The sequence below is a fragment of the Nocardioides sp. GCM10030259 genome (assembly GCF_042666375.1).
GTDB lineage: Bacteria > Actinomycetota > Actinomycetes > Propionibacteriales > Nocardioidaceae > Nocardioides.
In genome coordinates this window covers 161,151-218,285 of the sequence record NZ_JBHTDF010000005.1, presented here as the reverse complement: position 1 = coordinate 218,285, position 57,135 = coordinate 161,151, and the positions used below count along the sequence as shown (strand labels likewise).

The 57,135-nt window shown below is 71.2% G+C and carries 51 protein-coding genes and 1 tRNA gene (2 of these 52 running past the window's edge); 28 read left to right on the top strand and 24 right to left on the bottom strand.

Going from position 1 to position 57,135, the window contains the following annotated elements:
* The 3 genes from ACFQQI_RS05530 to mce all read right to left on the bottom strand — a co-directional run.
* Nucleotides 1-926, bottom strand: the 5' portion of a protein-coding gene (locus ACFQQI_RS05530) for a hypothetical protein (RefSeq protein ID WP_378559110.1). 403 nt of this gene lie to the left of the window's left edge; only the first 926 of its 1,329 coding nucleotides appear in the window; it begins with the start codon at nt 924-926; its stop codon lies off the left edge, out of view.
* 211 nt (nt 927-1,137) lie between these two features.
* The gene (gene ccrA / locus ACFQQI_RS05525) at nt 1,138-2,475 is read right to left on the bottom strand and encodes a crotonyl-CoA carboxylase/reductase (RefSeq protein ID WP_378559107.1); all 1,338 of its coding nucleotides are present in this window, start codon (nt 2,473-2,475) and stop codon (nt 1,138-1,140) included.
* 87 nt (nt 2,476-2,562) lie between these two features.
* Nucleotides 2,563-3,015 carry a methylmalonyl-CoA epimerase gene (mce, locus tag ACFQQI_RS05520; protein ID WP_378559104.1) on the bottom strand — a complete coding sequence of 151 codons (453 nt, stop codon included), beginning with the start codon at nt 3,013-3,015 and terminating at the stop codon, nt 2,563-2,565.
* A 116-nt stretch (nt 3,016-3,131) separates the two neighbouring features.
* Between mce and ACFQQI_RS05515 the strand changes: the two genes are divergently transcribed.
* From ACFQQI_RS05515 to ACFQQI_RS05475, 9 genes are all read left to right on the top strand, one after another.
* Complete coding sequence (locus ACFQQI_RS05515; protein WP_378559101.1) at nt 3,132-4,325, top strand: acetyl-CoA C-acetyltransferase; 1,194 nt, start codon at nt 3,132-3,134, stop codon at nt 4,323-4,325.
* Nucleotides 4,309-5,274, top strand: a complete 966-nt coding sequence (meaB, locus tag ACFQQI_RS05510; RefSeq protein ID WP_378559098.1) for a methylmalonyl Co-A mutase-associated GTPase MeaB — start codon at nt 4,309-4,311, stop codon at nt 5,272-5,274. The genes ACFQQI_RS05515 and meaB overlap by 17 nt, the downstream gene beginning before the upstream one ends.
* 123 nt (nt 5,275-5,397) lie before the next feature.
* The gene (locus ACFQQI_RS05505; protein ID WP_378559095.1) at nt 5,398-5,568 is read left to right on the top strand and encodes a hypothetical protein; all 171 of its coding nucleotides are present in this window, start codon (nt 5,398-5,400) and stop codon (nt 5,566-5,568) included.
* A 25-nt stretch (nt 5,569-5,593) separates the two neighbouring features.
* Nucleotides 5,594-6,112, top strand: coding sequence for a PH domain-containing protein (locus ACFQQI_RS05500; protein ID WP_378559092.1), 519 nt, complete (start codon nt 5,594-5,596; stop codon nt 6,110-6,112).
* A gap of 9 nt (nt 6,113-6,121) precedes the next feature.
* Nucleotides 6,122-6,610 (top strand): MarR family winged helix-turn-helix transcriptional regulator, encoded by a 489-nt coding sequence (locus ACFQQI_RS05495; protein ID WP_378559089.1) that lies wholly within the window; start codon nt 6,122-6,124, stop codon nt 6,608-6,610.
* A gap of 3 nt (nt 6,611-6,613) precedes the next feature.
* Nucleotides 6,614-7,162 carry an MmcQ/YjbR family DNA-binding protein gene (locus ACFQQI_RS05490; protein ID WP_378559086.1) on the top strand — a complete coding sequence of 183 codons (549 nt, stop codon included), beginning with the start codon at nt 6,614-6,616 and terminating at the stop codon, nt 7,160-7,162.
* A gap of 32 nt (nt 7,163-7,194) precedes the next feature.
* A complete protein-coding gene (locus ACFQQI_RS05485; RefSeq protein WP_378559083.1) occupies nt 7,195-8,883 on the top strand; it encodes a methylmalonyl-CoA mutase in 1,689 nt (562 codons plus the stop codon).
* Between the two features lie 58 nt (nt 8,884-8,941).
* A complete protein-coding gene (locus ACFQQI_RS05480; RefSeq protein WP_378559080.1) occupies nt 8,942-10,150 on the top strand; it encodes an acetyl-CoA hydrolase/transferase family protein in 1,209 nt (402 codons plus the stop codon).
* 30 nt (nt 10,151-10,180) lie between these two features.
* The gene (locus ACFQQI_RS05475; protein WP_378559078.1) at nt 10,181-11,107 is read left to right on the top strand and encodes a co-chaperone YbbN; all 927 of its coding nucleotides are present in this window, start codon (nt 10,181-10,183) and stop codon (nt 11,105-11,107) included.
* Here the strand turns inward: ACFQQI_RS05475 and ACFQQI_RS05470 are convergent.
* Nucleotides 11,093-11,986, bottom strand: coding sequence for a LysR family transcriptional regulator (locus tag ACFQQI_RS05470; protein WP_378559075.1), 894 nt, complete (start codon nt 11,984-11,986; stop codon nt 11,093-11,095). The genes ACFQQI_RS05475 and ACFQQI_RS05470 overlap by 15 nt on opposite strands.
* Before the next feature lie 73 nt (nt 11,987-12,059).
* Here ACFQQI_RS05470 and ACFQQI_RS05465 point away from each other — a divergent pair, with 73 nt between their 5' ends.
* A complete protein-coding gene (locus ACFQQI_RS05465; protein WP_378559072.1) occupies nt 12,060-12,989 on the top strand; it encodes an EamA family transporter in 930 nt (309 codons plus the stop codon).
* Here the strand turns inward: ACFQQI_RS05465 and ACFQQI_RS05460 are convergent.
* From ACFQQI_RS05460 to ACFQQI_RS05430, 7 genes are all read right to left on the bottom strand, one after another.
* Nucleotides 12,930-13,328 (bottom strand): YccF domain-containing protein, encoded by a 399-nt coding sequence (locus tag ACFQQI_RS05460; protein ID WP_378559069.1) that lies wholly within the window; start codon nt 13,326-13,328, stop codon nt 12,930-12,932. The genes ACFQQI_RS05465 and ACFQQI_RS05460 overlap by 60 nt on opposite strands.
* Before the next feature lie 60 nt (nt 13,329-13,388).
* The gene (locus ACFQQI_RS05455; RefSeq protein ID WP_378559066.1) at nt 13,389-14,150 is read right to left on the bottom strand and encodes an NUDIX domain-containing protein; all 762 of its coding nucleotides are present in this window, start codon (nt 14,148-14,150) and stop codon (nt 13,389-13,391) included.
* A gap of 22 nt (nt 14,151-14,172) precedes the next feature.
* Nucleotides 14,173-16,389 carry a 1,4-alpha-glucan branching protein GlgB gene (glgB, locus tag ACFQQI_RS05450; protein ID WP_378559063.1) on the bottom strand — a complete coding sequence of 739 codons (2,217 nt, stop codon included), beginning with the start codon at nt 16,387-16,389 and terminating at the stop codon, nt 14,173-14,175.
* A complete protein-coding gene (locus ACFQQI_RS05445; RefSeq protein WP_378559060.1) occupies nt 16,386-17,828 on the bottom strand; it encodes a phosphotransferase in 1,443 nt (480 codons plus the stop codon). Before ACFQQI_RS05445 ends, glgB begins: the two co-directional genes overlap by 4 nt.
* Nucleotides 17,825-19,627: a maltose alpha-D-glucosyltransferase gene (gene treS, locus ACFQQI_RS05440; RefSeq protein WP_378559881.1), complete on the bottom strand. Its 1,803-nt coding sequence runs from the start codon at nt 19,625-19,627 to the stop codon at nt 17,825-17,827. The genes ACFQQI_RS05445 and treS overlap by 4 nt, the downstream gene beginning before the upstream one ends.
* Nucleotides 19,543-21,534 carry an alpha-1,4-glucan--maltose-1-phosphate maltosyltransferase gene (locus ACFQQI_RS05435; RefSeq protein WP_378559057.1) on the bottom strand — a complete coding sequence of 664 codons (1,992 nt, stop codon included), beginning with the start codon at nt 21,532-21,534 and terminating at the stop codon, nt 19,543-19,545. Before ACFQQI_RS05435 ends, treS begins: the two co-directional genes overlap by 85 nt.
* Before the next feature lie 73 nt (nt 21,535-21,607).
* On the bottom strand, nt 21,608-25,441 hold the full coding sequence (locus ACFQQI_RS05430) for a M36 family metallopeptidase (RefSeq protein WP_378559054.1): 3,834 nt from the start codon (nt 25,439-25,441) through the stop codon (nt 21,608-21,610).
* 115 nt (nt 25,442-25,556) lie between these two features.
* Here ACFQQI_RS05430 and glgP point away from each other — a divergent pair, with 115 nt between their 5' ends.
* Nucleotides 25,557-28,142, top strand: coding sequence for an alpha-glucan family phosphorylase (glgP, locus tag ACFQQI_RS05425; RefSeq protein WP_378559051.1), 2,586 nt, complete (start codon nt 25,557-25,559; stop codon nt 28,140-28,142).
* Nucleotides 28,143-28,319: 177 nt separating this feature from the next.
* On the opposite strand, the gene glgX is transcribed toward glgP, so the two are convergent.
* A complete protein-coding gene (gene glgX, locus ACFQQI_RS05420) occupies nt 28,320-30,482 on the bottom strand; it encodes a glycogen debranching protein GlgX (protein ID WP_378559048.1) in 2,163 nt (720 codons plus the stop codon).
* Between the two features lie 70 nt (nt 30,483-30,552).
* Here glgX and ACFQQI_RS05415 point away from each other — a divergent pair, with 70 nt between their 5' ends.
* The 5 genes from ACFQQI_RS05415 (at nt 30,553) to ACFQQI_RS05395 (ending at nt 34,590) form a co-directional block, all read left to right on the top strand.
* Nucleotides 30,553-31,332 (top strand): enoyl-CoA hydratase/isomerase family protein, encoded by a 780-nt coding sequence (locus ACFQQI_RS05415; protein ID WP_378559045.1) that lies wholly within the window; start codon nt 30,553-30,555, stop codon nt 31,330-31,332.
* 115 nt (nt 31,333-31,447) lie between these two features.
* A complete protein-coding gene (locus ACFQQI_RS05410; protein WP_378559042.1) occupies nt 31,448-31,789 on the top strand; it encodes a hypothetical protein in 342 nt (113 codons plus the stop codon).
* Between the two features lie 171 nt (nt 31,790-31,960).
* Complete coding sequence (locus ACFQQI_RS05405) at nt 31,961-32,746, top strand: electron transfer flavoprotein subunit beta/FixA family protein (RefSeq protein ID WP_378559039.1); 786 nt, start codon at nt 31,961-31,963, stop codon at nt 32,744-32,746.
* 24 nt (nt 32,747-32,770) lie between these two features.
* Nucleotides 32,771-33,736 carry an electron transfer flavoprotein subunit alpha/FixB family protein gene (locus ACFQQI_RS05400; protein ID WP_378559036.1) on the top strand — a complete coding sequence of 322 codons (966 nt, stop codon included), beginning with the start codon at nt 32,771-32,773 and terminating at the stop codon, nt 33,734-33,736.
* 29 nt (nt 33,737-33,765) lie between these two features.
* A complete protein-coding gene (locus tag ACFQQI_RS05395; RefSeq protein ID WP_378559033.1) occupies nt 33,766-34,590 on the top strand; it encodes a phosphotransferase family protein in 825 nt (274 codons plus the stop codon).
* On the opposite strand, the gene ACFQQI_RS05390 is transcribed toward ACFQQI_RS05395, so the two are convergent.
* On the bottom strand, nt 34,583-35,383 hold the full coding sequence (locus ACFQQI_RS05390; protein WP_378559030.1) for an SDR family NAD(P)-dependent oxidoreductase: 801 nt from the start codon (nt 35,381-35,383) through the stop codon (nt 34,583-34,585). The genes ACFQQI_RS05395 and ACFQQI_RS05390 overlap by 8 nt on opposite strands.
* 46 nt (nt 35,384-35,429) lie before the next feature.
* Between ACFQQI_RS05390 and ACFQQI_RS05385 the strand changes: the two genes are divergently transcribed.
* From ACFQQI_RS05385 to ACFQQI_RS05360, 6 genes are all read left to right on the top strand, one after another.
* Nucleotides 35,430-36,680: a glutamate-5-semialdehyde dehydrogenase gene (locus ACFQQI_RS05385; protein WP_378559027.1), complete on the top strand. Its 1,251-nt coding sequence runs from the start codon at nt 35,430-35,432 to the stop codon at nt 36,678-36,680.
* 42 nt (nt 36,681-36,722) lie between these two features.
* On the top strand, nt 36,723-36,875 hold the full coding sequence (locus tag ACFQQI_RS05380) for a hypothetical protein (protein WP_378559025.1): 153 nt from the start codon (nt 36,723-36,725) through the stop codon (nt 36,873-36,875).
* Nucleotides 36,872-37,507 carry a nicotinate-nucleotide adenylyltransferase gene (nadD, locus tag ACFQQI_RS05375; RefSeq protein WP_378559878.1) on the top strand — a complete coding sequence of 212 codons (636 nt, stop codon included), beginning with the start codon at nt 36,872-36,874 and terminating at the stop codon, nt 37,505-37,507. The genes ACFQQI_RS05380 and nadD overlap by 4 nt, the downstream gene beginning before the upstream one ends.
* The gene (rsfS, locus tag ACFQQI_RS05370; RefSeq protein WP_378559023.1) at nt 37,504-37,881 is read left to right on the top strand and encodes a ribosome silencing factor; all 378 of its coding nucleotides are present in this window, start codon (nt 37,504-37,506) and stop codon (nt 37,879-37,881) included. Before nadD ends, rsfS begins: the two co-directional genes overlap by 4 nt.
* A gap of 150 nt (nt 37,882-38,031) precedes the next feature.
* Nucleotides 38,032-38,649, top strand: a complete 618-nt coding sequence (locus ACFQQI_RS05365; RefSeq protein ID WP_378559021.1) for a histidine phosphatase family protein — start codon at nt 38,032-38,034, stop codon at nt 38,647-38,649.
* 86 nt (nt 38,650-38,735) lie between these two features.
* Nucleotides 38,736-38,808, top strand: a tRNA-Ala gene (locus tag ACFQQI_RS05360).
* A gap of 83 nt (nt 38,809-38,891) precedes the next feature.
* Here ACFQQI_RS05360 and bioD read toward each other — a convergent pair.
* Genes bioD through bioB form a run of 4 tightly spaced genes read right to left on the bottom strand, consistent with a single transcriptional unit; the run spans nt 38,892 to nt 43,046 of the window.
* A complete protein-coding gene (gene bioD / locus ACFQQI_RS05355; protein WP_378559018.1) occupies nt 38,892-39,581 on the bottom strand; it encodes a dethiobiotin synthase in 690 nt (229 codons plus the stop codon).
* A complete protein-coding gene (locus ACFQQI_RS05350) occupies nt 39,578-40,714 on the bottom strand; it encodes an 8-amino-7-oxononanoate synthase (protein WP_378559015.1) in 1,137 nt (378 codons plus the stop codon). Before ACFQQI_RS05350 ends, bioD begins: the two co-directional genes overlap by 4 nt.
* Complete coding sequence (locus ACFQQI_RS05345; protein ID WP_378559012.1) at nt 40,714-41,991, bottom strand: adenosylmethionine--8-amino-7-oxononanoate transaminase; 1,278 nt, start codon at nt 41,989-41,991, stop codon at nt 40,714-40,716. The genes ACFQQI_RS05350 and ACFQQI_RS05345 overlap by 1 nt, the downstream gene beginning before the upstream one ends.
* Nucleotides 41,988-43,046 (bottom strand): biotin synthase BioB, encoded by a 1,059-nt coding sequence (gene bioB / locus ACFQQI_RS05340; RefSeq protein ID WP_378559009.1) that lies wholly within the window; start codon nt 43,044-43,046, stop codon nt 41,988-41,990. Before bioB ends, ACFQQI_RS05345 begins: the two co-directional genes overlap by 4 nt.
* Before the next feature lie 146 nt (nt 43,047-43,192).
* On the opposite strand from bioB, the gene ACFQQI_RS05335 reads away from it, so the two are divergent.
* From ACFQQI_RS05335 to ACFQQI_RS05315, 5 genes are all read left to right on the top strand, one after another.
* Nucleotides 43,193-44,143, top strand: a complete 951-nt coding sequence (locus ACFQQI_RS05335; RefSeq protein WP_378559006.1) for a DUF1214 domain-containing protein — start codon at nt 43,193-43,195, stop codon at nt 44,141-44,143.
* A gap of 95 nt (nt 44,144-44,238) precedes the next feature.
* Nucleotides 44,239-45,183: an aminoglycoside phosphotransferase family protein gene (locus tag ACFQQI_RS05330; RefSeq protein WP_378559003.1), complete on the top strand. Its 945-nt coding sequence runs from the start codon at nt 44,239-44,241 to the stop codon at nt 45,181-45,183.
* A 173-nt stretch (nt 45,184-45,356) separates the two neighbouring features.
* A complete protein-coding gene (locus ACFQQI_RS05325) occupies nt 45,357-45,980 on the top strand; it encodes a hypothetical protein (RefSeq protein ID WP_378559001.1) in 624 nt (207 codons plus the stop codon).
* Between the two features lie 221 nt (nt 45,981-46,201).
* Nucleotides 46,202-46,822, top strand: a complete 621-nt coding sequence (locus tag ACFQQI_RS05320; protein ID WP_378558998.1) for an antibiotic biosynthesis monooxygenase — start codon at nt 46,202-46,204, stop codon at nt 46,820-46,822.
* A gap of 327 nt (nt 46,823-47,149) precedes the next feature.
* Complete coding sequence (locus tag ACFQQI_RS05315) at nt 47,150-47,698, top strand: putative glycolipid-binding domain-containing protein (protein ID WP_378558996.1); 549 nt, start codon at nt 47,150-47,152, stop codon at nt 47,696-47,698.
* 45 nt (nt 47,699-47,743) lie between these two features.
* Here ACFQQI_RS05315 and ACFQQI_RS05310 read toward each other — a convergent pair whose 3' ends face one another.
* From ACFQQI_RS05310 to ACFQQI_RS05290, 5 genes are all read right to left on the bottom strand, one after another.
* Nucleotides 47,744-48,397 carry a hypothetical protein gene (locus tag ACFQQI_RS05310; protein WP_378558993.1) on the bottom strand — a complete coding sequence of 218 codons (654 nt, stop codon included), beginning with the start codon at nt 48,395-48,397 and terminating at the stop codon, nt 47,744-47,746.
* Entirely contained in the window at nt 48,394-49,038 is a 645-nt protein-coding gene (locus ACFQQI_RS05305; RefSeq protein WP_378558990.1) for a DUF2306 domain-containing protein, read from the bottom strand. The genes ACFQQI_RS05310 and ACFQQI_RS05305 overlap by 4 nt, the downstream gene beginning before the upstream one ends.
* On the bottom strand, nt 49,035-49,274 hold the full coding sequence (locus ACFQQI_RS05300; RefSeq protein ID WP_378558988.1) for a hypothetical protein: 240 nt from the start codon (nt 49,272-49,274) through the stop codon (nt 49,035-49,037). The genes ACFQQI_RS05305 and ACFQQI_RS05300 overlap by 4 nt, the downstream gene beginning before the upstream one ends.
* Nucleotides 49,275-49,346: 72 nt before the next feature.
* Nucleotides 49,347-52,088 (bottom strand): LuxR C-terminal-related transcriptional regulator, encoded by a 2,742-nt coding sequence (locus tag ACFQQI_RS05295; protein WP_378558985.1) that lies wholly within the window; start codon nt 52,086-52,088, stop codon nt 49,347-49,349.
* On the bottom strand, nt 52,088-52,315 hold the full coding sequence (locus tag ACFQQI_RS05290) for a hypothetical protein (protein WP_378558982.1): 228 nt from the start codon (nt 52,313-52,315) through the stop codon (nt 52,088-52,090). The genes ACFQQI_RS05295 and ACFQQI_RS05290 overlap by 1 nt, the downstream gene beginning before the upstream one ends.
* Before the next feature lie 312 nt (nt 52,316-52,627).
* Here ACFQQI_RS05290 and ACFQQI_RS05285 point away from each other — a divergent pair, with 312 nt between their 5' ends.
* Nucleotides 52,628-54,793 (top strand): MMPL family transporter, encoded by a 2,166-nt coding sequence (locus ACFQQI_RS05285; protein WP_378558980.1) that lies wholly within the window; start codon nt 52,628-52,630, stop codon nt 54,791-54,793.
* A 296-nt stretch (nt 54,794-55,089) separates the two neighbouring features.
* Here ACFQQI_RS05285 and ACFQQI_RS05280 read toward each other — a convergent pair whose 3' ends face one another.
* Nucleotides 55,090-56,472, bottom strand: a complete 1,383-nt coding sequence (locus tag ACFQQI_RS05280; protein ID WP_378558977.1) for a sensor histidine kinase — start codon at nt 56,470-56,472, stop codon at nt 55,090-55,092.
* 10 nt (nt 56,473-56,482) lie between these two features.
* Nucleotides 56,483-57,135: the 3' end of an FAD-dependent oxidoreductase gene (locus tag ACFQQI_RS05275; RefSeq protein ID WP_378558974.1), read on the bottom strand. 1,003 nt of this gene lie beyond the right edge of the window; 653 of the gene's 1,656 nt are visible here — the last part of the coding sequence; its start codon lies off the right edge, out of view — the gene reads right to left on this strand; the stop codon is at nt 56,483-56,485.

Sequence of the window (57,135 nt, the reverse complement as noted above, 5' to 3'; positions counted from 1 at the left end):
CGGCGGGCCTCCTGGGCCTCGCGGTCGACGGCCGCCCGCAGCTGCTCCGCCTCGCGCTTGGCGGAGGTGCGCAGCTCGTTGGTCTCCTGCTGGGCCGCCAGCCGGAGCTGGTCGGCCTCGCGCTTGGCGGAGGCCACCGCGTCCTCGGCCTCGCTGCGGGCCAGCGCCCGCTCCTGCTCGGCGTCGGCCATCAGGCGACTGCGGTGCTCGTCGAGCTCCTTGAGCTGCACGAGGCGCATGTCCTCGGCCTCGCGGGTGGCGTCGGCCCGGATCGCCCGGGCGTCACGGGCGGCCTGCTCGCGGATCTCCGCGGCGTCGCGCTCGCCGACGGACCGGACCTCGGCGGCCTCCTCCTCGGCGAGCCGCAGCATCGCGGAGGCGCGTCCGCCCAGCCCGGCGTACGACGGGTTCTTGTTCTCCTCGAGCTCGGCCCGCAGTGTCTTGACCTGCTGCTCGAGGTCGACCGCGCGGCGCTCGGACTCGGACAGGCTCGCGCTGAGGCCCGCCTTCTCGCCGGCGAGCTGGCGGAGCCGGCCGTCGACCGCCTCACGGTCGTAGCCGCCGCGGCGTACGACCGGTATCGCGCCGCCGGGCGCCGCGGACGCCCTCGGCGCCGCGCTGGGGGAAGGGTTCTGGGCCGGGTTCTGGGCCGGGTTCTGGGCCGGGTTCTGGGCCGGGCTCTGGGCCGGGCTCTGGGCCGGGGCCGACGCGGTCGCCGGTGCCGGGCTCGGCGCCGCCGACGTCGTCGCCGGGGTGACGGGAGCGGCCGGTGCCGAGCCCGCGCGCTGCCGCTCGGGACCGGGCGCGGGCGCGCGCGGGGGCACGGCCGGCATCACCTGGGTCGCGTCGGCGCCGTCGTCGGCGGTGCGGGTCTCGTCCTCTTCCGGCTCGTTGTCGTCGAAGATGGACAGTCCCTGGTCGCTCATCGCGGCGCAACTCCTTCGCGTTGGTGTGTGGCCCAGTCTTGCCGATCGAGCCGACCGATCCCAGCCCGGGCACCCCTGAGACGGTGTGATCCGAGCAAAAGTTGGCCTTCCGGCGCGACGTTGCGGAAACGACGTTGCGGATAGTCCGTCACGTTCTGGCCGGCCTGACGGCCGTTTCGACGGCCAGAACGTGACGGACTATCCCAATGCGTCAGACTCCGCGGAACCGGTTGATCGCGTCGAGGTGCTGGGCGCGCATCTCCTCGTCGCGGACGCCGAGGCCCTCCTCGGGGGCCAGGCAGAGGACGCCGACCTTGCCCTGGTGGGCGTTCTGGTGGACGTCGAGCGCGGCCTGGCCGACCTCGTCGAGGCCGTAGGTCCTCGACAGGGTCGGGTGGATCTTGCCCTTCGCGATGAGGCGGTTGGCCTCCCACGACTCGCGGTAGTTGGCGAAGTGCGAGGAGATGATCCGCTTGAGGTTCATCCACAGGTAGCGGTTGTCGTACTCGTGCATGTAGCCGCTGGTGGAGGCGCAGGTGGTGATCGTGCCGCCCTTGCGGGTCACGTAGACCGAGGCGCCGAAGGTCTCGCGGCCGGGGTGCTCGAAGACGATGTCGATGTCCTCGCCGCCGGTCAGCTCACGGATGCGAGCGCCGAAGCGCTTCCACTCCTTGGGGTCCTGGGTGTGCTCGTCCTTCCAGAACCTGTAGCCCTCCTCGGAGCGGTTGATGATCAGCTCCGCGCCCATGGAGCGAGCGATCGCGGCCTTCTCCTCGTTGGAGACCACGCACACGGGCGTGGCGCCGCCGTTGAGGGCGTACTGCGTCGCGAATCCGCCGAGGCCGCCGGAGGCTCCCCAGATCAGCACGTTGTCGCCCTGCTTCATGTCGCCGCCGTTCTTCGACACGAGCTGGCGGTACGCCGTGCAGTTCACGAGGCCCGGGGAGGCGGCCTCCTCCCAGGTCAGGTGCTTCGGCTTGGGCATCAGCTGGTTGGCCTTGACCAGCGCGATGTGCGCGAGGCCGCCGAAGTTCGTCTCGAAGCCCCAGATCCGCTGCTGCGGGTCGAGCATCGTGTCGTTGTGCCCGTCGGGGTCCTCGAGCTCGACCGAGAGGCAGTGCGCGACGACCTCGGTGCCCGGCTGCCACTTGGTGACGCCCGGGCCGGTCTGGAGCACCACGCCGGAGAGGTCGGAGCCGACCACGTGGTAGGGCAGGTCGTGGCGCGCGGTGAGCGGCGAGAGCCGGCCGTAGCGCTCGAGGAACCCGAACGTCGAGACCGGCTCGAAGATCGAGGTCCACACGGTGTTGTAGTTGATCGCCGAGGCCATCACCGCGACCAGCGCCTCGCCCGGGCCGAGCTCGGGCAGCGCCACGTCCTCGACGTGCAGCGACTTGCGCGGGTCCTTGTCCCGGCTGGCGATGCCCTCGAACATGCCGGCCTCGTCCTTGTGGACGGTGGCGGCGCGGTAGTGGTCGGGGATCTCGAGGTTCGCGAAGTCACCGGTGGCGGTGTCTCCGGCCATGATCGCGTCGAGGATGTGCTGCACGTCGGCTCCTGGCTGGTTCAGGGGTCGGGACTTTCCCGGAGATTACCCACGGGTAACAGGCGGCAACCACCCCCTGTGACGTGTTCCTCAGTGAGAGGTGGCGGCGGGCTCGACGAGCTCCACGAGCACGCCCCCCGCGTCCTTGGGGTGGATGAAGTTGATCCGCGAGTCCGACGTGCCGCGGCGCGGCTCGTCGTACAGCAGGCGCAGGCCGCGCTCGCGCAGGATCGCGCTCACGGCCTCCACGTCGGTGACCCGGTAGGCCATCTGCTGGATGCCCGGGCCCTTGCTGTCGAGGAACTTGGCGATGGTCGACTCCTGGTTGAGCGGAGCCAGGAGCTGGAGGTGGCTGCCGGAGTCGCCGACGGCCATCATCGCCTCGCGCACACCCTGCTCCTCGTTGACCTCCTGGTGCGCCAGTCGCATGCCGAAGGACGTCTCGTAGAAGGCGATCGCGGCGTCCAGGTCGGGCACGGCGATGCCGACGTGGTCGATGGCGGTGAACAGGTGGGAAGCGGCGTCCAGGCTCATGGCCGACATGGTCGTACGCCGGGGCCGCTGCGGCGAGCGCGTGTGACGTGTTCCACCCTCGCCGCACCGGTGACCCGTGGGTAGGGTCGGCAGCAGAACCACCCCCGAGTCTCTGGAGGCACCCCATGTCCGGTCCGTCCGTCATCGTCGCGGGGGCACGCACCCCGATCGGCCGCCTCCTCGGTGGCCTGAAGAGCCTGTCGGCGGCCGACCTGGGCGGGGTCGCCATCAAGGGCGCGCTCGACAAGGCCGGCGTACGCCCCGAGCAGGTCGACTACCTGATCATGGGCCAGGTCATCCTGGCCGGCGCCGGCCAGAACCCGGCCCGCGCGGCCGGCATCGCGGCGGGCCTGCCCTGGGACATGCCGTCGATCACCATCAACAAGGTCTGCCTCTCCGGCCTCAACTCCATCGCGATGGCGGACCAGCTGATCCGCGCCGGCGAGGTCGAGATCGTGGTCGCCGGCGGCATGGAGTCGATGACCAACGCCCCGCACTTCCTGCCGAAGTCGCGCGAGGGCTTCAAGTTCGGCGACGTGAAGCTCGTCGACTCGATGGCGTACGACGCCCTCTACGACCAGGCCACCAAGCAGGCCATGGGCGGCCTCACCGAGCAGGTGAACGCCGAGGGCGTGAAGCTCACCCGCGAGGAGCAGGACGCGTTCGCCGCCGCCTCGCACCAGAAGGCCGCCGAGGCCTGGAAGAACGGCGTCTTCGACGACGAGGTCGTCCCGGTGACCATCCCGCAGCGCAAGGGCGACCCGCTGGTGGTCTCCTCCGACGAGGGCGTCCGCGGCGACACGACCGCCGAGTCGCTGGGCAAGCTGCCGCCGGCTTTCGCGAAGGACGGCACCATCACCGCCGGCTCCGCGTCGCAGATCTCCGACGGCGCCGCAGCGGTGGTCGTGATGAGCAAGGCCAAGGCCGAGGAGCTCGGCCTCGAGTGGCTCGCCGAGATCGGCGCGCACGGCATGGTCGCCGGCCCCGACTCGTCGTTGCAGATGCAGCCCGCCAACGCCACCCAGAAGGCCCTCGCCAAGGAGGGCATCTCCGCCGCGGACCTCGACCTCGTGGAGTTCAACGAGGCGTTCGCCGCCGTCGGCATCGAGTCGACGAAGGCGCTCGGCGTCGACCCCGGGATCGTGAACGTCAACGGTGGCGCGATCGCGCTGGGCCACCCGGTCGGCATGTCCGGCACGCGCGTGGTGCTGCACCTGGCGCTCGAGCTCAAGCGCCGCGGCGGCGGCGTGGGTGCCGCGGCCCTGTGCGGTGGCGGTGGGCAGGGCGACGCCCTGATCGTGCGTGTCCCGTCGGCGTGACCTCGCGGTCCCGGACCTCGTCGAGCGCGCCCGCGCCGGCGAGGCCCGGGCCGTCGCACGACTGATCTCGCTCGTCGAGGACGAGTCGCCCCTGCTGCGCGAGGTGATGGCGGCGCTGGCGCCGTACACCGGAAACGCGCAGGTCATCGGCATCACCGGCTCGCCCGGCGTCGGCAAGTCGACGTCGACCAGCGCGCTGGTCACCGAGCTCCGCAGGGCCGGCAAGCGGGTCGGCGTGCTCGCGGTCGATCCGTCCTCGCCGTTCTCCGGAGGTGCGCTGCTCGGCGACCGGGTGCGGATGCAGGACCACGCGCTCGACCGCGAGGTCTACATCCGCTCGATGGCGTCGCGCGGCCACCTCGGCGGCCTGTCGTGGACGACCCCGCAGGCCCTGCGGGTGCTCGACGCCGCGGGCTGCGACGTGGTGCTGATCGAGACCGTCGGCGTCGGCCAGAGCGAGGTCGAGATCGCCGGGCTTGCCGACACCACGATGGTGCTGCTCGCCCCGGGCATGGGCGACGGCATCCAGGCCGCCAAGGCCGGGATCCTCGAGATCGGCGACCTGTACGTCGTGAACAAGGCCGACCGCGACGGCGCCGAGCAGGTACGCCGTGACCTCCGCTCGATGCTCGCCCTGGCCGACCGGAGCGACGACGCCTGGCGGCCGCCGATCGTGATGACGGTCGCCCAGCGGGCGCAGGGCCTCGACGAGGTCGTCGCCGAGATCGACCGGCACCGCTCGTGGTTGACCTCGAGTGGCGAGCTCGAGCGCCGGCGTACCCGCCGCGCCCGCGACGAGATCGAGGCCATCGCCCTCACCGCGCTGCGCGCCCGCTGGGGCGACGTCCACGGCCGCTCCGAGCTCGACGAGCTCGCGACGGCCGTGGTCAAGGGCGAGACCGACCCCTACGCCGCAGCCGACGAGCTGCTGGACACGTTCACCGACTGAGCCACCACCTGAGGCCCATCTGGTCTAGACCGGCGTGTCGGGGTGCACAGGCGGCGCGAATGCCTGTAGACAGCGGACTGATCCATGCCATGACTCCGGGTGTCTGTAGATGGAGCTTCCCCCATGAAGAAGAAGGTCGTCGTCCTTGCCGTGGTCCTGTTCCTCGGCTTCTGGATGTTCACCAACCCCCAGAGCCTCGCCGACACGTCCCAGGACGCCGGCGGTCAGGCGGTCTCCATGACCGGTGACTTCTTCCAGGCGCTCATCGACTTCGTCGGCGAGCTCGGCGAGTAGTGGCCACCTCCGTCAGGCCGGGCTCGTGGGACTGAGTGGCTGGGCCGACCCGAAGATCGCCAAGCACCTGCTGCGCGACGAGGGCGAGGTCATCGTCGACGAGGTCCGCCACCACTGGTGCGCCTACGTCCGACCCATGCTCGAGGCCGCGGCCGCGGTGGGGCTCCTCGCGATCAGCGTCGTCGCCCCGATCGACGTCGCCTGGGCGCCGATGCTGCTGGCGTTCGCGGCCCTGGCCCACGCAGGCTGGCTCGCACTGCGTGAGCATCGCGACCGGTTCGTGATCACCAACATGCGGGTGTTCCGGGTCCACGGGGTGCTCAGCCAGAGCCTCGCCACCATGCCGCTCACCCGAATCCTGGACATCACCGTGCGCCGCCCGGTCCACGGCCGGATCCTCGGCTTCGGCCACTTCTGCTTCGAGTCCGCCGCCCAGGAGCAGGGCGTCCGTGACGTCCGGTACGTCGGGCGGCCCTACGAGCGTGACCTCTCCATCCAGCGCGTCGTCCAGCGATCCGGGCTGCGCGGCAACCGCGTCAACTAATCTCTCCGCGTGGCCCTGCCCTTCGACCCGATCGACGAAGCCGCCCGTCAGTGGGGCAAGCACTGGGACGGCGTGCCCGCGATGCACGCCGTCACGTCCCTGATGCGCGTGCAGCAGCTGGTGATCGGCCGGCTCGACGCCATCCTCAAGCCGCACGGGCTGACGTTCGCCCGCTACGAGGCGCTGGTGCTGCTGACCTTCTCGTCCCGCGGCTCGCTCCCGCTCGGCAAGATGGGCGAGCGGCTCCAGGTGCACCCGACGTCGGTCACCTCGATCGTGCGGCGCCTGGAGGCGGCCGGCCTCGTCGTACGCCGTGCCCACCCCGACGACGGGCGCGCCGTGCTCGCCGAGATCACGCCCGCAGGCCGCGAGCTGGTCGAGGTCGCGACGAGCGACCTGGTCGACGCCGACTTCGCGCTCGGCTCCCTCTCCGACGCCGACCTCGAGTCGCTGTCGTCCCTGCTGACGCCGGTCCGCAAGGCAGCCGGGGACTTCTGAGCCATGGTCACGGCCGACGACGTACGCCGGGTCGGGCTGGCGCTGCCGCGCACCTACGAGTTCTTCACCGGCGGCCGCTACAAGCTGAAGGTCCGCCAGATCGTCTACGTCGGCTTCAGCCGGGACGAGTCCGACATGGGGTTCGGCTACCCGAAGGACGCCCGCGACGGCCTGATCGAGTCCGACCCGGAGACGTTCTTCCTGCCGCCGGCCCGCGACCTGCGCTACCAGTGGGTGTGCGCCCACCTCGACCGGCTCGACGCCGAGGAGATGCGTGAGCTGGTCATCGACGCGTGGCGGATGTGCACGCCGAAGATGCTGCACGACCTGCCCGAGCTGCCGGCTCCGGCCGCGGCCGCGTGGAACGCCGTCGACTCGGGGGAGTGGGGCGAGGCGAAGGACCTGCTGCACCCCTACCTGCACTTCGCCGACGGCGGCGTCGAGCTCCGCGGCCGCAGCAACGTGCTGGCCCACCTGCGCAGCCATCCCACGTCGAAGCCGCCCACCGCCGTCGAGGTCCGCGACGGACAGGTCTACCGCTGGGCCCGTTAGGGGAATTTAGTAGGACGTCCTACTATCTCCCCATGACCGAGAACGCACGCGCCCGCTGGCAGGCCCGGTACGACAAGTCGCGGGTCCGCGAGTCCGACTTCACGACGCTCAGCGGCCTCGAGGTCGAGCCGGCGTACGGCGCCGACGACTCGGAGTGGCCCGGCGAGTTCCCGTTCACGCGCGGCCTCTACCCGACCGGCTACCGCGGGCGGACCTGGACGATCCGCCAGTTCGCCGGCTTCGGCAACGCGCAGCAGACCAACGAGCGCTACCGGATGATCCTCGGCCGGGGCGGCGGCGGGCTCTCGGTCGCCTTCGACATGCCCACGCTGATGGGTCGCGACTCCGACGACCCGAAGTCGCTCGGCGAGGTCGGCCACTGCGGCGTCGCGATCGACTCGGTCGCCGACATGGAGATCCTCTTCGACGGCATCGACCTGGGCGACGTCACCACGTCGATGACGATCAGCGGCCCGGCCGTGCCCGTCTTCTGCATGATGCTGGTCGCCGCCGAGCGCGCCGGCGTCGACACCACGACGCTCAACGGCACGCTGCAGACCGACATCTTCAAGGAGTACATCGCGCAGAAGGAGTGGCTGTTCGCGCCCGAGCCGCACCTGAAGCTGATCGGCGACCTGATGGAGTACTGCGCCGAGAAGATCCCGGCGTACAAGCCGCTCTCGGTCTCCGGCTACCACATCCGCGAGGCCGGCTCGACGGCCGCGCAGGAGCTCGCGTTCACGCTCGCCGACGGCTTCGGGTACGTCGAGCTCGGGCTGTCGCGCGGCCTCGACGTCGACGTCTTCGCGCCCGGGCTGTCCTTCTTCTTCGACGCGCACGTGGACTTCTTCGAGGAGATCGCGAAGTTCCGCGCCGCCCGCCGGATCTGGGCGCGGTGGATGCGCGACGTCTACGGCGCGCAGAGCGAGAAGGCGCAGTGGCTGCGCTTCCACACGCAGACGGCGGGTGTCTCGCTCACCGCGCAGCAGCCCTACAACAACGTCGTCCGCACCGGCATCGAGGCGCTGTCCGCCGTACTCGGCGGCACCAACTCGCTGCACACCAACGCGCTCGACGAGACCCTGGCGCTGCCGAGCGAGCAGGCCGCGGAGATCGCGCTGCGCACCCAGCAGGTGATCATGGAGGAGACCGGCGTCGTCAACGTCGCCGACCCGCTCGGCGGCTCGTGGTACGTCGAGGCCCTCACCGACAGGATCGAGGCCGAGGCGACCGCGATCTTCGACAAGATCCTCGCGATGGGCGGCTCCACCCTCACCTCCGACCAGCCCGAGAAGATCGCCGATTCGGTGCGCAACGGCGAGTGGCTCGTCACCCGCGGCCTGCTGCGGGGCATCGAGGAGGGCTGGTTCATGTCGGAGATCGCCGAGGCGGCGTTCCAGTACCAGGTGGCCCTCGAGAAGGGCGCGAAGAAGATCGTCGGAGTCAACTGCCACGAGGACTCCGTGACCCACGAGCTCGAGATCCTGCGGGTCTCCCACGAGGTCGAGGTCGAGCAGGTGCGCGCGCTCGCCGCTCGGCGTACCGCCCGTGACGAGTCCGCGGTGAGCGCCGCGCTGACCCGCATGGTCGACGCCGCTCGCGCCGACGAGAACATCATCGAGCCGATGCTCGACGCCTGCCGCGTCGAGGCGACGCTCGGCGAGATCTGCGACGCGCTGCGCGCCGAGTGGGGCGAGTACCGCGAGCCGGCCCGCTTCTGACCCGGAGGAGAGACCTTCGACCCGTGCCTGACGGGCCGGACTCTGGTGGAATCGGGGCGTGGACCTCCAGAGTGCCCTCGCCTCGCTGCCCGCCAACCCGCGCATCGTCGTCGCCGGCAACCACGTCATCCCGTGGCACACGGTCGGGCTGATCGACGACGCCCTCGACTCCTTCCGGCTCTGGACGCTCAACGGTCAGGTCGGCCTCCCGGACCGGGACGGCGTGACGCTCGAGACCTGCTTCGTCGGCCCCGGGCAGCGGCGCAGCCCGCGGCTGAGCTACGTGCCGTCGCGGCTCTCGATGGTGCCGACGCTCTTCGGCCGCCAGCTGCCGCCGGACGCCGTCGTGCTGCACACGACCCGCCCCCGCGACGGCCGCGTGTCGCTCGGCGTCGAGGTCAACGTGATGCCCGCCGCGCTCGAGGCGGCCAAGCGGCAAGGTGGCGTCGTGATCGCCCAGGTCAACGACCGGATGCCGTGGACGTACGGCGACGCGGTGATCGACCTCGACCTCGTCGACGTCCTCGTCGAGGCCGACGCCGCGCTCCCGACCGCGCCGACCACCGCGATCGACGAGACGTCGGCCCGCATCGGCGAGCTGGTCGCCAGCCGGGTGAGCGACGGATCGACGCTGCAGGCCGGCATCGGCGCCGTACCGGACGCGACGCTCACCGGGCTGCGCGACCGCAGCGGGCTGCGGGTCTGGACCGAGATGTTCTCCGACAGCATCTTCGCGCTCGAGAAGGTCGGCGCGCTGGACCGGAACGTCCCGATCACGGCGTCGTTCCTCTTCGGGTCGCCGGAGCTGCTGGAGTGGGTCGACGGCAACGACCGGATCCAGATGGCGCGCACCGAGGTCACCAACAGCCCGGCGCGGATCTCGCAGAACCCCTCGATGGTCAGCGTCAACACCGCCCTCCAGGTCGACCTCTTCGCGCAGGCCAACGCCTCGCGGATCAACGCCCGCATCCACTCGGGGTTCGGCGGCCAGACCGACTTCTTCGTCGGCGCGATGCACAGCGCCGGCGGGCAGGCGTTCATCGCGATGCGGTCGTGGCACCCCAAGGCCGACACCTCGACGATCGTGCCGCTGGTGGACGAGCCCGTGACGTCGTTCCAGATGACGGCGGTCGTCACCGAGCAGGGCGTCGCCGAGATCGCCGGCCACGACCAGCGGGAGCAGGCCCGCCAGCTGATCGACCACGCGGCGCACCCGAGCGTGCGCGAGGAGCTCCGCGAGGAGGCCGTCGAGCTGGGCCTGCGGTAGCGGGCCTCGCGCGATCTCTAGGATTGAGCCATGAGCCAGCAGTCGTTCTCCCGTCCCGGCGCCTTCGACCTGTCCGGACTCGCGCAGCCGGGGGCCGCGGGCGGTGACGCCCCCGGGGCCGGCGCGGGGTCGTCGTACGCCGTCCAGGTGACCGAGCAGAACTTCCAGCAGGTCGTCGAGGCATCGCTCACGGCGCCCGTGGTGCTCGTGCTCTACTCCCCGTCGCGGTCGCCCGAGAGCGCGACGTACGCGACGGAGGTGTCCACGGCCGTGGCCGGCTACGAGGGTCGCTTCCTCGCCGGCCTCGTCGACGTCGACGTCGCGCCCCAGATCGCCGCGGCCCTCCAGGTCCAGCAGATCCCACTCATGCTCGTGCTCGTCGACGGGCGGCCGGCCACGCAGCCGATCCCCGGCGTGCTGGGCAGCGACGAGCTGAGCACGTTGCTCAACCAGCTGGCCCAGCAGATGACCGCGCAGGGCATCGCGGGCCGCCACCAGCCCCGCACCGCCGCGCCCGACGGTGACGGCGACGGCGAGCCCGCCGCCGACCCGCGCTACGCCGCTGCCCAGGACGCGCTCGGCGACGGCGACATCGACCGCGCGGTGGCGGAGTACCAGAAGCTCGTCGACGCCAACCCCGCCGACGTCGAGGCCGCGGCCGGCCTCGCGATGGCGAAGGTGCTCCAGCGCACCCAGGGCGTCGACCTCAACGCCGCCCGCGCCGAGGCGGCGGCCAACCCTGACGACGTCGACGCGCAGACGATGGTGGCCGACCTCGACATGCTCGGCGGCCACGTCGAGGACTCCTTCGGCCGGCTGGTCGAGCTGGTGCGTCGTACCGCCGGCGACGACCGCGACCGCGCTCGCGAGCACCTGCTCGGGCTGTTCGCCGCGGTCGGCAACGACGACCCGCGGGTGCTCAAGGGCCGCCAGAACCTGGCGTCAGCGCTCTTCTGACAGCCCGGCCAGCACCGCCCGGACCGCGGGGGAGCCGGCCATGCTGCGCCGGTGCACGGCGATGACGTCGCGGGTGGGCTCGGGGTCGTGCGCGGGTACGGCGACCAGGTCCGCGCCCAGCGGCTGCCGGCCCAGTCGCGGGACCAGCGCGATGCCCTGACGCGCCCCCACCAGGGCGAGGTGGGAGTCGAACTCCATCGCGGTGTGCGCGATGCGGGGGAGCCGGCCGGTCCCGGCGTACATCCGGATGAGCCACTGGCGGCAGATCGTCCCCTCGGGGGTGGCGATCCAGTCCTCGTCCACGAGGTCGCGAGGAGCGACCCGCGCCCGGTCGGCGAGCGGATGGTCGCGGTGCACGATCACGTCGGCGACGTCGTGGGCGACCACGGTGGCCTGGAGGTGGTCGGGGATCGGGATCGGCACGTCGCCCCAGCGGTGGACGACGCCGATGTCGCTCTGGCCGGAGCCGACCAGCTCGATCGTGTCCCACGGCTCGCGCTCGGTGAGCGAGAGCGTGAGGCCGGGGTGGGCGTCGCACAGCCGGCCGACGACCGGCGCGACGAGTCCGCGCATCGCGGTCGAGAACGCCGTGACCCGCAGGTGGCCGGCGACCGCGTCGGCCCGCTGGTGGAGCGTCGACTCGACCTCCTCGAGGTCGGCGAGCAGCCGGCCGCCGGCGTCGACCAGGTGTCGTCCGTGGTCGGTGAGGATCACGCCGCGGCCCACGCGCTCGAGGAGCGGGACCCCGGTCTGCCTCTCGAGGCGCTTGACCTGCTGGGAGACCGCGCTCGGCGTGAACCCGAGCGCATCGGCGGCGGCGACCACCGAGCCGTGCGTGTCCACGGCCCGGAGGCTTGCGAGGGCGGCCAGGTCGATCATGCAGCGATGCTACATCGATCTATGCATGATCATTCGCTGGTCCTTCACGGTTTCGTGGGAGACGCTGGGACGCGTGAACCGCCGTGACTCCCTCCTCGCCGCCGCCGTGGCCTCCATCTGGGGCTTCAACTTCGTGGTGATCGACTGGGGGATGGACAGCCGAGGATCGAACGCCGTGCCGCCGCTGCTGTTCGCGGCGATCCGGTTCACGCTCGTGGTGTTCCCGGCGGTCTTCCTCGTGGCCCGGCCGGCCGCGCCGTGGCGGGTGGTGGCCGCGGTGGGGATCTTCATGTCGCTGGGGCAGTTCGGGTTCCTGTACGTCTCGATGGACGCCGGGATGCCGCCCGGGCTGGCGGCGCTGGTGCTCCAGGCCCAGGTCATCTTCACGGTCCTCATCGCGGCCGGCGCGCTCCGCGAGCTGCCGACGGCCGCGCAGGCGCTCGGGGTGCTCGTCGGCTCGGTCGGGCTCGCCGTCGTCGCGGTGGGTCGCGGCGGCAACGTCTCGGTGCTCGCCGTGTCCCTGTGCCTGCTCGGCGCGCTGTCGTGGGGGATCGGCAACGTCGTCTCCCGCGCCTCCGGCATCAAGGGTGGCCTGTCGCTCACGGTGTGGTCGGCGGTCGTCGTGCCCGTGCCGCTGCTGGCTCTGTCGCTGCTCGTGGACGGGCCCGCGGTCGTGGGCGACGCGCTGGCGTCGTTCTCCTGGCAGGCCGGGGTGTCCTCGCTCTACACCGCCGGGCTCGCCTCGCTGGTCGGCTACGGCCTCTTCAACGGGCTGCTCTCGCGCAACTCGTCGTCCTCGGTGGTGCCGTGGGTGCTGCTCGCCCCGGTCGTCGCGATGGCGTCGGCCTGGCTGCTTCTCGACCAGCGGCCGAACGCCGCCGAGCTCGGCGGCGGGCTGCTGCTGATCGTGGGCGTGCTGGTGGCGATGCGTCCGACCCGCACGTCACCGCGGCGCGACGATGCCGACCTCGTCGGTGCGCACGATCTGGCGGCCCAGCGGTAGCAGCGACACGGGGATCATCTTGAAGTTGGCGATGCCCAGCGGGATCCCGATGATCGTGATGCAGAGGGCGATGCCGGTGACGACGTGCCCGATCGCCAGCCAGATGCCGGCGACGACCACCCAGATCACGTTGCCGACGGCCGACCAGAAGCCGGCTGTCGGCTGCCGGATCACCATCCGCCCGAAGGGCCACAGCGCGTACGCCGCGATCCGGAACGACGCGATGCCGAACGGGATCGTGATGATCAGGATGCAGCAGATGATCCCGGCCACGACGTACCCGATCGCCATCCAGATGCCGCACAGCACCAGCCAGATGACGTTGAGCAGGAAGCGCACGCCGTCAATCTAGCGGGGTATCGAGACGCCGGTCGCGAGCTCGTTCCTCGGGCCGGGGAGCTAACGCCCGGACTCGGTGTACGCCGGGCCGTGGCCGGCGTCGACGTTGGCCAGGGCGGCGACGATGCGGCGGGCGGTGAAGTCGGCGCAGCGCTCGTGGACCTGCTCGACCGTGCAGAACTCGGCGGTGCGGATCTCCCGCGCCTCGCGGACGATCCGGTCGGTGATGGCCGCGTCGTGGGTGCCGCCGTCGAAGACCAGGCAGACGGCGTCGTCCCAGCCGCTCCAGGCCGGCAGCCAGTCGGTGAGCACGAGCTCACCGGGGGTGATGTCGAGGGCGAGCTCCTCCTGGATCTCGCGGCTGACCGCCAGCCGGGGTGACTCGTTGACCTCGACCACGCCGCCGGGGAGGTCCCAGTCGGCCTTGTAGGTCAGGTTGCACAGCAGCACCCGGCCGTCGTGGTCGCGGACCAGCATCTGGCCGATCGCGCGCTTGCGGGGCAGGAAGGAGTTGAGCAGCGCCCGGAACCCCTCGGGCTCGTTGAGCGGTGTGTCCGTCGCGAGCCGCGCGTAGACGATCCGGTCGACCGGGGCGCCGTCGACGGTGACGCCGCGCATCACGCCCTCGCGGCGCAGCCCCGACCACGTCGCCGCCCGCTGCGCACCCTCGTCGTGGGGGTCGACCAGCGCCTCGACGCGGGCATGGTCGGCGAGCGCCGCGACGACGTTGTGGCGGATGACGTCGATCGGCTCCTCGCCGGTCCAGCTGATCCGCGCGATCCCGTCCGCGATGGTGGTCACGGTCGTCGTCGGATGGGTCACATGGAGACTCTAGCGAGGCGGTTCAGGCCCGCCGGCGGAACCACACGGTCGCCAGCGGCGGTACGACGATCGTCGCGTGCGCCGGCTGCCCCGACCACTCGCCCTCGACCGCGGAGATCGTGCCGAAGTTGCCGACGCCCGAGCCGGTGTAGGCCTCGGCGTCGGTGTTGACGACCTCGTCCCACTCGCCGGTGGCCGGCAGCCCGAGGCGGTAGTCGTCGTGGGGCACGGCGGCGAAGTTCGCGACGCAGACGACCTCCGGCTCGTCATCGGTGCCGCGCCGGACGAACGAGAAGACGTTGCGGCCCGCGTCGTTGGCGTCGATCCACTGGAAGCCGGCGGGGTCGCTGTCCAGTGCCCACAGGGCGGGGGAGCCGACGTACGCCGCGTTGAGGTCGCGCACCAGGTCGGAGACGCCGCGGTGCTCGGGGTGGTCGAGCAGCCACCAGTCGAGCTCGCGGGACTCCGCCCACTCGGACTCCTGGCCGAACTCGATGCCCATGAACGTCAGCTGCTTGCCGGGGTGCGCCCACATGAAGCCGAGGTAGGCGCGCAGGTTGGCGAGCTGCTGCCACCGGTCACCCGGCATCTTGCGCAGCAGCGACCCCTTGCCGTGCACGACCTCGTCGTGGCTGAGGGGCAGCACGAAGTTCTCCGAGAACGCGTAGACGAGCGAGAACGTCATCTCGCCGTGGTGGTAGGCGCGGTGCACGGGTTCGTGGGCCAGGTAGTCCAGCGAGTCGTGCATCCAGCCCATGTTCCACTTGAAGCCGAACCCGAGCCCGTCGGCCGAGGTGGGCCGGGTGACGCCGGGCCACGACGTCGACTCCTCGGCGATCGTCGTGATGCCGGGCACCCGCTTGTAGACGGTCGCGTTCATCTCCTGGAGGAACTGCACCGCCTCGAGGTTCTCGTGGCCACCGTGGATGTTCGGCGACCACTCGCCCTCCTCGCGGGCGTAGTCGAGGTAGAGCATCGACGCGACGCCGTCGACCCGCAGCCCGTCGGCGTGGAACTCCTCGAGCCAGTAGATCGCGTTCGCGTAGAGGTAGTTGCGGACCTCGCGGCGGCCGAAGTTGAAGATGTGGGAGCCCCACTCCTTGTGCCACCCGCGCTGCGGGTTCGGGTCCTCGTAGAGCGGGGTGCCGTCGAAGCGGGCCAGCGCCCACTCGTCGGTCGCGAAGTGGCCGGGCACCCAGTCGAGGATCACGCCGACGCCGGCCTGGTGCAGGCGGTCGACGAGCAGCCGGAAGCCGTCGGGGTCGCCGAAGCGCGAGTCCGGAGCGAAGTACGACGTGACGTGGTAGCCCCACGAGCCGCCGAACGGGTGCTGCATCACCGGCATCAGCTCGACGTGGGTGAAGCCGAGCCCGGCGACGTACTCAGGGAGCTCGTCTGCGAGCTCCTCCCACGACCAGTAGCGGCCGTCGTGGTGCTTCTTCCACGACCCGAGGTGCATCTCGTAGATGCTCATCGGCTCGCTGACGGGGGAGCGGTCGGCGCGCGCGTCGATCCACGCCTGGTCACCCCAGTCGTAGGCGGACTCGAAGACCCGCGACGCGGTGTCGGCCGGCCGCTCGGCCCAGAACGCCATCGGGTCGGCCTTCTCGCGCCACTCGCCGTCGGGGCCGAGGATCACGAACTTGTACGACGTGCCGGAGCCGACGTTCGGGACGAAGAGCTCCCACACGCCGCTGGTGCCGAGCTGGCGCATCGGGTGCTCGCGCCCGTCCCAGCTGTTGAAGTCGGCCTTGACCCGCACCGCTCGCGCGGACGGCGCCCACACGGCGAAGGACGTGCCGTGGACCGGCTCGAGCGCGCCGGGGTAGTGGTGGACGCGCGCGCCGAGCACCTCCCACAGCTGCTCGTGGCGGCCCTCGTTGATCAGGTGGAGGTCGACCTCGCCGAGGGTCGGCAGGAAGCGATAGGGGTCGTCGTGCACGACCTCGTGGTCGCCGTACGTCGCGGCGACGCGGTAGTCGGGCACGTCGGGCAGCGGGATCACGCCGACCCAGATGCCCTCGTGCTCGTGGGTCAGCTCGGCCTCGCCGCCGGAGCCCGATTCGCCGCCCCACCGGACGGCGACCTGCGACGCGAGCGGCCGCAGCACGCGGACGGTCACGCCGCCGTCGTGGGGGTGCGGGCCGAGCACGCCGTGCGGGTTGCCGTGCTCGCCGTGGGCGATCTGGTGCAGCTCGGCGGTGCCGACCTGGAGGGTGTCCGGTGTGTCGGTTGTCATGGCGATCCCAACGTGGTGACGGCGGCCAGCGGGATGGTCAACCAGGCCGGCCGGTTGCGGGTCTCGTAGACGGTCTCGTAGACGAGCTTGTCGGCGACGTAGGCGTCGAGGAGCACCTGCTGCTCGTCGCTGAGCTCGCCGCCGGCGTACGCCACGAGGAAGTGGTTGCAGTTGCGGTGCGCCCACTCGTCCACGCGGTAGGCGCGCTGGGGCGCGGCCTCGGGGTCGTCCTCGCCCAGCGACCGCTCGACCACGCGCGGGGCGTAGTCGAAGGACCGCAGCATGCCGGCGACGTCGCGCCACACCGAGTCGGGTCGGAGACGCTCGGCGAGCGGCTTGGCCGGCTCGCCCTCGAAGTCGACGATCTTCCAGCCCCGGCTGGTGCGCAGGGTCTGCCCGAGGTGGAGGTCCCCGTGCACCTGCTGCACGGCGAGGCCCGGCAGGCCCCGGACCTTGTCGAACGTCGCGCGCAGCCGGTCGGCGTGCTCGGCGAGCTCGGGCACGATCCCGAGCGCCTCGTCGAGACGTCGGCTCATCGCGTCGGCGAGCTCGCCGGCGGCCGCGGCGTCGCGCTGCTCGGTGGGGAACTGCTCCGCCAGCAGCTCGTGCACCTCGCGCAGGGCGTCACCGAGCCGGGCGGACTCGGCGGCGAAGTCACCGCCGGCCTCGTAGGCGTGCAGGTCGGCCTCGGAGAGCAGGTTGCGCGCGCTCGTCAGCGCGAGCTCCCAGCCGTCGCTGGCGGTGCGCAGGAACTCCTGGAGCATCGCCAGCTGCATCGTCGTGCCGCGGCCCTCGTCGGCGTCCGCGTCGACCCAGTCGAGCCAGCCGTAGAGCGCGGCGATGTGGTCGGACCCGGCGCGGGTGAGCACGTCGTGGACGGTGATGTCGGGGTTCACCCCGGGCGTGATCTTGCGGAAGACCTTCATCAGCGAGTCCTCGCCGTACGCCACCGAGGAGTTGGACTGCTCGCCCGAGAACAGCGTGGAGTGCGTCTCGAGGTCGAGCTCGTGCTCGCCGATCCGGTGGAAGCGCAGGCCGCTCTCGTCGTTGAGGTTGCCGCCCGCCTCGCGGCCCGCGCGGTCGAACGCCCGCAGCCACAGCGCCATCGCCTCGCGGTCGTGCAGCGCGTCGTACGCGTGCACCCAGCCGTACGCCGGCTCCTCCCACCACCCGATGAACGCGTGGTCGAGCCGGGTCTCCGGCTCGGTGTATAGCGCCATCGGCACCTGGTAGACCTCGGTGCCGCCGGCCGCGTCGCCGTACGCGAGCTCGACGAGCTCGATGACGACCCACGGGCCGCCGTCGCCGCCCCCGGGCACCTCACCGATGCGACGCACGCTCGCGATCGAGAACGGACGGCCCTTGCCGCCGAACCACCGGGTGCGTTCGAGGTATCGCGCGAAGACGTCTGGCTCCCCCCCAGGAGATGTTGCAGTCACAGGAGTAGGCCCTCCTCGGTGGTCTCGGCCTCCGTGAGCCGGAACCAGTAGAAGCCGTAGCCGGCCAGGGTCAGCAGGTAGGGCAGCTCGCCGATCTCGGGGAACGGCACGCCGCCGAGCAGCTCCACCGGCCGCCTGCCCTCGAACCGGCGCAGGTCGAGCTCGACGGGCTGCGGGAAGCGCGACAGGTTGTTGACGCAGAGGATGAGGTCCTCGTGGCCGTCGTCGGCGAGATGCTCGCGCACGTAGGAGAGCACCGACGGGTTCGAGCCGCCGAGGTCGTGGAACGTGCCGAGCCCGAACGCCGGGTGGTTGCGGCGCGCGTGGATCATCCGGCGCGTCCAGTGCAGCAACGACGACGAGTTCTCGAGCTGGGCCTCGACGTTGACCGACTGGTACCCGAAGACCGGGTCCTGGATCACGGGCCGGTCGAGCTTGCCGGGCGTGGCCGCCGAGAAGCCCGCGTTGCGGTCGGCGGTCCACTGCATCGGGGTGCGTACGCCGTCGCGGTCGCCGAGCCAGATGTTGTCGCCCATGCCGATCTCGTCGCCGTAGTAGAGCACCGGTGAGCCCGGCAGCGACAGGAGCAGCGCGTTGAAGAGCTCCATCTGGTTGGTGTCGTTGTCGAGCAGCGGGGCGAGCCGCCGGCGGATGCCGATGTTGGCCTTCATGCGGGGGTCCTTGGCGTACTCGCCCCACATGTAGTCGCGGTCCTCGTCGGTGACCATCTCGAGCGTGAGCTCGTCGTGGTTGCGCAGGAAGATGCCCCATTGGCAGCTGTCCGGGATCGCGGGCGTCTGCTCGAGGATCTCCGAGATCGGAAAGCGGGACTCGCGACGCACCGCCATGAAGATGCGCGGCATCACCGGGAAGTGGAACGCCATGTGGCACTCGTCGCCGCCGACCGCGAAGTCGCCGAAGTACTCGACGACGTCCTCCGGCCACTGGTTCGCCTCGCAGAGCAGCACCCGGCCGGGGTACTCGTCGTCGACGACCTTGCGAACCCTCTTGAGCATCTCGTGGGTCTCGGGCAGGTTCTCCCCGTTGGTGCCCGGCCGCTCGTACAGGTACGGCACCGCGTCGAGGCGGAAGCCGTCCATGCCCATGTCGAGCCAGAAGCGGATCGCGTCGAGGATCGCGTCGTGCACCTTCGGGTTGTCGAAGTTGAGGTCGGGCTGGTGGGAGAAGAAGCGGTGCCAGAAGTACTGCTGGCGCACCGGGTCCCACGTCCAGTTCGACGGCTCGGTGTCGACGAAGATGATCCGCGCTTCCTGGTAGAGCTCGTCGGTGTCGGACCAGACGTAGAAGTCGCCGTACGGCCCGTCCGGGTCGGTGCGGGACTGCTGGAACCAGTCGTGCTGGTCGCTCGTGTGGTTCATGACGAAGTCGATGATCACGCGGATGCCGCGCTTGTGCGCCTCGCCGAGGAAGTAGCGGAAGTCGTCGATGGTGCCGATGTCCGGGTGGACCTCGGTGTAGTGCGCGACGTCGTACCCGTCGTCGCGCAGCGGGCTCGGGAAGAACGGCGGGATCCAGAGGCAGTCGACGCCGAGCCACTGCAGGTAGTCGAGCTTCTCGACCAGCCCGCGGAAGTCGCCGGTGCCGTCGGCGTTGGAGTCGCGGAACGCGCGGACGAGCACCTCGTAGAAGACGGCGGTCTTGAACCAGTCCGGGGTGCGCTCGTTCAGGACCTGGATCTCATGGGAGGTCTCGGTCACCGCGTCCTCCTCACCGCGAGGATGTGCACCGGCTCGTGGTACGGATCCAGCCGGACGTAGTTGTGCTGGTTCCAGGTCCAGTCCTCGCCGGTGATCTCGTCGTGCACGACGAACGCCTCGTGCTCGCCCAGTCCGAGCGCGCGCAGGTCGAGGTGGACCATCGTCTCGCGGGCGGCGTGCGGGTCGAGGTTGGCGACCACGATCACGGTGTCGTCGACACCGGTCGTGGCCCGCTTGCTGAACACCAGGATGTTGTCGTCGTCGCTCCAGTGCACGGTCAGGTTGCGCAGCTGCTGAAGCGCCGGGTGCGCGCGCCGGATCTCGTTGAGGCGGGTGAGGTACGGCGCGAGCGAGCGTCCCTCGCGGTCGGCGGCGTCCCAGTCGCGGATGCGGATCTGGTACTTCTCCGAGTCGAGGTACTCCTCGCTGCCGGGCCGGACGGCGACGTGCTCGAACAGCTCGTAGCCGGCGTACACGCCCCAGCTCGCCGACCCGGTCGCGGCGATCGCGGCGCGGATCTTGAACGCCGCGGGCCCGCCGTACTGCAGGAAGGCGTGCAGGATGTCGGGGGTGTTGACGAAGAAGTTCGGCCGCATCAGGTGGTCGGACTCGCGCGAGACCTCGACGAGGTAGTCCTCGAGCTCGCGCTTGCCGGTGCGCCACGTGAAGTAGGTGTAGCTCTGGTGGAAGCCGATCGCGCCGAGCGCGTGCATCATCGCCGGGCGGGTGAACGCCTCGGAGAGGAAGAGCACGTCGGGGTCGGTACGGCGGATCTCCTTGAGCAGCCACTCCCAGAACGCCACGGGCTTGGTGTGCGGGTTGTCGACGCGGAAGACCCGGACGCCGTGCGACATCCACAGCCGCACGATGCGCAGCACCTCCTGGCAGATGCCGGAGGGGTCGTTGTCGAAGTTGACCGGGTAGATGTCCTGGTACTTCTTGGGCGGGTTCTCGGCGTACGCGATGGTGCCGTCGGCGCGGGTCGTGAACCACTCGGGGTTGCTGGTCACCCACGGGTGGTCGGGCGCCGCCTGGAGGGCGAGGTCGAGCGCGACCTCGAGGCCGAGCGCGTTGGCGCGGCTGACGAACGCGTCGAAGTCCTCGAACGTGCCGAGGTCGGGGTGGATCGCGTCGTGGCCGCCGTGGCGGGAGCCGATCGCCCACGGTGACCCGGTGTCGTCAGGCCCCGGGTCGAGGGTGTTGTTGGGCCCCTTGCGGTTGACCTCGCCGATCGGGTGGATCGGCGGCAGGTAGATGATGTCGAAGCCCATCGCCGCGACGGCGTCGAGCCGCTTGGCGGCGGTCCGGAAGTTGCCGCTGGTGACCTTGCCGGTCTTCTCGTGGCGGGTCGCGCCCTCCGAGCGCGGGAAGAACTCGTACCACGCGCTGAAGAGCGCCTTCGGGCGGTCGGCGTACGCCGGATAGGGCCCCTCGACCGTCAGCAGCTCCCGCAGCGGGTGGGCGGCGAGCACGGCGCCGAGGTCGGGTGCCTGGAGCGCGGCCAGGCGGGCGGCGCTCGGCCGCTCGACGTCGTCGGCCGCCTCGATGGCGCCCCGGAGCACCGTGGTCGCGTCGGCGGTGGCCGGGTCGCGGGGGTCGAGCGTGGAGAGCACCCGCTGGAAGAGCAGCCGGCCTTCGGTGAACATCAGCTCGACGTCGACGCCGGCCGGGACCTTCACGCCAGCGGCGTGCTGCCAGGTCGCGATCGGGTCGGACCACGCGGCGATCTCGAACGTCCACGCACCGGGCGCGTCCGGCGTCACCCACGCGACGTGCCGATCCGGCACGTCGGGGTCCTTGACCATGCGCACCGGAGGTCGGCGCCGCCCGGCCGGGTCGACGAGGACGACCTCGGCGCCGAGCTTGTCGTGACCTTCGCGGAACACGCTGGCGGTGACCGGGAACGGCTCGCCCACAGTCGCCTTCGCGGCCTGCCGGCCCAGGTCGACCAGGGGCGTGACGTCCATGACGGGAATGCGTCCGACCATGAACTCCAACCTAGCGAGACTCGGTGAGGTGTGGGCAAGTGCCTGGGCCCCCCGTGCCCCGTTCGAGTGCCGCTCACGCCTCCCGTCGGACCACGCGGATCGTCACGACCTCCGACTTGGAAGGCAGGTACGCCGAGCCGTCCGGTACGAACCGCACCTGGATCCGGTGCCGGCCCGGCTGCATCCGCGACGGGAGCCGGACCGCGACCCAGCCGTCGCCGCGACCGCGGACCCGCTGACCTGCGCTGACCGGGACGACGCCGCGGCGGTGGCCGTCGCGCAGCACGACGAGCCGTCCCGCCTGCCCGACCGGTTCGCCGGCGTGCCGGACCCGGGCGTACGCCGTGACCGCGCGCCCGCGGGCCACACGCTGCTGGCGCACCACGAGGCGCGTCGTCGTCTGCTTCGACTCGGCCTTCGCAGCAGGCGGCGCTGCGGCACTCACCGGTCCACCGGCACTGCTCGCTCCACCGGCACCGCTCGCTCCACCGGCCGCCCCGGCCGCGAAGACCTGCAGCTCGGCGGCGTGCACGATCGTGCCGCGGTCGGAGGCAGTGACGCAGTCGGTGTCGTTGAGCGGGTCGTCGTCCTGCTCGCCGGCGTACGCCACCGTGCCCGTGCACTGGTTCTCCAGCGCGACCAGCCGGATCGCCGCCGCCTGCGTGGGCGGCACGTCGAAGCTGCGCATCGTCTGGTCGGGCGCGACCGGACGCGGGCGGGCGCCGGGGAAGGCGTCGTCGGCGGAGGTGTAGAACCTCGTCCACGTCGCGTCGGGCGAGCCGCAGTCGGCGACGCAGGCCTGCAGCTCGAACTTCCGCAACGCGGTGAACCGCGAGCCGGAGTCCGGGTCCTCGGCCAGCGGGATCGGGCTCGCCTCGGCAGGGGCCGGCCGCAGCAGCGCGCTCACCTGCACCCGGTCGATCGTGTGCACGTCGCCGGCCAGGTCGACCGCGACGTACGGCTTGGTGACGTCGACGTTGTCGGCCGTGACGCCGCCCCAGTTCGTGCCCTCCGTGCCGTCGATGAGCGCCTCGGCGTTGAGCGACCCGTCGGTCGCGCCGATGACGGCGGCGCCGGCGGCGGAGCTCGCCAGGTTGAGTGCGGAGTCGTCGACGGCGACGGTTCGCGCACCCCCGCCGTCCACGGTGAGCGTGAAGCGCGTGAAGCCGCGGTCGGGGGAGACGTAGAGCATCCGGTAGGTGCCGGTCGTGAAGTCCGCGCTGGCGCCGAGGTCGGTCGCCGGGTCCGTGTCGGCGACCGGCGTCACCCGCGCCTCGTAGTCGCCGACGTAGACATTGCCGGTGCCGGACGAGGTGAACGTGACCGTCGCGTTCGGGCCGGTCGGCGTCGCGAAGCTCGGCGTCGGCTCGTGGGAGTCGGAGTCGGGCGTGGAGGCGTCGCGGCCCATGCCGCGGCGGGCGTACGCCGCCCACAGCGCGTCGGCGTTCTCGCCGCCGAAGCGCATCTGGTCGGCGGCGATCATCGCGTCGCGGGCGTCGAGCATCGACGTCGAGCCCTGCTGGAGCAGGAACGAGTCGAACATCAGCTGCAGCCAGCGCCGGTTGCCCGGGCAGTGGTCGACGGCCAGCGGGCTCTGCGCCCCGTGCGCGACGGCGCAGTCGCGTTGCAGGTCGGCGTCGTCGTACGGGAACTGCGCGTCCCACTTCTCCACCAGGGCCTGGCGCACCTCCCACTGGGTGCCGTTCCAGATCTCGCCGTCGGCGTGCACCTCAGGACCGGTGGTGTCGAAGCCGTAGTCGCTGTAGCTGAGCGGGTTCTGATCGATCGCGTAGTCGCGGATGCCGGCGGTGTCGTTGCCGGTCGCGTAGGGCCCGACCACCCACGGGCTGGTGCCGTTGGAGTAGCCGTTGGCGAAGAGCAGCTCGGCGGCGTTCAGGTCGCCCCACGACTCGCCCATCGCGCCACCCTGCTCGGAGGTGAGCCCGTCGTCGGGGCCGCCGACCATCCGGTTGGTGATCGCGTGGGTGTACTCGTGGCCGACGATGCTCATGTCGAGCGCTCCGTCGGTGCAGGGGGCGTAGAAGGAGCCGGCGATCGGCTGGAAGAGGTACTGGTTCGTGATGCCGGGAACGCCGTCGTTGAGCGTGATCTGGTTGGCGTTGTCGCGGCCGAGGTACGACGGGCTGCCGCCGGTCAGCGCACCGGCCTGGGCGTTGCCGATCTCCTGGTCGCCGGGGACGCCGCCGTTGCCGCGGTTGTCGAGCTGGAGGTTGTAGTTGTCCTCGGTGAAGCCGAGGTAGTAGCTGTGGTCGTGCATGCGGTTGTGCGCGACGAAGAGGTTCGTGACGCTCGCGTCGACGTCGTTGCCGCCCGGCATCAGCTGGGACGGGTTGCAGCGGGTTTCGTTCCAGGCGTCGGTGAACCCGGTCGTGTACTCCCGTGTCGGCGACAGCGGCGCCTGGAACAGGCCGCCCGGGGCGAGCGGGTTCGCCCAGGCCTCGTGGGTGTTGGCGTTGTTGCCGATCGTGGTCATCGTGGGCAGGCCGTGCAGCGCGTCCCAGGGGCCGTCGTTGGCGGCCGTGGCCGCGAGCGGGCCGTGAGACGTGGTGCAGTCGTCGGTCGTGTCGGTCCAGCAGCCGACGACGGAGTTGTCGGGCACGGTGCCGACGTCGGTCGAGGCGAGGTCGGGGTTGGCGGTGAAGTAGCGCCATCGCGGGTCGACGCCCAGGTCGCCGGCGGACGGCGCACCTTGGTCGCTTGTCGAGACCAGCACGGCGTACTGGCCGACGACGATCGACGTGGCCTCGAACGGGCAGACCTCGATCGTGTAGGTGCCGGCCGGGAAGCCGTCGTCGTCCATGAACGTCGCCAGCTCGGGGCTGGTCAGCAGGTCGTGGGTCTCGTGCAGCCCGCCCGGGCCCTCGAGGGTGACGGTGACGTCGTCGGTCGGGAGCGCGAGGGCGGCGGCGTTGATCGTCCTGGTCAGGTCGTCGTCGAGCTCGAAGGCGTGCGCGGGACCGCAGGCCTCGTTGCTGACCGTGCCCTGGAAGACGTTCGAGTACATCGCGTTGTCGACCGCGTTCCGACGCACGAGCACGTCCTTGCTCACGCCGTCGACCAGCAGGCGGTACGCCGTGGCCGCGCCGCCGAGCACCTGCACGACGTTGGCCTCGAGCACCGGCCGCACCGACCCGTCGGCCATCGGCAGCGCCCGCAGCCGGACGGTCTGCTGCTGCGGGAAGCCGGGCACCGTGAGCCGGGTCCAGTTCTCGCTGACGGCCGAGACGATGTCGGCGACCTGGCCGGCGGGCACCCCGAGCCCGACGTTCGCGGCGGCCGCCAGCCACCCCTGGAGCGGCGAGACCGTGCCGGCCACCGGGGTGCCCGTGGCGCGGGACAGCGACGACGAGACGTAGGCGACCTGGCTGTCGGCGATGCCGACGGTCACGAGGCCACCGGTCGCCGGGGCCAGCCCGCCGAACGTCTGCCGGAGCAGCACCGCGTGGGCGTCGGAGCCGGCGAGGCGCTGGTCGTTGACGAGCTCGAGGGCGGCCACCTGGCCGGCGCCCAGCCCGAGCACTGCGGCGTTTCCGTTGACCCAGGCGCGGGCCGCGGCGACGGGGGACCCGACGGCCGCGCCGAGCGAGCCGTCGCGCGGCAGGATCGACGCCGGCGTACCGGAGTCGTTCCAGCGGAGCCGGACCGGGCCGAGCGCCGCGACGGCGGCGCGCTGCGCGGCGGTCGGGGCGACGGTGGCGCGGACGTCGACGTCACGCAGCCCGTGGACCGGGTCGCCGATCGTGCGGCTGGGCGCGGGGGTCGGGCCCGGCGTGGCGGGAGCGGGAGCGCTCGTGGCAGGAGGCTGGGCGAGGCCGGCGACCAGGGTGGCGGTGAGCACGGCCAGCACCCCGAGAGGCGCGGTGACGCGGTGGCGGCGGACGATCATGCCCCGTCAACGGCGGACACGGGCGACCGTTATGCGAACCGCGGCCGGTCTGGTCCAGCAACCCGATGTCGGCGCACTTTGATCGTTCCAAGAATCTCGCGGTAACGTCCGCATCGTGCGTGCCATTCGTCGATTCACCGTCCGTCCCGTGCTGCCTCCGGCCCTCGCCGCGCTCGGTGAGCTCGCCGGCAATCTCCGCTGGTCCTGGCACCCCGAGACGCAGGACGTCTTCGAGGCCGTCGACGCCCGGCTGTGGGCCGAGGTCGGCGGTGATCCGGTGCGGCTCCTCGGAGCCGTCAGCCGCCGCCGGTTCGAGGAGCTCGCCGTCGACGACGCGTTCCTCGGGCAGCTCGCCGGCGCACGCGCCGACCTCGAGCAGTACCTCACCGGCGACCGCTGGTACCAGCGCCGCCAGGCCGCGGGGGTCGACGGGCCTGCCTCGATCGCCTACTTCTCGCCGGAGTTCGGCATCACGGCCGTGCTGCCGCAGTACTCCGGCGGCCTCGGCATCCTCGCCGGCGACCACCTGAAGGCCGCGAGCGACCTCGGCGTACCGATCGTCGGCGTCGGCCTGCTCTACCGCCACGGCTACTTCAAGCAGGCGCTGTCCCGCGAGGGCTGGCAGCAGGAGACCTACCCCGTCCTCGACCCCGACGGCCTCCCGATCTCGCTGCTGCGCGAGGAGAACGGCGAGCGCGCGACGATCAGCATCGCGCTGCCCGACGGCCCCGAGCTGCTCGCGCGGATCTGGGTCGCCAGCGTCGGCCGGGTGCCGCTGCTGATGCTCGACGCCGACGTCGAGGGCAACCCCGACCACTACAAGGACGTGACCGACCGCCTGTACGGCGGCACCAGCGAGCACCGCCTGCGCCAGGAGCTGCTGCTCGGCGTCGGCGGCGTCCGGGCGCTGCGCGCCTACGCGCGGATCACCGGCCACCCGGAACCCGAGGTGTTCCACACCAACGAGGGCCACGCCGGTTTCCTCGGCCTCGAGCGGATCCGCGAGCTCACGGTCGCCGAGGGCGGCCCGCGCCTCGACTTCGACACCGCCCTCGAGGTAGGTCGCGCGTCCACGGTCTTCACCACCCACACCCCGGTGCCGGCCGGCATCGACCGCTTCCCACGCACCCTGGTCGAGCAGTACTTCAGCGACGCCGGCGCCACGCCCGGCGTACCGGTGGAGCGGGTGCTCGCGCTGGGTGCCGAGGACTACGAGGGAGGCGACCCGGGTGTCTTCAACATGGCGGTGATGGGCTTCCGGCTCGCGCAGCGCGCCAACGGCGTCTCGCAGCTGCACGGCCACGTCAGCCGCGGCATGTTCAAGGGCCTGTGGCCGGCCTTCGACGAGGCCGAGGTGCCGATCAGCTCGATCACCAACGGCGTGCACGCCCCGACGTGGGTCGGCCGCGAGGTCATCGAACTGGCGGCCAGCCAGGGCGCCGACCCGGAGAGCGACGACACCGAGGCGTTCTGGGCCGCGGTCGACAAGGTTCCCTCCACGGAGATGTGGGCGGTCAAGCGCCAGCTCCGCGAGCGACTCGTGACCGACGCCCGTCGGCGGCTCGCCCGGTCGTGGGAGGAGCGCGGCTCGGCCCGCGCCGAGCTCGGCTGGATCGAGTCGGCGCTCGACCCCGACGTGCTCACGATCGGCTTCGCACGGCGCGCCGCGTCGTACAAGCGGCTCACGCTGATGATGCGCGACCCCGCGCGCCTCAAGAGCCTGCTGCTGCACCCGGAGCGCCCCGTGCAGCTGGTGATCGCCGGCAAGGCGCACCCGGCCGACGACGGCGGCAAGAAGCTGATCCAGGACATCGTGCGGCTCTCCGACGACCCCGAGATCCGGCACCGCATCGTCTTCCTGCCCAACTACGACATCGCGATGGCGCAGCCGCTCTACCCCGGTTGCGACGTGTGGCTCAACAACCCGCTGCGTCCCTACGAGGCGTGCGGCACGTCGGGCATGAAGGCCGCCCTCAACGGCGGCCTCAACCTGTCGGTGCTCGACGGCTGGTGGGACGAGTGGTACGACGGCGACAACGGCTGGGCCATCCCCACGGCCGACGGCGTCGAGGACGTCGACCACCGCGACGACCTCGAGGCGGCGGCGCTCTACGACCTCATCGAGAACGAGGTCACCCCGCGCTTCTACGACCTCGACGACGAGGGCGTCCCGACCCGCTGGATCGAGATGGTCCGGCACACGCTGAAGTCGCTCGGCCCGAAGGTGCTCGCCACCCGGATGGTGCGCGACTACGTCCGCGAGCTCTACCTGCCGGCCGCCACCACCGGCCGCCGACTCAACTCCGACTACGCCGGCGCCGTCCAGCTCGCCGCGTGGAAGAAGAGGGTGCGCACCGGCTGGCACGGCGTCCGCGTCGAGCACGTCGAGAGCAGCGGTGTGGGCGACGCCCCGGAGGTCGGCGACTCCATGAGCGTGCGGGCGTTCATCGCCCTCGGCGACCTCGCCCCGGAGGACGTCGACGTCCAGCTCGTGCACGGCCGCAGCACCGGCGAGGACGAGCTGGTCGACACGACCGTCGACGTCCTGCACCTCGCGGAGTCCTACGAGGCCGGCCGGCACCGCTTCGACGGCGACGTCGTGCTCGACCACTCCGGCTCGTTCGGGTACACCGTCCGCGTCGTACCCCACAACGACCTGCTGGCCACCTCCTCCGAGCTCGGCGTCGTCGCGCTGCCATAGCGCGCTTCGGTGGTCGAGCTTGCCCAGACCCCGGAGCTGTCGAGGTCACCGTGGGCACGCACGTCACCGGGTCTCGACACGCGGGTCGCGACCTCGCAAGCTCGGTCGCGCCGCTTGCTCCTTGCGTTGAGCCTGCCGAAACGACCACCAACAGCGAGTCCGCTGGCGCGTCCTCGCTCACACGTCGCGGAAGACGACCACCGTGCGTCGGCCGATGGCGATCCGGTCGCCGGCCTTGACCTGGGTGCCGACGGGCAGGCGGAAGTCGGTGGAGAGCACGACCTCACCGGCCTGCACCCAGTCGTTCTCGGGGACCGTGATGCGCTGTGGCAGCCAGTCGGAGTTGAACCAGAGCATGAAGGACTTGTCGACCTGCTGCTCGCCGCTCGGCCCGGGCGCGCGCAGCGGGTCGCCCGACACGAACATCCCGATCGCGCGCAGGTTGGGGTCGTGCCAGTCGTCGCCGGTCATCTCGCGCCCGGACGGGTGCAGCCACGCGAGGTCCTTGGGGCCGCCGCGGATCGTCGGCCGCCCCTCGAACCAGTGCCGCTGGCGCAGCGCCGGGTGCTCACGGCGCAGCCGCAGCGCGGTCTTCGTGATCTCGTAGACGTCGAGCCAGGCGTCGTCGGCGCGCCAGTCGATCCACGAGACCTCGTTGTCCTGCGCGTAGGCGTTGTTGTTGCCGCGCTGCGTGCGCCCGCGCTCGTCGCCGGCGGTGATCATCGGGACGCCGTTCGACAGGCACAGGGTCGCCATCATGTTGGCCGCCTGCCGGCGTCGTACGCCGACGACGGTCGGGTCGTCGGTCTCGCCCTCGGCGCCGTGGTTCCACGACCGGTTGTTGTCGGTGCCGTCGCGGTTGTCCTCGCCGTTCGCCTCGTTGCGCTTCCGCTCGTAGGACACGAGGTCGCGCAGCGTGAACCCGTCGTGCGCGGTGATGAAGTTGATCGAGGCATACGGCGAGCGCCCGTCGTCCAGGTAGAGGTCGGAGGAGCCCGCGAGCCGCGTGGCCACGGTGCGGATGCCGGGGGAGTGGTTGCGCCAGAAGTCGCGGATCTCGTCGCGGTACTGGTCGTTCCACTCGACCCACGGCGGCGGGAACTCGCCCACGCGGTAGCCGTCCATCGAGGCGTCCCACGGCTCGGCGATCAGCTTCACGTGGCGCAGGATCGGGTCCTGGCCGATCGCCATCAGCAGGTGGTTGTTCATGTCGACCCGGTGGTCCACCCGGGTCAGCGCCGACATCAGGTCGAAGCGGAAGCCGTCGACGTGCATCTCGGTGACCCAGTAGCGCAGCGAGTCGAGGATCAGCCGCAGCGCGAAGGGGTTCGACGCGTCGACGGTGTTGCCGCAGCCGGTGACGTCCCAGTAGGCGTCCTGGAACGGCGCGGTCGACCCGCCGTCGCCCGAGCGGCAGTAGAAGCCGCGGTCGTCGAGGCCCCGGAAGGACAGCGTGGGCCCGAGCGGGCCGGCCTCGGCGGTGTGGTTGTAGACCACGTCGAGGAGCACCTCGAGGCCGGCGTCGTGGAACGCCTTGACCATCTGCTTGAACTCGGTGACCTGCTGGCCGCGGTCGCCGGAGGCGGAGTAGGCGTTGTGGGGCGCGAAGAATCCGATGGAGTTGTAGCCCCAGTAGTTCGTGAGGCCGCGCTCGACCAGTGCCGGCTCGGGCACGTACTGGTGCACGGGCAGCAGCTCCACCGCGGTGACGCCGAGGTCCTTGAGGTAGTCGATGACCGCGGGCGAGGCGAGCCCGGCGTACGTCCCCCGGAGCTCCTCGGGCACCCGGTCGTGGAGCATCGTCATGCCCTTGACGTGCATCTCGTAGATGACCGTGTCGCGCCAGCGGTAGCGCAGCGGCGCCTCCCCGCCCCAGTCGAAGCGGTCGTCGACGACCACGCTGCGCTGCACGTACGGCGCGGAGTCGCGGGTGTCCATCGTCTCCGGGTCGCCGTGGATGTAGCCGAAGATCGCGGGGTCGACGGTGACCTCACCCGAGACGGCGCGGGCGAACGGGTCGAGCAGGAGCTTGTTGGGGTTGAACCGCAGGCCCTGCGCCGGGTCCCAGGGGCCGGCGATCCGGTAGCCGTAGGGCGTCCCCGGCGCGAGGTCGGGGATCGCGCCGTGCCAGATGCCCAGCGCCTGCTCGGTCAGCCGGTGCTGCCGCTCACCACCGTGCTCGTCGAAGATGCACACCCAGGCGGCGGACGCCTGGGGCGCGTGCACCGCGAAGTTCGTCGACTCCGGCGACCACGTCGACCCGAGCGGCCAGTTGCGGCCCGGCCACACCGGTGCGCGCTCGCCGCGGCTCCTCCACAGTCCAGGGGTCACCCGCGCCATTCTTGCCGATGACGGCACAATGCCCGAGACCGGATCCGATGAACTGGAGTGACGAGAGGCGTGGTGCGTGATGGGCGAGTTCGTGCGACTCGAGGTGGCCGACGGGGTCGGGACGATCAGGCTGGACCGGCCGAAGATGAACGCCCTCAACGTCCAGGTGCAGGAGGAGATCCGCGCCGTCGCCCTCGAGGCCACCGAGCGTGACGACGTCAAGGCGGTCGTCCTGTACGGCGGGGAGCGCGTCTTCGCCGCCGGCGCCGACATCAAGGAGATGGCGGACATGTCGTACACCGACATGGTCAAGCGCTCCGGTGCCCTGCAGTCGTCGTTCACCGCCGTGGCCAAGATCCCGAAGCCGGTCGTCGCAGCGGTGACGGGCTACGCGCTCGGCGGGGGCTGCGAGCTGGCGCTGTGCGCCGACGTGCGCTTCGCGGCCGAGGACGCCGTGCTCGGGCAGCCCGAGATCCTGCTCGGCGTCATCCCCGGCGCCGGCGGCACCCAGCGGCTCACCCGCCTGGTCGGCCCGAGCAAGGCGAAGGACCTGATCTTCACCGGGCGCTTCGTCAAGGCCGACGAGGCGCTGGCCATCGGCCTGGTCGACCGCGTGGTGCCCGCCGGCGCGGTCTACGACGAGGCCGTCGCGTGGGCCGGGCAGTTCGCGGGCGCCGCGACGTACGCCGTCCGCGCGGCCAAGGAGAGCATCGACCGCGGGGTCGAGGTCGACCTCGAGACCGGGCTCGAGATCGAGCGCCAGCAGTTCGCCGCGCTGTTCGCGACCGAGGACCGGACCATCGGCATGGCCTCCTTCGTGGAGAGCGGCCCCGGGAAGGCGTCGTTCGTCGGACGCTGACGGGCCACTGGCGGCATACTCTCGGTTTGCGAAGCGCCCCGGATGGGGATGGTCGCCCCGAGCGACCGGGCAGGACACCCTGCGCGGCGAGGGCGACCAGGACAGGGTGAGGCAGGTGGCGACGAGGGTGGCCGAGCGTCAGAACAACAGCGGTGGCGTCGCCATGGTGCGGACCCGGCTGGCCCAGGTGATCTGGCTGGTCGCGGTGGTCTGCGCACTCCTGCTCGCCACCGGAGCGCTGCTGATCGCGCTCGACGCCAACCAGGACAACGCGCTCGTGTCGTTCGTCCTCGACGCCGCCGACGCCATCGACCTCGGCGTCTTCTCGCGCGACAACGGCATCTTCACCTTCGAGGGCAAGGACGCCGCGACGAAGAGCGCGCTGGCCAACTGGGGCCTCGGCGCGGTCGCCTACCTCGTCGTCGGTCGCATCCTGGAGCGCATTGTCCGGCCCTGACTCCCGCTGGGTGGGCTGTGACGTATCCGACCCCGCTCCGAGTTTCGGCGGTTCCTACGCGACGGTAGCCTCACGACCACATCCCTGGATTGAGGCCGCGTCTCCGCGTGCCTCGGAATCGGACACAGGAGGGGCCGTCCCGGCCACACCACCATGAACATTGTCGTCTGTGTGAAGTACGTCCCCGACGCCACTGCCGACCGGCAGTTCGAGTCGGACAACACCGTGGACCGTGTCGGCGTCGACGGCCTGCTGTCGGAGCTCGACGAGTACGCCGTGGAGCAGGCTCTCCAGCTGAAGGAGAAGGCCGGCGACGACACCGAGGTCACGGCCCTCTGCATCGGCCCCGAGAAGGCCCTCGACGCGGTGCGCAAGGCGCTGCAGATGGGCGCCGACAAGGGCGTCCACGTGAGCGACGAGGCGATCGCGGGCTCCGACTACGTCGCCACCTCGCTGGTGCTGGCCAAGGCCATCGAGAAGCTGAGCTCTGATTCTGGGAAGTCGCCGGACGTCGTGATGTGCGGCATGGCCTCGACCGACGCCTCCGGCGGCGTCGTCCCGGCGATGCTGGCCGAGCGGCTCGACCTCCCGCAGGTCACGCTCGCCTCCGTCGTCGAGACGCAGGGCGACCAGGTGCGTGTCAAGCGCGACGACGACACCGCGACCGAGGTGATCGGGGGCACGATGCCGCTGGTGCTGTCGGTGACCGACCAGTCGGGCGAGGCCCGCTACCCGTCGTTCAAGGGCATCATGGCCGCGAAGAAGAAGCCGCTGGAGACCTGGTCGCTGAGCGACATCGGCGTCGACGCGAGCCAGGTCGGCCTCGACGCCGCGTGGACCACGGTCGAGGAGACCACGGCCCGCCCGCCGCGCACCGCCGGCGAGATCGTCAAGGACGAGGACGGCTCGGGCGCCACGGCGCTGGTCGAGTTCCTCGCCTCGAAGAAGTTCATCTGACCCCCGAAAGCGGAGCGCTGACCCATGTCTGAAGTTCTCGTTCTCATCGACCACGTCGACGGCGCGGTCCGCAAGCCGACGTACGAGCTCCTCACCATCGCCAAGCGGCTCGGTGAGCCCTCGGCCGTCTTCATCGGCGCGGCCGACAAGGCCGCCGACGTCACCGAGAAGGTGAAGAAGTACGGCGCCGAGAAGGTCTACGTCGTCGACGACGCGCAGATCAAGGGCTACCTCGTGGCCCCCAAGGCCGAGGCGCTGCAGCAGCTCGCCGAGAAGGCCCAGTCGGGTGGGGGCGTCGCCGCGATCCTGATCCCGTCCTCCGCCGAGGGCAAGGAGATCGGCGCCCGCCTGGCGATCAAGCTCGAGTCGGGCCTGATCACCGACGCCGTCGACGTGCAGGAGGGCGGGGTCGCCACGCAGAGCGTGTTCGCCGGCAACTTCACGCTCACCGGCAAGGTCACCAAGGGCACGCCGATCATCACCGTGAAGCCCAACTCCGCCGCTCCGGAGGAGTCCGCGGGCGCCGGCACCGTCGAGGAGTTCTCCGCGACGATCTCCGACACCGCGAAGAAGGCGCAGATCGTGGCCTCGCAGCCGCGCAAGGCGACCGGTCGCCCCGAGCTCACCGAGGCCGCGATCGTGGTCTCCGGTGGTCGCGGCACCGGCGGCAACTTCGAGCCGATCGAGGGCCTCGCGGACTCGCTCGGCGCCGCGGTCGGTGCCTCGCGTGCCGCCGTCGACTCCGGCTGGATGCCGCACAGCTTCCAGGTCGGCCAGACCGGCAAGACCGTGTCGCCGCAGCTCTACGTCGCCAACGGCATCTCCGGTGCGATCCAGCACCGCGCCGGCATGCAGACCTCGAAGACCATCGTGGCCGTCAACAAGGACGAAGAGGCCCCGATCTTCGAGCTCGTCGACTTCGGTGTCGTCGGGGACCTCCACTCGGTCCTCCCGACCGCCACCGAGGAGATCAACAAGCGCAAGGCGTGAGCCCGGGCGTCTCGAGATCTGACACCGGAGTGGACTTCGCGTCCCTCGAGCCGCTCGAGGGCGGCTGGTCCGGAGAGACCTTCCTGGCCGAGGCCGGCGGAGAGCGCACCGTGGTGCGGCTCTTCGCCGGCCTTCGCCATCCCGCGGAGGCGGCCGAGATCCAGTCCGCGCTGCTGCGGCTGGTGCGCGGGCTGCTGCCGGTGCCGGAGGTGCTGGAGGTACGCCGCGCCGACCCCGACGCGGGCCTGCCGGCGCTGATGGTCACGTCGTACCTCCCCGGCGTCCGCGGCGACCTGCTGCTGCCGACCCTCGATGAGTCCGGGCTGCGGCGGTCCGGGGAGTCGGTCGGCCGGATCGCCGGCACCCTCGGCGGGATGCCGGTGCTGCGGCGCGGCCTCTTCGTGGACGGCGACCTGACGATCGAGCCCTACGACCTCACGCTGCCCGAGTCGCTCGGCGCGGTGGGGGTGGCGGCGCAGGCGCTCCTCGACGAGGAGACCCGCAGCTGCCTGGTGCACAGCGACCTCAACTCGAAGAACCTGCTGCTCGACCCCGACTCGCTGGAGGTCACCGGCCTGCTCGACTGGGAGTTCGCCCACGCAGGCCACCCGTTCACCGACCTCGGCAACGTGCTGCGCTTCGACCGCCAGCCGGCGTACGTCGACGCCGTCCTGGGGGCGTACGCCGAGCTGCGCGGCACCCCGCCGGCGCGGGCGATCGAGCTCGCCCGGGCCGCCGACCTCTACGCGCTGGCCGAGCTCGCCTCGCGTGCCGGCCAGAACCCCGTCGCCGACCGGGCCGCGGTGCGCGTCGAAGCGATCCTGGCGTCCGGCGACATCCACGCCGTCAGCTGAGCAGGCCGGCCATCCGCTTCGCGATGAGCTCCGTGGCCCGGCGCGGCGCCAACCGGGTCATCCGGTCGACCATCCGGGCGTCGCGGCCGATCACCACGCGGTAGCTGCCCTTCTCGATGCCCTCGACGATCTGGCGCGCGGCGTCGTCCGGCGCGGTGAGGTTGGCGGCCAGGTCGCTCGACTCGTCCATGCCGGGCACGGCGGCGCCGGAGTTGTCGGCGATGCCGGTGCCGACGCCGCCGGGGAAGACGGTCGTGACCGCGACGCGCGACCCGAGGAGCTCGGCGTACAGGCCCTCGGTGAAGAGCTTGACTGCGGCCTTGCTGGCGCCGTAGATCGTCTGCCCCGGCACGGGCGCGAGCCCGCCCATGCTGGAGACGTTCACGAGACACGCCGCCGGCCGGTCCAGGAGGTGGGGGAGGAACGCCTTGGACGTGTGCAGGACACCCCACAGGTTCACGGAGAGCACCCGCTCGATCTCCTCGTAGGGCAGGTCGGCGAACGGCACGAACTTCTGGATGATCCCGGCGACGTTGACCAGCCCGTCGACGCGGCCGTGCGCCTCGACCACGGCCGCTGGCAGGGCCTCGACCGCGGCCCGGTCGGTGATGTCGACGACGTGGCTGCTGAGCCGTTCGCCGGCTCCGGCCAGCGCTGCCGTCTCCGCGAGGCTGTCGCCGCGCAGGTCGATCGCGGCGACGCGCGCGCCGTCGCGCAGCAGTGCCAGCACCACCTCGCGCCCGATCCCGTTGCCACCGCCGGTCACCGCGAACACGTTGCCCCGAGTCTGCATGCTGGCAGCGTAGGAGTCGGCGGTCCCGCCGAACTACCCTCGCGACATGACGACCCAGCAGGACGTGCTCGCCGTCGCCGAGCGGGCCCGTACGGCGAGCCACGGCCTCGCGCTCGCGACCCGCGCGGCGAAGGACGCGGCCCTCGAGGCGATGGCGGAGTCGCTGCTCGCCCGCGAGGCCGACATCCTGGCCGCCAACGACGAGGACGTGGCCCGCGCGGAGGCGGGTGGCACCCCGCCGAACATCGTCGACCGGCTGCGGCTCACCCCCGAGCGGGTGGCCGGCATGGCCCAGGGCCTGCGCGACGTGGCCGGCCTGCCCGACCCGGTCGGCGAGGTGGTCCGCGGCGGCACCCTCGCGAACGGTCTCGAGCTGCGCCAGGTGCGGGTGCCCTTCGGCGTGGTCGGGATGATCTACGAGGCGCGGCCCAACGTCACCGCCGACGCGGCCGGCATCTGCCTGAAGTCCGGCAACGCGGTGCTGCTCCGCGGCAGCTCCAGCGCCCGGTCGAGCAACGCCGCGATCGTCGCCGCGCTGCGCGAGGCGGTCGAGGGCGCCGGGCTCGACGCCGACGCCGTCCAGCTCGTGCCGGGCGACAGCCACGACAGCGTCAAGGCGCTGATGCGCGCCCGCGGCCACGTCGACGTGCTGATCCCGCGCGGGGGAGCGGGGCTGATCCGCTCGGTGGTCGAGGAGTCGACGGTGCCGGTGATCGAGACCGGCGTCGGCAACTGCCACGTCTACGTCGACCGCGCGGCCGACCTCGACCGGGCGCTCGCCATCGTGCTCAACGCCAAGACCCACCGCACCAGCGTCTGCAACGCCGCGGAGTCGTTGCTGGTGCACGCCGACCTCGTCGACACGTTCGTGCCGCGGGTGGTCGCCGCGCTCCAGGACGCCGGCGTCACGATCCACGGCGACGAGGCGTTCCAGGCCCACGACGGCGTCGTCGCGGCGACCGACGACGACCACGCGACGGAGTACCTGTCGCTGGACATCTCCGCGGCCGTCGTACCCGACCTCGACGCGGCGATCGCCCACATCCGGCGCTTCTCCAGCCACCACACCGAGGCGATCGTCACCGAGGACGTGGCGGCCGCGCGCCGCTTCACCGCCGCCGTCGACTCCGCGGCTGTGCTGGTCAACGCGTCGACGAGGTTCACCGACGGCGGCGAGTTCGGCTTCGGCGCCGAGATCGGGATCAGCACCCAGAAGCTGCACGCCCGCGGGCCGATGGGGCTGCCCGAGATGACGTCGACGAAGTACGTCGTCACCGGCGACGGGCACGTGCGCTGACCACCCGTCCGGACGCCGAGCCGGACCGGTAGGCTGTCGGCCATGCCGAACCCGTACGTCGTCGCCCTCGCCGCGGAGGAGCACATCAACGAGAACGTGCCCAACGAGTGGCTCGTCGGTGGCGTGACTCTCGCCATCCTGATCGGGATGCTGCTCGCGCTGCTCGTCTTCGGCGCCGGACGAGAGCACAGCTGACGACCAGCCGGCCGGCCCCCGGCTCCCGCGCGCGTCGACGTGTGGGGGTGATGGGTGGCACGTTCGACCCGATCCACCACGGGCACCTCGTGGCCGCGTCGGAGGTGCAGGCGTGGTTCGACCTCGACGAGGTCGTCTTCGTGCCGACCGGCGCGCCGTGGCAGAAGGCGCAGCGCGTCGTCACGCCGGCCGAGCACCGGTACCTGATGACGGTGGTCGCGACGGCGTCCAACCCGCGGTTCACCGTCTCCCGCGTCGACATCGACCGGCAGGGCCCGACGTACACGATCGACACGCTGCGCGACCTGAGGGCGCAGCTGCCGGACGCCGATCTCTACTTCATCACCGGCGCAGACGCGCTGGCGGAGATCTTCACCTGGCGGGACGCGGGGGAGCTGTTCGAGCTCGCGCAGTTCGTCGGCTGCACCCGGCCCGGCTACACCATGGACGACCAGACCCTGGCCAAGATCCCCTCCGACCGGGTCACGATGGTCGAGATCCCCGCGCTGGCGATCTCGTCCACCGAGTGCCGCGATCGGACCCGCCGCGGCGAGCCGGTCTGGTACCTCGTGCCCGACGGCGTCGTCCAGTACATCGCCAAGCACCACCTCTACCCCAAGGAAGAAACGTGACCGCGACCGACCACGCTCTCGAGCTCGTGCACGCCGCCGCCCGCGCGGCGTCCGACAAGCTCGCCCAGCAGATCGTCGCCTTCGACGTCAGCGAGCAGCTCGCGATCACCGACGCGTTCGTGCTCGCGTCGGCCACCAACGACCGCCAGGTGAAGGCGATCGTCGACGAGGTGGAGGACAAGCTCCGCGAGATCGGCGCCAAGCCGGTCCGCCGCGAGGGCGAGCGCGACGGCCGCTGGGTGCTCATCGACTACGGCGAGATCGTCGTGCACATCCAGCACGAGGAGGAGCGGCAGTTCTACGCGCTCGAGCGGCTCTGGCGCGACTGCCCGACCATCCAGCTGCCCGCCGACGTCGTCTCGCATGAGCGCTAGGGCGTGTCTCCCAATTCGGCGCCGTCGCGAGCGTCGTCCGGGGCGTGCGATGGCAAGGCGCCGGAGCGAAGGCATACCGGGCGTCTGATGAGCGACGGCAACGCAGCCAGCGTGCGTCCTGGGCGGCGCGCAGCAGGCGTCCCGGATTGGGTGACACGCCCCAAGCGCCTCGTCCTGCTCCGGCACGGCCAGACCGCCTGGAACGCCGCCCGCCGGGTCCAGGGCCAGCTCGAGGCCGAGCTCGACGACACCGGGCACCGGCAGGCCGCCGCCGTCGCGCCGGTCGTCGCCGCGATGCGCCCCGCGGCGCTCTGGTCGTCCGACAGCGCCCGCGCCCGGCAGACCGCGGCGTACCTCGCCAAGGAGACCGGGCTCGACGCCGTCCACGACGCTCGCCTGCGCGAGTACTTCCTCGCCGGGCGCCAGGGCCTGACCCACGACGAGTACGCCGCGCTCGCGCCCGAGGAGTTCGCGGCCTTCCGCTCGGGCGACTTCGACGTCGTCCCCGGCGGGGAGCGGGCCGCCGACGTCGCGGCCCGGGTCGTCGCGGCCGTGCGTGACCTGCTCGCCTCGATCGGCCCCGGGGAGGTCGCCGTCGCGGTGTCCCACGGTGCTGCGGTCCGCGACGCCGTACCCGTCCTGCTCGGCTGGCCGGTCACCGAGCGCGCCGCCCTGCACGGCCTGGCGAACTGCGGCTGGGTCGAGCTCGACGAGGCGGAGCCGGGCGGCCCGCTGCGGCTGATCGCCTACAACCGCACAGCGTCCTGACGCACCGGGGACCCCGATTTCGCATCCCGCGAATCCGTTGGCTAGTATTCCGCGAGTTGTCACCCGTACGGGAAGCAACGAGTTTTGGGGCTGTGGCGCAGCTGGTAGCGCATCTGCATGGCATGCAGAGGGTCAGGGGTTCGAGTCCCCTCAGCTCCACCGAAGGTGCAGGTCAGGCCGTGTTCCGAACTCCCCATGAGGAGCTTCAGGACACGGCCTGATCGCATTTCGGCAGCAGTCGTCTAGGTACTCGCGTCGAGCCAGCTCGCCGAGGCCTCGAGGAAGGCCGGGCGCGAGAGGGCGCCGGCGCCGTCCGGCACGACGCCCAGCACGGGGAGGCCGGTGGTGCGGGGCAGGTCGTCGAGGTTGCAGCGTTCGGCGAGCCCGGGAGCGGCCGGCCAGGCGCCGATGACGAGGCCGATGGGCTCGTACCCGCGCGCACGGAGGGCGGCGACGGTGAGCTCGGTGTGGTTGAGCGTGCCCAACGTCGCCGTGGTGACGATGACGAACGACACGCTGAGGGGCGACTCGGAGCGGAGGGCGTCGGCGAGGTCGAGCAGGGTCCCGCCGGCGGTGTCGAGCCTGACGAGCAGCCCACCGGCGCCCTCGACCAGCACCAGGTCGTGGGTGCCGGCCAGGTCCCGGATGCGGTGGGCGTGCTCGGCGACCAAGGGGATGTCGCGGTGGGCGCGCCGGGCGGCCGTGTCGGGGGCGAGCGGCTCCGGCAAGCTGGTGTGCTCGTGCGCCTCGACGCCGGTCAGGCGGTGGATCTCGTGGGCGTCCGAGTCGCCGTCGGCGGCGCCGGTCTGCACCGGCTTGACCGCGGTGACGTCGTCGCCGTGCGCCAGGGCGTGGGCGGCGAGCGCCGCCGTGACGACGGTCTTCCCGACGCCGGTGCTCGTGCCGGTGACGATGAGGACGTCGCCGGTCATCGTCGGGTCGTGCGGACGACCGCATCGAGCGTCTTCGTCGCCCGCTCCCACTCGTCGTCCGGTGTGCCGGCGCTGACCGTGATCCTCAGCCGGGAGACGCCGTCCGGCACGGAGGGTGGCCGGAAGCAGCCGACCCGCAGGCCCTCGGCGAGGAGGTCCGCCTGGGCGGCCACCGCGATGACGGGCGACGGCATCGGCACGGACAGCACGGCGCCTGCCGGAGTCGGCACGCCGAGCAGGTCGGCGAGCGCGACCACGCGGCGGTGGATCGTCGCGGCGAGGTCGGGGCGTGCTCGCGCGATCCGGGTGGCCGCCAGCGCGCCGGCCGCGGCGGCGGGGCTCAGCCCGGTGTCGAAGATGAACGGCCGGGCGGTGTTGACGAGGTGCTCGACGAGGCAGGCGGAGCCGAGCAGGGCTCCGCCCTGGCTGCCGAGGCTCTTGGAGAGGGTCGCGGCGACGATGACGTCGTCGCGGCCGGCGAGGCCGCGGGTGTGCACGAGACCGGCGCCGTGGACGCCGACGGCGTGTGCCTCGTCGACCAGGAGCCACGCGCCGTGCTGCCGGCACGCGTCGGCGAGCTCGACCAGCGGGGCCTCGTCGCCCAGCACCGAGTAGACGGACTCGGTGACCACGAGGGTCCGGCGTCCCGGTGTCGCGGCGAGCGCTGCGCGCACGGCGGAGACGTCGTTGTGCGGCACCACGGTCAGGTGCGCGCGGGAGAGCCGGATGGCGTCGATGAGGGAGGCGTGGACGTGGGCGTCGGAGACGACGTGCGCGTCGCGGTCGGCGAGTGCGGTCACCACGGCGAGGTTGGCGTGGTAGCCGGTGGAGCAGGCCAGGGCGGCCGGCTGGCCGAGCCAGTCCGCGAGCTCGGTCTCGAGCCGGCGGTGGAGGGTCAGGGAGCCGGTGACCAGGCGGGACGCGCCCGCGCCGGCGCCCCACAGCAGGGCGGCGTCGGCCGCGGCGCGGCGTACGTCGGGGTGGCGGCTGAGGCCGAGGTAGTCGTTGCCGGCCAGGTCGGTGACCGAGTCGTCGGGCCCGCGGGCGGAGAGGCGCCTGGTGAGACCGGCGGCGTCGCGCGCCGCGGCCCGGTCGGCGAGCCAGTCGGCCCAGCGGGCCGACCCGCTGTCCATCAGGCGACCTCGGTCGCGCGGGCGATGGCGCGGCAGATGCGATCGGCGTCGGCGACGTCGGTGATGTACGGAGGCATGGTGTAGATCAGGTCCCGGAACGGGCGCAGCCACACGGCTTCCTCCAGCGCGGCCCGGGTCGCCTTCGCGACGTCGACGGGGTGGTCGAGCTGGACGACGCCGACGGCCCCGACGATGCGGACGTCGGCGACTCCGGCGGCGGTGCGCAACGGCTCCAGGCCGGTGGCGAGCGCGGCGTTGAGCCGGGCGACCTCGGTGCGCCAGTCGAGGCGCTCCAGGAGGTCGAGGCTGGCCAGCGCGACCGCGCAGGCGAGCGGGTTGCCCATGAACGTCGGGCCGTGCATGAGCACGCCGGACTCGCTCGCCGAGATGCCTCGGGCGACGTCGGTGGTGGTGAGGACGGCGGCGAGCGTCAGGTAGCCGCCGGTGAGGGCCTTGCCCACGCAGAGGATGTCCGGGGTCACCCGCTCGCTGACGAAGAGGTCGCCGGTGCGGCCCAGCCCGGTCGCGATCTCGTCGAAGACGAGGACGAGGTCGTGCTCGTCGGCGACCTCCCGCAGCACCGTCAGGCACGCAGTGTCGTACACGTGCATGCCGCCGGCGCCCTGGAGGAGCGGCTCCACGATGATCCCGGCGAGCTCGTGGGCGTGGTCGGCCGCGAGCCGCCTGACCCCGTCGGCCCACCCGGCGACGTCGCCGCCCGGCGCCGGCGGGCGGTCGGCGAAGACCTGCCGAGGGAGTGCCCCGGCGAACATCGAGTGCATCCCGCCGACGGGGTCGCAGACGCTCATGCAACCGAAGGTGTCCCCGTGGTAGCCGCCGCGGACCGTGAGCAGCCGGGTGCGCTCCGGACGGCCCAGCCCACGCTGGTGCTGCAGCGTCATCTTGATCGCGACCTCGACGCTCACCGACCCGGAGTCGGCGAGGAAGACGTGCTGGAGCGGAGCCGGGGTGATCGCGACGAGGCGCTCGGCCAGCCGCACCGCCGGAGCGTGCGTCAGCCCGCCGAACATGACGTGGCTCATCGACGCGCTCTGCTCGACCAGGGCCGCGTCGAGCTCGGGGACCCGGTAGCCGTGGATCGCCGACCACCACGACGACATCGCGTCGACGACCTCCGACCCGTCGGCGAAGGTGAGGCGCACCCCGGACGCACCCGTGACGATCCGGACCGGGGACGGCTCGGTCATCGAGCTGTACGGGTGCCAGAGGTGCTCGCGGTCGAACGCGAGCAGTGCGGCGTACTCGTCCACGGTCATGCGTTCGCCGGTACGTCGGTGCCGGCGCCCCGTCGCCGGATCGCCGGGTCGTGCGCCTCGCCGGCGGGTGCGGCGTCGGCGCCGAGGACGACGAACCCGCTGTCCTCCAGCAGCTGCAGGTCGGCGCGCGCGTCCTGGCCCTCGGAGGTGAGGTAGTCGCCGAGGAAGATCGAGTTCGCGACCTGCAGCGCGAGGGCCTGCAGGGTCCGCAGGTGCATCTCGCGGCCGCCGGCGATGCGGATCTCCGCGTCCGGGCAGACGAACCGAGCCATCGCCAGGATCTTCACGCAGCGGATCGGGGACAACTCCCAGGTGCCCTCGAGCGGGGTCCCGTCGAACGGCATCAGGAAGTTGACCGGGATCGAGTCCGCGTCGAGGTCGCGGAGCGCGAACAGCGCCTCGACGAGCTGCTCGTCGGTCTCGCCGAGGCCGGCGATCAGGCCCGAGCACGGGGACAACCCGGCCGCCTTGGCCTTGCCGACGGTGTCGACCCGGTCGGCGTACGTGTGGGTCTGGACGATGGCCTCGTGGTGGGACTCGGCCGTGTTGATGTTGTGGTTGTAGGCGTCGACGCCCGCCGCCTGCAGTCGCTCTGCCTGGCCGTCCTGGAGCAGTCCGAGACAGGCGCAGAGCTCGACGTCGGCGTACTCGCTCCTGATGGCCTCGGTCAGCTCGGTGACCCGGTCGATGTCGCGGTCGGAGGGCCCGCGGCCGGAGGAGACCAGGCAGACCCGCGTGGCGCCACCGCGCAGGCCGGCGCTCGCCTGCTCGAGGGTCTGGTCGACAGAGAGCCAGGAGTACTTCAGGATCGGCGCCTTGCTGCCGAGCGCCTGGCTGCAGTAGCTGCAGTTCTCCGGGCACAGGCCGGACCTCAGGTTGACGAGGTAGTTGACCTTGACGGTGTTCCCGAAGTGCCTGCGCCGGAGCCGGCCGGCGGCCGCGACCACGTGCATCAGCTCGGCGTCGTCGGCCCGGAGGACGGCCAGGGCGTCCGCCTCGGTCGCGGCCTCTCCCGCGAGGATCCGGTCGGCGAGCTGGTCGAAGGTGGCAGTCATGGGTCTCCTCGGCGGTTCCTGAACGACGTTCAGGTGAACGGCGTTCAGGTTAGGGCCGTCGCGACACCACGGCAACCCCTGGGCGAGCTGTCGATTCACCCGAAGAGGGTGAGCGTCGGCCGAGGGCGGGTCACGAGAGTCGGAGCGTGACAGCTCAGAAGGTCAACGTGGACAACTTCGCCAGGGCGGAGACCGATCGCATGTTCTCCGACCTGCAACGGGACGCGGGTGGGGTCAACAACCTCCTCCACCACCGAGAGCCCGCTCCGGTGGACAAGCAGACCGTCATCAGGCTGAACCGGGACACCCTCTACAGCTTCGCGATCGTCGACATCGCCCGAGGTGCGACGGTCACGATCCCCGATGCCGGTGAGCGCTACCTGTCGGTGATGGTGGTCAACCAGGACCACTTCATCAACCGGGTCATCCATGAGCCAGGAACCCACGAGCTGACCGTCGAGGAACTGGACACGCCCTATGTCGCCGTCGCCGCGCGGACGCTGGTGGATCCGCGGAACCCCGATGACCTCGCGGCCGTCGCCACTGTGCAGGACCAGCTCGCGATACACGCAGCATCCGACCGGCCGTTCCACATGCCCGACTACGAGACCGCGAGCTTCGACCGCACCCGCCAAGCGCTGTTGGGGCTTGCCGGGGACATGACCGCCTTCGAGAGGACGTTCGGGCGACGCGACGTGGTCGATCCCGTTCATCATCTGATCGGAACAGCCGCCGGCTGGGGTGGTCTGCCGGACTCCGAGGCCGCCTATGTCGGGGTCGATCCGAAGCTGCCGGTCGGCGACTACGAGCTCACCGTCGGCGCGGATGTCCCGGTCGACGGGTTCTGGTCCATCTCGGTCTACAACTCGGCAGGATTCTTCGAGCCCAACGAACGCGGCGCCTACAGCGTCAACAGCATCACAGCCGCCAGGAACGACGACGGGAGTGTCACCGTCCGGTTCGGAGGAGACGGTGACCCAGCACGCAACTCCCTGCCGATCACCGAGGGCTGGAACTATCTCGTCCGTCTCTATCGCCCACGTCCGGAGATCCGCAACGGAACATGGGCCTTTCCCGCCATCGACGCAGCAGGTTAGGCATCCGACCTCGGCCGATCGAAGCGTCCGCCAGGCGGCGGAATCACGAACCTTCGCGAGGTCCGTGCGCGGGTGACTCCACGTACGGTGGGCTCGTGCTGGATCCGTCGCGTGCCCGTCTGATCGCCGAGCAGTTCGGGTTGGGAGGGGGCGCATGTCTGCGCGGTCCCGTGGCGTTCGGGCGTCTTGGTGAGATCTGGCAGCTGGACACAAGGCGGGGCCGTTTCGCTGTCAAGCATGCGCACTTCGCGGTCTCGGTCGAGGGGGCGGAGTCCGACGCGGAGTACCAGGATGTGGTGCGTGCGGCCGGAGTGCCGATGCCAGCCGTCGTACGTGCCGTCGACAGCGCCGTGGTCGCGGACATCGGCGGCTCTCAGGTGCGGGTCTACGAGTGGGTCGACGTGCTGCCCGAAGATCGGCGACTCGATCCCGGCGAGTTCGGACGGGTGCTGGCGTCCATTCACTCGGCCGCAGTGCCCACCGACGATCCCGTTGACGGTTGGTACGTCGACCCGATCGGCGCCGAGGCGTGGCAGGAACTGCTGGCGCGCCTACGTCGGGCAGATGCCTCCTTCGCCGAACGTCTCGCGGACCTGCTCCCCAGCGTCCTGGAGGCAGAGGGAATCCTCGCCTCGCCGCGCCGGGTCCAGATGTGTCACCGCGACCTGTGGGCGGACAACGTCCGGCGTACACCGGGAGGCGGTCTGGTCGCCCTGGACTGGGAGAACAGTGGCCCCGGAGACGTGAACGGGGAGCTTGCCTGCGCGCTCTTCGAGTACGGGGTGGGTGACCCTGGCCGGATGCGCACCTTGTACGACGCCTATGTCGACGCCGGCGGACCCGGCCGCCTGGCCAACCGTGGAGACCTGACCATGCTCGTGGCCCAGCTCGGCCACATCGCCGTGGTCGGCTGCGAACGCTGGCTGAGCTCCACCACCGACCAGGAAAGAACACGCAACGCCGACTGGGTGGCGGAGTTCATCGGCGAACCGGTCACCGTCGAGACCGTCGATCGGATCCTCCTCGCCGTCAACGGCTGAGGGCGAGAGCGACCTCATCCTTCCTCCTGGCGGTGCCCCGCCTTCAGCCCTGCCCCGTCGGGGCGCTGAGACGCGGGTGGATCGGGCGAAGTCGGAACCGACGGAGTCGAAGTCATTGCAGAATGGTCTGACCGGTGAGAGCGCCGCGACGCTGCTTGAGGTCCAGGAGTTCCATGAGTGCGAGCCCGAAGTCCGTCGTCAGCGCACTGGCGATGACACTGGCATCTCTGTCCAGCGACTTCGCTGAGAACGAACTGGCGTACCTCGCGCTCACCAGCAAGGCTGAGTTGCCGGTGCGCGACCGGATCGCATGGCGGCTTCAACACGAGCTGAACGACTCGTACGTCGTCTCCAGGGAGTGGCGGAGGGCAGACATCGCGGTCTTGGCAGGAGAGACGCCCGTCCTCCAGGTCGAGGCGAAGGCCATGTACGCGTTCGACGTCCTGAACGCCAAGTCGCGGGCGAAGAACCTGGCCAAGTTGACGGCAGATGGACTCAAGATGGCTGCCCTCGCTCCCGACAGCGCTGCCTACCTGCTGGCCCTCATCACGCACGTTGACGGATCGGTGCCTCTGCACTTGAGGAGACACGTCGTGAAGCACAGCGGGGGGATCGTTGCCTCACTCACGAAGGAGGGAACCGCTGGAGCCGTCGGCGCCAGGGCTCGGCAGCTGTGGGAAGCGGACCTGGCTCGGTTCACATCGCCGTCGACACGCTTCGGTATCGCCGGCGGCACCATGTGGGGTCTGACGGTCGAGCTGGACGCGTACCTCATCGGCCCACTGTCAAAGGCGTGACGGAGGCAGACTGCTTGCGGCGGATGACCCGCCCTCGAACGCACTCGCACGGCAGATCCGGATGCGAAGGCCGGTTGGGTGATCCCGAACCGTTCGGTCAGACCGCGTGGATGAGTCATGTTCTCCCGAGTCTTGGTATTGACGCACGCACCGCGGGCGCGAAGCGTGGACCGGTGGGGCAGCGGCGTCGGGCCGCTGCCGGGAGCAGAGAGGGACGGGTCATGTTCGTACGCACCAGTGAGATCCAGGCTGATCCCGCCAAGATCGAGGACGGCATGGCCGTCGTACGGGACGAGATCTTTCCTGCCGTGTCCGGGATGGACGGATGCGTCGGGATGTCGATGCTCGTGAACCGCGACTCCGGCCGCTGCATCGCCACGACGGCGTGGGCATCCGAGGAAGCCATGATGGCCAGTGCCGACCGGGTGATGCCGCTTCGGAGCCGCGCGGAGGAGATCCTCGGCGGCAGCAGCGAGGTCCACCAGTGGGAGGTGGGCGTGGTGCACCGCGACCACGCCGCACCGCCGGACGCCTGGGCACGCCTGACGTGGCTCAGCGGCGATCCCGCCACGGCCGACCGGGCGCTCGACACCTATCGGATGGCGGTGCTGCCGCGGCTCCAGGAGATGGACGGATACTGCAGCGCGAGCCTGATGATCGACCGCAACGCCGGTCGGGTCGTCGGCACCGTGGTCTTCGACAGCCGGGAGGCCATGGAGGCCAGCCGCAGTGCCGCCCAGATGATCCGGGAGCGGGCTGCCCAGGAGCTCAACGCGACGGTCGGCAGCGTCGAGGAGATGGAGATGGTCTTCGCGCACCTGCACGTGCCCGAGATGGCCTGACGAGGCCACACCTGGCCGGTTGCGACCACACCTCGAGGAGTGGCCGTCGGTGGAGTGTGGTCTGTCGCGGCGGAGAGACGCGGCGGGAGCCAGCGGTTCGCGCTATTGTCGCCGCCCGGCCATCCCAGCAGGTAAGAGGCAGAGACGGGTTCCACCGGATGGTGGGAGAAGAGCTGGGAAGTAGACCCCGCCTGTCCGCCGGAGACCGCACCACTCGTCAGCGGCAGGACTTGAGCACGCGCCAGCACGCGGCGGATCGGGCTGGGTCACGTGTGCCACCGTTCGGCGTAGTGAACTCGTTGTACGAGGAGGGTGCAGGTGCACGTGATGGAGCAGCTTCCGCCTTTCGCGGCGTGGCGCTTCGTGGACGCAGTCGAGGGCTTCGAGGTCGTCTACACCGCGCCGGGCGAGATCCGGGGCCACACCTCCGCGGTCGAGGCCGGCCATCCGTACGCCGTCCGCTACCACATCCGCTTCGACGAGCAGTGGCGCACGCGCGAGGTCCACGTCAGCGCCGACACCGTTGCTGGCGCGCACGAAGTGAGGTTGGCGTCCGACGGTTCAGGAGGCTGGACCGTGAACGGCCAACCCAGGTCTGACCTCGACGGTCTGATGGACATCGACCTGGAGTCGTCGGCATGCACCAACACCTTTCCGGTGCACCGACTTCACCTTCCTGTCGATGAGACCGTCCGAGCGCCCGCGGTGTACGTCCAGGCGCTCGACCTCGCCGTACGCCGTCTCGACCAGACCTATCGCCGGCTCGACGCCGACAGCTTCCAGTACGTCTCGGAGGGTGGGTTCGAGGCCGTGCTGCGTTATGACGACAGCGGGTTGATCATCGACTACCCGGGCATCGCTGTCCGATTCGCCTAGCTGCCCACTGAGAGCGTGCCTGCACGCGGCTACGAATGACGCACCTCAGAACCGTTGTCGCGCAGGAGGTCTTGCGCCAGCCGCTGCGCCAATGGTGCCCGCCCGCCACGGTTCGGACCGCTCGAGCACGTAGCGACGCAAGACGTGTCGCCACGGAACGACAGCGAGGACCACAACGCCGAAGAAGCAGTTGATGGCGACTTCGGTCGTCGCTCTGTCGAGATCGCCGGCGACCACCTGTGGAAGCGCGACGACCGAGAGCCACAGGACCTTCCAGGCGGACTCCCGGAGCAGCACGGGAAGCAGCCTGGCGGGGTAGCGCAGGCCGATCAGGGCAAGTACCGACATCGCGACGAGCAGGCACAGGGTGACGCTCTCGTACAGCGGCAGCGTGTAGGCGGTGGGCAGCATCGGCCACTTCACGATGACCAGCCCGAGTCCCATGAACAGGTAGCCGACCCGCATGACATTCAGGCGGCGTGCGGACAGCCCTGGGACCGTTCGCGGGGCTGCCGGCGTGGTCGCGCTGGTGGTCGCGCTGGTCGTCGTGCCGCTGGTGGTCGTGTCGGTCATCGGTTCTCCAGGTGGGTGTGCTTGGTGGACGGATTCCCTGGCACGGAGCAACAGCCGATCGGTTCGGATCGAGCGGGCCGAGGTGGCCTCGGGCGCGGTGGTGGCCAGGGGTGCGGTGGTGGTCACGCCGGTGCTCCTGACGGGGTGACGGGGACGGATGCGGTACGGCGGGGTCGGCGGATCGCCCACTCCGCCACGGCGAGGTTGATCGCCCAGGCGGTGCCCTTGGCCAGGTCGCCGGCCAGGGGCCCGGTGCCGAGGACGGCGCCGCCGATGCCCTCGGTGAAGACCTGGGTTCCGGCGCCGAGGGCGAGGGCGTAGGCGCGGATCATCCAGGCTCGGTGCGTCGCGATGTCGCGGCGGCGGGCTGCCTGGACGCCGAGGACGAGGGAGGCGCCCATGGTTGAGCCCACGAGCAGTCGAAGAACCAGGAGGAGAGGTCCGGTGCCGGGCTGGGGCGGGTAGAAGAGCGTGAGCCACAGCGCGGCTCCGGCGACCAGCAGACCGGCGACCGCCAGCACTCGACCGGCTCGACGGTGCCACGCCCGGTGGCGACGGCGGAGTCCCGGAATGAACTGCAGGACGCCGACCAGCACGTAGGTTGCCGCGCCGAGGATGTGGACGACGAGTGCGACCGGGATGCCGGTGAAGCGGTCGTCGGCGGGCATCAGGTCGGGGCCACCGGCGAGCTGGACGAGCCGCAGCGTTCCGGCGGCGAGTGGCACGACGCTGAGGGCCACGAGTCCGGCAGGAACGAGCCGGCTCATCGGTCGCGCTCCGTGGCACAGTCGGGCCCGGGAGTCACCGAGATGAGCGGCACCCCGATGTCGCAGAGTCGCGCGAGGACGCCGTGCAGGGCGGCCTGGTCGGCCACCTGTCCGCGGAGGACGGTGACGCCACCGGGTTCGACGTCGAGCGCCAGGTCCTCCAGCCAGGCCGTCCATCTCTCGTCGATGCGGCCTTGCACCCGGATCTCGTAGCGGCAGGGTTCGTGCATGCTCATGACCGGCACGCTAGGAACGGGGCTGGTGAGCGGTCGTCACATCATGTGGTGACCGCCGTGGTGATCGTGGTTTCAGCCGTGGGTCGGCCGGGCCAGCAGGCCGAGCTGGTGCGCCCGGCTGATGGCCGCGCGCCGGTTGTTCACGCCGAGCTTGGTGTAGATGTGCTTGGTGTGTGTGCGCACGGTGTTGAGAGACACCACGAGCTCGCGGGCGATCGCGGGGCCGTCCAGGTCCGATCGCAGCAAACGCAGTACGTCGAGCTCGCGGTCGCTCAACGGGTCGAGCAGCTCCGGTCGCGGGCTGCGAGTCGCTCCCAGCGCCACTACCGCGTCGGTTCCTGACGCCGAGGTCGCCTCGAGCAGCCGTCGTACGTAGCCGGAGCTCGGCTGCCGAGCCGCGAGACCGCCGAGCAGGTCACCCAGAGCGGGCGCGGCCTCGACGAAGACCCGCACCCAGTTGTCCGGCTCGGCGAGCTCGATCGCGTGCTCGAGTGCCGCGAGCGCCCGGTCCGACTCTTCGGCGCCGCGGAGCGTCACCGCCCGGAGGACCTCCAGCTCGATCATCGACCCGACCCGCCCGCCCTCGTCGGCGGCCACCATCAGCCGGTCCAGAAGACCGACCGCCTCCTGCAGCAGCTCCGGAGACCCGCTGGCAGCGTGCTCGGCCATCAAGACCCGAGCCAGGGTGATGTGCTCGTACTCGTGCAGATAGCTGAGCTCGTCGTCGGCCGCGACGCCGTGCTGCATCGCCCAGGCACGCGCCTCGGCCAGGTCGCCGCGCGCGGCGAGCACGCGAGCCCGCGTCGCGTGGATGGGTTGCACGTTGGGCGAATAGTCTCCGACGTAGACCCGCTCGGCCTCGTCGAGGAGCTCCAGGGCGGCCGTCATGTCGCCCTCGGCAGCCCGCAGGCGAGCCATCCCGACCCGCCAGCGGTACGGGTTCTGCGCGAGAGCCGCCGCCTCTCCGAGCTCGTCGGCGCGGCGCAGGTACTCAGCCGCCCCTGGCAGGTCGTTGTGGTACCAGGCGACACGAGCGAGACCGACGAGCATGTCGGCCGTGCCCCGCATCACCGTCGGCCCGGAGGAGGTCTCGGCAAGCTCGAGCGCATGCTGAAAGGTTCGCCGGGCCTCGCGGAGCCGACCCAGCCGCAGCTCCATGTCGGCCATCGCGATGGAGCAGCCGAGCACGTCGGCGATGTGCCCGGCCCGGGCAAGTGCCGCTACGGAGGTCGCATAGCTGCGGTGCGCGGTGGCGATGTCCCCAGTGGTCCACGAGGCAAGCCCGGACAGCGCCGCGGTGGCGCCGACGACCAGGTCGTCCCCGGGTGCGGCGATCGCGATGGCGTGCTCAGCGCGAGCAATCGCACCTGCCGGGTCACCGCCGATGAGCGCGAGCGCCGACCAGTACATCTCGATCTCGGCCGGCAGGCGCGGGAGCTGGACCGGGTCGACGACCACCAGGTCCTCGGGCTCCGCCAGCATCCGCTCGACATCGCGCAGCCGCAGGTCGACACCGGTGAAGTCGTTGCTGGACATCAGCCCGCCGACCAGCCCCATCGCAAGCACCGGGCGACGCCGCACCACCTCGCCGGGCAGCTCGAGGGCCCACTGGCGGATGACGTCTTCGCGCCGTCCGCGCTGCAGCTCCGGAAGCGCGAGCTCGATGAACTCGACGGCCCTGTCCACATTCCCGGCGGCGAGGGCATGGCGCACCGCGGCCTCGGGCTGGCCCCCGTCGTGGTACCAGCCGGCCGCTCGCTCGTGGAGCAGCGGGAAGTCTCCGGGCCGCTCCTCGAGCAGGTGCGCGCGCAGCACGTCGGCGAAGAGGTGGTGGTAGCGGTACCACGTTCGGCTGCCGTCCAGCGGTACCAGGAACAGGTTGGCCCGATCCAGTGCCTCGAGCATCGCTCTCCCGCTCATGCCAGCGGGCAATGTGGTCACCGCATCGCACTGCGGACCGGTCAGCCGGTCCAGGACCGAGGTGTCGAGCAGGAAACGTCGTACTTCCTCGGTCTGCTGGCTCAAGACCTCGTCGGCGAGGTAGTCGACGACGAACCGGTCGTCACCGGCGAACCCGGCGATGAACCTGGACCGGTCGTTCAGGTCCCGGAGAGACAGGGCGGCGAGTTGGAGCGCTGCTGCCCAACCCTCGGTCCGAGCCTCCAGCGTCGCCAGATCGCTGGTCGCGAGGTCGAAGCCGTTGAGGTCGTTGAGATACGTCGCCACCTCGTCGCCGGTGAAGCGCAGGTCGGCCGCGCGAACCTCGACCAGCTCGCCGCGGGCACGCAGCCGGGGCAACGGCAGTCCGGGGTCGGCCCGGGTGCTGATCACCAGCCTCAGCTGCGGCGGGAGGTGCTCGACGAGGAACGTCATCCCGGTGGCGACCTCGACGGAGTCGGCCAGGTGGAAGTCGTCGAGGACGAGTGTCACCTCGCCCGAGTGCACGCTCAGCTCGTTCACGACCCCGGCGAGCACGCTCTCCACAGGCGACTGCCCGGACTGCAGCAGTGTGAGGGCGGCCGCGCCGGAGCCGGGGACGGCCCGGTCCAAGGAGAGGAGAGCGTAGGTCCAGAACGACGTGGGCTGGCGGTCGCGCTCGTCGAGCGACACCCAGGCGACCGGACTCGGCTCCGGGCCGTCGGGAGCCAGCCAGGCGCTGAGCAGCGTCGTCTTGCCGAAACCGGCCGGCGCCGAGACCAGCGTGACCGGAGCCTGCGACGCGCGGTTCATCAGGCCGGCCAGCCGTGGGCGCGGCACGACCTCGCGGCGCGGTCGCGGCTGGAGCAGCTTCGTCTCGACCAGCGCGTCGGTCATCAGTGCCGGCCTCCGGACGCGTCGGCGTCCGACTGGTCGTGGAGGTGCATCCGTTCGTCGGGGCGTCCGAAGATGCTCAGCACCTCGGCGGAGCCGCCGCCGGTGCTGACGAACCAGTGCGGCACCTGCGGGTCGAACTCGGCGGCCTCGCCGATCCGGTCCAGCGCCGCAGCCAGGGCCACCGAGGAACCATCGCGCTTCCCGGCGTCGTCCGGCGACGTGCTCACGAGGCCATTCCAGCGCGTGAGTCCCGGGAATGGCAACGACCATTGTCGGAGCCGGGATGCCGCGCGCACTCTTGCCGTGCCGCGCGCCGCGATGCGTGCCGCCCGGCGTTGTCGCGAGCTCGGGCGCGCCGCCCCTCGAGCCGGCCGGCGGATATCACCAGCGCGCTCACCACCTGTGGTGACGACCGCTCACCACATCGGTTCCTAACTTCACCGAGCATCAGCACCGTTCATCAGCACCACGCCGCCGCGGGTCTCGGGACCAGCGACCTGCAACGCGCCGAGCCGGCCACAATCCCGAAAGGCACGACCATGAACCGAATCACCCGCGCCGTGGCGATGGCCAGCGCGAGGCACCCGTGGCGCACGATCGCGAGCTGGGTGCTCGCCGTCGTTGCCGTCTTCTTCGTTGCCGCCGTCGGCGGCGGCACCTTCGCGGACGACTTCTCCGCACCCGGAAGCCAGAGCGCCCGGGCGATGAAGCTGCTCGACGACAACTTCGCGGAGGCCGCGAAGGGCAAGGCCGTTGTCGTGTTCGAGGCGCCTGAAGGCACCGACGACCGGGCAGCAGTCACCGACGTGCTCGACCAGGTCACCGCCCTGGACCACGTCGCGTCGGTCACCGACCCGTTCCAGGCCGGCACCATCTCCGCCGACGGACGCATCGGTTACGCCGAGCTCACCCTCGACGTCCCCGAACGCGAGATGGGCAAGCCCGCGTTCACCACTCTCTCCCATGGCGTCACCAGCATCGACACCGACGACGTGCGAGTCGAGCTCGGCGGCGACGCGGTCTTCCTGAACTCCGAGGACAGCAGCTCCGGCCACGTCGGCATCGGACTCCTCGTGGCCCTCCTGGTCCTCCTGGTCGTGTTCGGCACGTTCGTCGCCGCGGTCCTGCCCATCGGACTCTCGCTCATCGCGGTCGGCGCCGGCATCGGGGGCATCACGCTGCTCGCCTCGTTCATGAACGTGTCCGTCTCCGCCATCCCCGTCGCCGGCCTGGTCGGACTCGGCGTCGGCGTCGACTACGCCTTGTTCGTCGTCGCCCGGTACCGCGAGAACCGCGCCGCCGGCAACGACAACCGTGGGGCTCTCTCCGCCGCGATGGGAACCTCCGGTGCGGCCGTGGTGTTCGCCGGCGGAACCGTCGTCATCGCGACCTCGGCACTCGCCATCACCGGCGTCGGCGTCCTGACCTCCATCGGACTGGCGACCGCGATCATGGTGTTCTCCTCCGTGGTCGCAGCCATCACCCTGCTGCCCGCGTTCCTCGGCCTGCTCGGGGACCGCATCGACAAGGGCCGCGTCGTCCGCCGCCACCGGCCCGCCAAGGCTGCCGAGGACAGCGCTTGGTGGCGCTTCGGTCACCGAGTCTCGGCCCGCCCGTGGCCGTACCTCGTCGGCTCCGTCGTCTTCCTGTTCGCCATCGCGGCCCCGGCCCTGTCGATGCAGACCGCGTTCCCCGCCGCCGGCGATGCACCCGAGGAGACGACCCACCGTCAGGCCTACGACCTGCTCACCGAAGGTTTCGGCGAAGGCATCAATGCGCCCCTCACCGTCGTCGTCGACCTCACCGCTCCGGGGACCGACGCTGACGGCGTCACCTCGGTCGCGGCCGACATCGCAGCTGTCAGCGGCATCGTGGCGGTCAGCGACCCCATCACCTCCGCGAACGGCCACACCGTCGTGTTCACCGCGACCCCGGCCACCGGCCCCGCCGACCCAGACACCTCGACGACCATCGACAACGTCCGCGACGTCATCCCCGCCAACGGCTACGTCACCGGCATCACCGCGGTCACCGACGACCTGAACGCCCAGCTCTCGCAGACCCTGCCGCTGTTCATCGGCGCCGTCATCGCAGTGTCCTTCCTCCTGCTGATGCTGGTCTTCCGGTCCATCGCGGTCCCGCTCAAGGCCGCCGTCATGAACCTGCTCTCCATCGGCGCCGCCTACGGCGTCATGGTCGCGGTCTTCCAGTGGGGCTGGGGCGCCACCCTGCTCGGCCTCGACGGACCGACCCCGATCACCTCCATCATCGTGGTCATCATGTTCCCGATCCTGTTCGGGCTCTCGATGGACTACGAGGTGTTCCTGCTCTCCCGCATCCGCGAGGAGTACCAGCGCACCGGCGACAACACCGAGTCCGTCGCCCGCGGCCTCGCCGGCACCGGGCGCGTGGTCACCTCGGCAGCGCTCATCATGGTCGCGGTCTTCCTCAGCTTCGTCGCCAGCCCCGTCCCGTCACTCAAGATGCTCGGCCTCGGACTCGCCACCGCCATCCTCGTCGACGCCACCATCGTCCGCACGGTGCTCGTGCCCGCCACGATGGCCCTGCTCGGCAAGGCGAACTGGTGGATCCCCGCCTGGCTCGACCGAATCCTGCCGCAGCTCACAGCTGAAGCTGACGGTGCCGGTCGACCGCTGGCGGCCGTGCCGGCCGAGACACACGCCAGCGACCTCGTGAGCAGCTAGACCGCACGAAAGTCGGGCGGGCCCAGGTGGCCCGCCCGACGTGTGCGGCCCTCCGCAGAAGCTTCAGGCTCACCGGACGGCTCCAGCGTCGTCTCCCCGAGCAGGTCCGCGTACTCCTCCACAGCGGAGTTGCGATCCGCTTCACCCAGCGAGTACTGCGTGCGCTGGGGATCTCTTCGGAGGAGGCCACGGCGCTCTGCTCGAAGCCGTTGCCCGAGCTTCCCGACCTCGGACAGGACCGGCCGTTCATCGCCGCGGCGTGCGGCTGCGGGCTTTGCAGGGCGGCAGGTGAACTTCTACAGCGGCAGCCTGACCCGCATCACCGTGCCGACCTCCGGGGTGATGATCTCGATGGCGCCGCCGTGCCGCTCGACGACGATCCGGCGGGCGATGTCGAGTCCGAGGCCGGTGCCCTTGCCGACGTCCTTGGTCGTGTAGAACGCGTCGAACGCGCGAGCGGCGACCTCCGGGCTCATCCCGGTCCCGGTGTCTCCGATCTCGACCACCACGTCGGCGCCATCGAGCCGGGTGGTGATCGTCAGAAGGCCGGTCCCGTCCATCGCATCGACGGCGTTGCCGATCAGGTTGGTCCACACCTGGTTGAGCTCTCCGGCGTACGCGTCAAGCGGCGGCACGTCTGCGGCGTACTCACGCTGCAACCGAACCTCCCGCAGGCGGCCGCTGAGCATGGTCAGCGTCGACTCGATGCCCTCCACCACGTCGGTGCGCTGACGCGATGCCCGGTCCAGCTGGCTGTAGGAGCGGGCAGCGTCGACGAGCTCGGAGATCCGGTGGGTGGCTTCGTCGATCTCGGCGAGCAGCGCTCGTGCCGACAGCGTGCTCGACACCCAAACCAGCCCCGGTGCCAGAGTCCGGTCGTCGAGCACTGCGGCCGCCTCGTCGCACCAGGCCAGGTCCACCCTGGCCGCGGCCAGCACCGGCGCGAGCTGCCATGCGTCGGGCACCTTGCGGTGCTCCAGCCAGTCGGCGATCTCTTCCTCCCGGTCGGCGAGCGCGAGCGCGTCGGGGACCTGGTCCGGTCCGGGAATCCGCTTTCGCAGGGCGTCGAGCGCAGCGAACTGCTCCGGGGTCAGGCGGCCCTCCGCCAGGTCGCCGAGTGCGGCGAGCAGTGTGCCGGCCGCGTCGTTGAGGCCCGCGACGGCCCTGGTCGCCGCGGCCGCGGGGTTGTTGAGCTCGTGGGCGAGTCCGGCTGCGAAGGTTCCGAGGGTGACCAGGGCGTCACGCTGCCGCGCGGTCGACTCGATGCTGCGGGCGGTGTGGTACAGCCCGGCGATCAGGTGCCCGCCGAGCGGGGACCATTCCTGCACCAGGTCACGCAATGCGAGCGCGGGTATCCGCAGCAGCCGGCTGGAGAGCACGACCCGGCCGCTGGCGAGGTAGACGCCGTCCTCGTCCCATGCACGGAAGCCACCCGCCCAGCGGCCGGGCTCCATCCGTCCGACCCGGACGATCTCGGGACCGATCCGGCGGTGCAGGTCGATGACGCCGTCGACAAGCACCCACCAGAAGTCGGCGTGGTCGCCCTCGTGCCACACCTCGACGCCGGGCTCGACGGGCAGGTCCTCGCCGGCTGCGGCCAGCTCCGCCAGCTGCTCGGGGGTGAGGCCGGTGAAGATCTGCAACGTGCTGAGCTGCTCGAGCAGGTCGGGTCGGCTCATCGTGGCCTCCTCACATCGACGCCAGGTAGCGGTGGACCAGGTACACCGACATCGCTCCCTCGCCGACGGCGGAGGCGACCCGCTTCATCGAGTCCAGACGCACGTCGCCGGCGGCGAACACTCCGGGCACGTTGGTCTCGAGCGGGTACGGCGGCCGGGGGAGTGCCCAGCCGCCGGCGGGCAGTCGGGGGAGCAGGTCCGGGCCTGTGACCACGAACCCGTGGTCGTCGCGGACCACTCCGTCGCCGAGCCAGCCGGTGCGCGGTGCGGCACCGATGAACACGAACAGCCAGCTCGCGTCGACGCGTGCTGACGCGCCGGTGTCGCGGTGCGTGATCGTGAGCCCCTCCAGGTGGTCGCTGCCCTCGGCGCCGGTGACCTCGGAACGGCAGCGGACCTCGACGTTGGGGGCGGTGACGATCCGGTCGACCAGGTAGCGCGACATGCTGTCGTCGAGGTTGGCGCCGCGGACCACCATGACGACCCGTTTCGCGTACCGGGCGTGGTTGAGGACGGCTTGGCCGGCGGAGTTGGCCGCGCCGACGACGTACACCTCGTCGCCCTGGACATTCGCTGCGTCCGTGGCGCTTGCGCCGTAGTAGATGCCGCGGCCGGTGAGGTCGTCGATGCCGTCGCCGGCCAGTCGGCGGTACGCGACGCCGG

Bases quoted from the DNA above. Each gene is read 5' to 3' on its own strand.
- ACFQQI_RS05430 (WP_378559054.1), bottom strand. From the start codon at position 25,441: ATGATCGTCCGCCGCCACCGCGTCACCGCGCCTCTCGGGGTGCTGGCC.
- ACFQQI_RS05390 (WP_378559030.1), bottom strand. From the start codon at position 35,383: ATGCAGACTCGGGGCAACGTGTTCGCGGTGACCGGCGGTGGCAACGGG.
- ACFQQI_RS05485 (WP_378559083.1), top strand. From the start codon at position 7,195: ATGACCGAGAACGCACGCGCCCGCTGGCAGGCCCGGTACGACAAGTCG.
- ACFQQI_RS05505 (WP_378559095.1), top strand. From the start codon at position 5,398: ATGAAGAAGAAGGTCGTCGTCCTTGCCGTGGTCCTGTTCCTCGGCTTC.
- ACFQQI_RS05345 (WP_378559012.1), bottom strand. From the start codon at position 41,991: ATGACCGTGGACGAGTACGCCGCACTGCTCGCGTTCGACCGCGAGCAC.
- ACFQQI_RS05295 (WP_378558985.1), bottom strand. From the start codon at position 52,088: ATGACCGACGCGCTGGTCGAGACGAAGCTGCTCCAGCCGCGACCGCGC.
- ACFQQI_RS05475 (WP_378559078.1), top strand. From the start codon at position 10,181: ATGAGCCAGCAGTCGTTCTCCCGTCCCGGCGCCTTCGACCTGTCCGGA.
- mce (WP_378559104.1), bottom strand. From the start codon at position 3,015: ATGTCGGCCATGAGCCTGGACGCCGCTTCCCACCTGTTCACCGCCATC.
- ACFQQI_RS05350 (WP_378559015.1), bottom strand. From the start codon at position 40,714: ATGGACAGCGGGTCGGCCCGCTGGGCCGACTGGCTCGCCGACCGGGCC.
- ACFQQI_RS05280 (WP_378558977.1), bottom strand. From the start codon at position 56,472: ATGAGCCGACCCGACCTGCTCGAGCAGCTCAGCACGTTGCAGATCTTC.
- bioB (WP_378559009.1), bottom strand. From the start codon at position 43,046: ATGACTGCCACCTTCGACCAGCTCGCCGACCGGATCCTCGCGGGAGAG.
- glgB (WP_378559063.1), bottom strand. From the start codon at position 16,389: ATGACAACCGACACACCGGACACCCTCCAGGTCGGCACCGCCGAGCTG.
- ACFQQI_RS05490 (WP_378559086.1), top strand. From the start codon at position 6,614: ATGGTCACGGCCGACGACGTACGCCGGGTCGGGCTGGCGCTGCCGCGC.
- ACFQQI_RS05470 (WP_378559075.1), bottom strand. From the start codon at position 11,986: ATGATCGACCTGGCCGCCCTCGCAAGCCTCCGGGCCGTGGACACGCAC.
- ACFQQI_RS05385 (WP_378559027.1), top strand. From the start codon at position 35,430: ATGACGACCCAGCAGGACGTGCTCGCCGTCGCCGAGCGGGCCCGTACG.
- ACFQQI_RS05415 (WP_378559045.1), top strand. From the start codon at position 30,553: ATGGGCGAGTTCGTGCGACTCGAGGTGGCCGACGGGGTCGGGACGATC.
- ACFQQI_RS05300 (WP_378558988.1), bottom strand. From the start codon at position 49,274: ATGAGCATGCACGAACCCTGCCGCTACGAGATCCGGGTGCAAGGCCGC.
- ACFQQI_RS05515 (WP_378559101.1), top strand. From the start codon at position 3,132: ATGTCCGGTCCGTCCGTCATCGTCGCGGGGGCACGCACCCCGATCGGC.
- ACFQQI_RS05285 (WP_378558980.1), top strand. From the start codon at position 52,628: ATGAACCGAATCACCCGCGCCGTGGCGATGGCCAGCGCGAGGCACCCG.
- ACFQQI_RS05320 (WP_378558998.1), top strand. From the start codon at position 46,202: ATGTTCGTACGCACCAGTGAGATCCAGGCTGATCCCGCCAAGATCGAG.
- ACFQQI_RS05435 (WP_378559057.1), bottom strand. From the start codon at position 21,534: ATGGTCGGACGCATTCCCGTCATGGACGTCACGCCCCTGGTCGACCTG.
- ACFQQI_RS05325 (WP_378559001.1), top strand. From the start codon at position 45,357: ATGAGTGCGAGCCCGAAGTCCGTCGTCAGCGCACTGGCGATGACACTG.
- ACFQQI_RS05380 (WP_378559025.1), top strand. From the start codon at position 36,723: ATGCCGAACCCGTACGTCGTCGCCCTCGCCGCGGAGGAGCACATCAAC.
- bioD (WP_378559018.1), bottom strand. From the start codon at position 39,581: ATGACCGGCGACGTCCTCATCGTCACCGGCACGAGCACCGGCGTCGGG.
- ACFQQI_RS05305 (WP_378558990.1), bottom strand. From the start codon at position 49,038: ATGAGCCGGCTCGTTCCTGCCGGACTCGTGGCCCTCAGCGTCGTGCCA.
- ACFQQI_RS05315 (WP_378558996.1), top strand. From the start codon at position 47,150: ATGGAGCAGCTTCCGCCTTTCGCGGCGTGGCGCTTCGTGGACGCAGTC.
- ACFQQI_RS05400 (WP_378559036.1), top strand. From the start codon at position 32,771: ATGTCTGAAGTTCTCGTTCTCATCGACCACGTCGACGGCGCGGTCCGC.
- glgX (WP_378559048.1), bottom strand. From the start codon at position 30,482: ATGGCGCGGGTGACCCCTGGACTGTGGAGGAGCCGCGGCGAGCGCGCA.